Below are 44056 nucleotides of genomic sequence, written 5' to 3'. Positions count from 1 at the left end.
GCCGGCGCACTCGGCGTAGGCCGTCAGCTCGCCCAGCCGCAGCAGCACGTGCTGGTTGCGGGTCAGGTGGCCCACCCGGCACGCCTCGAACACCGCGGCCAGGCACTCTAGAGCCAGCGCGGCCGTCGGGCCGCCGACGTCGTCGCCGACGCCGGCCGGCCCGCGGGCCATGTCGCGGTAGTAGGCGCCCGACGTCTTGAGGTGCTGCTGCCAGCGGTCGCGGGCGATGGTCATCTCCAGGATCTCGGAGGTGCCCTCGTAGATCATGGTGATGCGCACGTCGCGCTTGATCTTCTCCACCATGTAGTCGCGGGTGTAGCCGTACCCGCCGTGCGCCTGGATCGCCGCCTCGGCCGCCGCGTTGCCGGCCTCGGTCGCCAGGTACTTGGCGATCGCGCCCTCGGTGTTGAGCGCGCCGCCGGCGCCCTCGCCGGCGTCGATCCGGGACGCGGTCTCCTCCAGGAACGCGCGCGCTGCCTCCAGCCGCACCGCGTGCGGCACGATCAGCTTGTGGGTGTAGCCCTGCTTGCTCGCCAGCGGCGCGCCGCCCTGAATTCGGTTGAGCGAGTAGTCGATCGCGCGGTCCAGCGCGCTCCAGCCGCCGCCCAGGCCGAAGGCGCCGACCATCACCCGGGTGTAGCCGAAGACCTGCTGGGCCTGGGTCAGGCCGCGGCCCTCCTCGCCGCCGATGAGGTGGTCGGCCGGCACCACCACGTCGTCGAGGAACAGCGCCGCGGTGTTGGACAGCCGGATGCCGTGCTTGTCCTCCGGCGGCGCCGCCGAGAAGCCCGCGGTGCCCTTCTCGACGACGAACCACGACGGGCCGGCGGGCGCGAGCGCCAGCACGGTGTAGGCGTCGGCGATCGAGCCGTTGCTGATCCACTGCTTGCGCCCGGTGATCGAGTAGGCCGTCACCCGCCCGTCGGTGGTGACCGGGGTGGCCGTCGTCTTCATGGCGCCCAAGTCGCTGCCGGCTTCGGGCTCGGTGGCGCCGTAGGCGAACAGGATGCCCTCCTCGGCGATCCGGCCCAGCCACTCCTTGCGCTGCTCGTCGGTCGCGCCGATCAGGATCGGATCGGAGCCCAGGAAGGTGGCGAAAACCGCTGTGGCGAGCCCGATGTCGATGCGCGCCAGGCGTTCACAGACCCGGTAGGAGTCGAAGGCCCCGCCGCCCAGCCCGCCGTACTCCTCGGGGACGAACACCAGCTGAACACCGAGGTCCTCGCCGCACATCGCGCGGACGGTCTCCTCGGGGCAGACGTCGTCGTGGTCGAGTTCGAGCAGCCGCTCGTCCGGCAGGGCCGCGGCGACGAACTCCTGCAGCGACTCCAGCATCATGTCGAGGGTGTCCCGGTCGAGCCCGACGGTGGCGCTCATGTGTTTTCCTCCGGTTGGTGGTGTTGGCGGGCTCATCCGGCGAATCTGACCGTGCCGCCGGGGGTCAGCCGCTTGACCTGACCCCGGCACTCGACGTCGATCTCGCCGGCCCCCCGTGGGTCGACGCTGATGATCACGCCCCGGCCGCTGACCCGCAGGTGTAGGTGCAGGCCGCGGTAGTGGATCGGAATGGCAAGCTCGCCAAGGTTTTCCGGCCAGTGCGGGTCCAGGATGATGCGGCCGCCGCGGGTCTCCAGGCCGGTGAAGCAGCGCTGCATCAGGTCGACGCTGCCGGCCATCGCCGCCAGGTGGATGCCCTCGGACGTGGTGCCGCCCTGGATGTCGGTCACGTCGGAGTTCAGCACCTCTTGGAAGAACTCCATCGCCCGGTCGCGGTTGGCCCTGGCGAGCACCCAGCTGTGCACCACGCCGGACAGCGTCGAGCCGTGCGACGTCCGCGCCAGGTAGTAGTCCACCATCTTCGGGACCTGCTCGGGGGTGAACCGGTAGCCGAGCCGGTCCAGCACCTCGCGCAGCTCGGTCGAGGACATCAGGTAGAGCAGCATCAGCGCGTCGGCCTGCTTGGACGCCTTGTAGCGGTTGACGTCGTCGCCCTCGGCCTCGAGGATGCGATCGAGGCGCTGGATGTTCCCGTAGGTCTCCCGGTAGCGGTCCCAATCCAGTTCTTGCAGTTCGCCGTACCCCTCGAACTGGCTGATCACGCCGTCGTGGAACGGGACGAACATCCGGCGGCTCACCTCGTTCCAGTGCGCCAGCTCGTCGTCGCGCAGCCGCAGCTTCTCCCGCAGGTCGAGCAGGTTGGGCAGCGGCAGCAGTTCCAGGGCGTCGAGGGCGCGCATGATCACCCACACCGCCATCACGTTCGTGTAGGCGTTGTTGTCGATGCCGTCATAGGGCGCGTCGGGGTAGCCGGAGTGGAACTCGTCGGGCCCGATGACGCCGCGGATGCTGTAGCGGCCGCGTTCGGCGTCGAAAGTGGCCCTGCTGACCCAGAATCGGGCGATCTCGCCCAGCAGTTCGGCGCCGTAGTCGATCAGGTACGCCAGGTCCCCGGTGGTCTGGTAGAACTTCCAGGCGTTGTAGGCGACGGCGATGCCGATGTGGTGCGCGCGGGCGCTGGCGTCCGGGTTCCACCGGCCGCTGCGCGGATTGAGGTGCAGCCGTTGGCTTTCCTCGCGGCCGTCGCTGCCCGACTGCCACGGGAACATGGCGCCGGCGTAGCCGGCCTCCCGGGCGGCCCGGCAGGCCTCGGGCAGGCGCCGGTGCCGGTAGAGCAGCAGGGACCGGGTGATCATCGGGAACCGCAGGTTGAGCACCGGGAAGATGAACAGCTCGTCCCAGAAGATGTGCCCGCGGTAGGCCTCGCCGTGCAGGCCGCGTGCCGGCACCCCGACGTCGAGGTCGGCGCAGTTGGGCGACACCGTCTGCAGCAGGTGCAGCATGTGCAGCCGCAGGACGCGCAATTCGTCGCTGAATTGGTCGAATTCGATGGACGAGCGCTCCCACAGGTGGCTCCAGGTGGTCTGGTGCCGGTCCAGGACGTCGTCGAACCTGCCGAGCCCGCCCAGCCAGCGCTCGGCGGCGTCGGCCGGCTGCGAGGTCGCCACGTCGCGGCCCGTGAACAGGGTCACCATCTTCTCGACGGTCAGCGTGTCGCCCGCCGACAGCGCGATGTCGATGTCGTGACCGACTTCGGCGTCGCGCTCGAAGGGCCGGTAGGTGGCCCCGACGTGATTGCCGTTGCGCCACAAAGTGGTTCGCGCCGCCAAGGCGATCGGGATCCGCGACTGGTTGGTCTGGACCTCCAGCAGCACGGAATCGTCGGCGATTTCGCGCGTGCCCAGCAGTTCCAGGTGCTCATCGGAGAGGTCGCGGTAGCGTTCGACCAGCGAGTTGCGCACGTTGCCGTCCAGCGTCGAACGGATCGTGACCGTGCCCGCCCAGTCCTCGGGGCGGATCGTGGTGGCCAGTCCGGCCACGTGCGGGGTGTGCATCGCGACGAACCGCCGTTGCGTCACCGAGGTCGTGCGCCCCGCGGCGTCGAGGAACCGCAGTTCCCGGCGCAGCACCGCGCCCCGGGTTTCCAGGGTCTGCCGGTAGGACAGCACGGTGACGTCGTCGATGTCGAACCAGTCGCCGCCCTCGATCCGGAAGGTCAGCGGCAGCCAGTTGGGCAGGTTGACCAGGCTCTCGTTGTCGATCGTGACGCCCGAGACGTTGTCGTACAGCCGGTTGTACACCCCGGCGGCGTAGGTGCCCGGGTAGTGCACCTGCCCGGCCTTCGATTCCGGCGCGGCGCCCCGGGTGGCGAAGTAGCCGTTGCCGACGGTGCACAGCGCCTCGCGCAGCTTCTCGCTGGCCGGGTCGTACCCTTCGAAGCTGAATTGCCAAGCCTCGGTGGAGGTCTGGTGGGTGTAGGCGAGCCATCGCGAGCCCAGCTCGAGCACCTCGCCGACCTCGTCGGGGCCGTTGAGGACGAACCGGGCGGCCGTCCGGCGGTCGCCGTCGCTGCCGTGCCGAACCGCGATTCCCACACCGCCGAGCGCAACGGCGTCGAACGCGTCCTCGTCGGCGAGGTCACCGCCGATGTAGATCGGGATCAGCGACCTCGGCTTGTCCACGTGCGACCGTATCCAGGCCAGCCGCGTTCCCTCGTCCCACGCGATGTCGGGCCGCAGCTCCACCAGGGTGTGTCCGGTCGAGACCCGCAGTTTCCTCAGCTTCCCGATCCGCTGCGTCGTCGCGACGATGTCGTCGATGTGCTCGGCCGCGGCGGCGGGGTAGTGCACCGCGACCGCAAAGCGCTTGTGCACCAACTGGAGTCCGGGAATGTCGGCCAGGATGTCGCGCAGCTCGTCGGCGGCGTCCGCCAGGACGGGAACCGCGGCCGCCGCTCCGTCGTGCTCGTGGTGGCTCCCGTCCGGCTCGAGCAGCTCGAAGCCATGGTTGCCCGCATACCAGACCTCGGGTATCCCCACCCGCTCCCTGATGTCGGCGACGTCCCGGCCGCTGATCACGACCACGGGGGACAGCGCGGCGAGGTTCCCCAGCGCCTGAGCGGCTTTCGCCATGTGCGCGATCGCGCCCGGGTCCGAAACCGTCTGGGGCAACACGACGTCGTAGTTGAGGAACAGCACCGATTCCCGGCCGATGGCGATGCCGGCCAGTTGCCCGTAGGACTCCAGCGCGTTGGGAATCTCGGAGATTCGCTTGTCCCCGGTGCGCACCGCGATGTCGGAGAGGTCGGCCACCATGACGTCCGCCTCAACCCCGGAGGCTGCCTGGGCGCTGCCGGCGCCGTCGACACCGACGACGAGCGCGAATCCCGCCTCCCGCCCCGCGGCGAGCCCCACCGGGTTGTCGCCCACGACGACCGCCCGATGCGGGCGCACGCCCACGGCGCTCGCCGCCTCCCGGACGTGCGTGGCGTCGGGGAGGACGACCAGTCCCGGGGTCGCGTCGAGCCCGCCGGCGGCGCGCTCGACGAAGACGTCGAGCAGGCCGTCACCGACCGTGCCCGCGCCCGAAAGGGGTTGGCCGTCAAGGCTCGGCGCCTGGGCCACCGCCGCGACCCCGGCCTCCCGCAGCTTGCGGGTCAGGGTGACCATCGCCGCCAGCAGCGGAACGTCGCGGTCCAGTAGCTCCGCGTACAGCCGGCGCTGCCGGTTGACCAGCCCGCAGATGGTGTTCTCGCCCGTGTCCGACGGCGCCCCGCGGGGCAGCGTGATGCCCCGCGACGCCAGGAAGTCGGCGACCCCGTCGGGGCCGGGCTTGCCGCGCAGCAGGCGGTCATAGTCGTCATCGGTGAACAGCGAGTGGTTCTCGCCCCGGTACGCCGGCCGGCGCGCCAGCTGGTCGTTGAAAAGCGAAGCCCACGACTGGCGTTGGATCGACGCGGCGTCCTTGAGCACGCCGTAGAGGTCGAAGATCACCGCGTCGTAGTAACGCGGGTCGATGACCACCGGGGGATTCACGCTATGACCGCCCATCTGCGCCTTCCGAGTCGGGTCTTGTCGGGATCACTGCAGTTGCACCGCTTTTTCGAGGTCCAGGATTTGCCGGGTCGTCTTGACCACCACGTCGGGGTTCAGGCTGATCGAGTCGATGCCGCAGCGGACCAGGAACTCGGCCATGTCGGGGTAGTCCGACGGCGCCTGACCGCACAACCCGGAGTGAATCCCGTTGCGGCGGCAGCCCTCCACGGCCAGGCGGATCATCTCCTTGACGCCCTCGTCGCGCTCGTCGTAGTCGAAGGCCACGATCTCGCTGTCCCGGTCGACGCCCAGGGTCAGCTGGGTCAGGTCGTTGGACCCGATGGAGAAGCCGTCGAAGCGCTTGGCGAACTCGTCGATGAGGATGACGTTGTTGGGGATCTCGCACATCGCGTACACCTTGAGCCCGTTCTCCCCGCGGCGCAGACCGTGTTTGGCCATCTCCGCCAGCACCAGGTCCGCCTCGGCCACCCGGCGCACGAACGGCAGCATGAGCACGACGTTGGTCAGCCCCATCTGTTCGCGCACCCGCTTCATCGCCCGGCACTCCAGCGCGAATCCCTCGGCGTAGGCCGGGTGCGCGTAGCGCGAGGCGCCGCGGAAGCCGATCATCGGGTTGCTCTCGGCCGCCTCGAAGCCGCTGCCGCCGACCAGGCTGGCGTACTCGTTGGTCTTGAAGTCCGACATCCGCACGACGACGGGCTTGGGCCAGAAGGCGGCGGCGATGGTGCCGATCCCCTCCGACAGGCGTTCGACGAAGAACTCGGCGCCGTCGGAATAGGCGTAGGTCAGCGAATCGATGGTCCGCCGGGCCTCGGGGTCCTCCACCCGGTCGGGGTGCAGCAGCGCGAGCGGGTGCACCCGGATGTACTCGTTGATGATGAACTCCATCCGGGCCAGCCCCACGCCGTCGTTGGGCAAAAACGACGTCTTGAACGCCAGATCGGGGTTGCCGAGGTTGAGCATGATCTCGGTGTGCGGCCGCTGCTCGTCGGACACCTCGGTGCGGTCGACGCGAAAGCCCAACTCGCCGCGGTAAACCCGTCCCGTGTCGCCCTCCACGCAGGACACCGTGACGACCTCGCCGTCGGGCACGCTCGTGGTGGCGTCGCCGGCGCCGACGACGGCGGGGATGCCGAGCTCGCGGGCGATGATCGCCGCGTGGCAGGTGCGCCCGCCGCGGTTGGTGACGATGGCCGCCGCGATCTTCATGATGGGTTCCCAGTCGGGCGTGGTGATGTCGGCGACCAGCACGTCGCCGGGCCGGAACTCCGACAGCTTGCCGAGGTTGTCCATCCGCCTGGCGATGCCCGTGGCGACCTTCTCCCCGACCGAGCGGCCCTCGGCGAGCACCTCCTTGCCGTCGGCGCCCTTGCCCTCGAGCACGTAGCTTTCGATGACGGTCAGGCTGCGCTGGGAGGCCGCGGTCTCGGGGCGCGCCTGCACGATGTAGAGCCGCCCGTCCAGACCGTCCTTGGCCCATTCGATGTCCATCGGCCGCCCGTAGTGGCCCTCGATGGCGCAGGCGTAGCCGGCCAGCTCGAGGACGTCCTCGTCGGTGACGCAGAACCGGGCCCGGTCGGCCTTGGGCGTGGGGATGTTGCGGACGGTGTTCTTCGTCTCCCCCTCGACGTAGATCATCTTGACCGCCTTGTCCCCGATCAGCCGGCGCAGCACCGCCCGGTGGCCGGCCTGATAGGTCGGCTTGTGCACGTAGAACTCGTCGGGGTCGACGGCGCCCTGGACCACGTTCTCCCCGAGCCCGTAGGCGCCGGTGATGAATACCACGTCGTGGAAGCCGGATTCGGTGTCCAGGGTGAACATCACCCCCGACGACGCGAGGTCGGAGCGCACCATCTTCATCACGCCGATCGACAGCGACACCTTGAAGTGGTCGAAGTCCTGGTCGACCCGGTAGTGGATGGCGCGGTCGGTGAACAGGCTGGCGAAACACCGGCGGCAGGCGTCCAGCAGGCTCTCGGTGCCCTTGATGTTGAGGAAGGTCTCCTGCTGGCCGGCGAAGCTGGCCGTCGGCAGGTCCTCGGCGGTCGCCGAGCTGCGCACGGCCAGGCTGACGTCCTCGCCGTATTCCTCCTGCAGCTGGCGGTAGGCGGCCGTGATCTCGGCGGCAAGCTCCGGGGGAAGCCCTGCGCCGTAGACGATTTCGCGGGCCCGCTTGCCTTTGCGGGCCAGTGCGGTGACGTCGTCGGGGTCGAGGTCGTCGAGCGCGGCGTGCAGCGCGTCCCAGGCGCCGGCGCGGTCCAGCATGTGCCGGTAGGCCTCGGCGGTGATGGCGAACCCGTGCGGGACGCGGACACCCTGCCCGGTGAGCTTCTGGAACATCTCGCCGAGCGAGGCGTTCTTCCCGCCGACCAGTGGGACGTCCTCGATCCCGATCTCCTCGAAGAAGCGGATGTAGGTGAAATCGCTCATGGTGTTCTTCCTTTGGTGGGTTGCATCAATACGCCTCGTAGATACCGCTGTTCGCTTTGCGCATGGTCCAGACGTAGTCCGCGCGTTCCCGGGCGGCCAAGGACCCGGGCTCCTCGCCGCCCGGCGCCGCCAGCAGCCCCCGCACCTCGTCGAGGCGCTGAAAACCCTTGCGGTCCATCCAGTCGGCCAGGCCTGCCAGCAGCACGGCGGCGTACTCGGGACCGTGGCGCAGCAGCGCCGACGCGGACTGGACGACGTCGGCCCCCGCGAGCAGGTACTTGGCCACGTCCCCGGCGGTCTCGACTCCGGTGCTGGCGGCCAGGAAGGCCTGTATTCTCCGGTGCAGCAGGGTGATCCACGTCAGCGGCAGGCGGGTGTCCGCCGGGGTGGACAGCGCGACGGCGCGCACGGTGCCGAGCGTCTCGGGGTCGATGTCGGGCTGCAGGAACCGGTTGAACAGGACCAGGCCGTCCGCGCCCGCGGCGTCGAGCCGGTGCGCCATGTCCGCGGTCGCGCTGAAATAGGGGCTGAGCTTGACGGCGACCGGGATGCCGGCCGCGCTCTTGACCTCGGCGAGCACGTCGAGGTGGCGCTGCTCGACCGCGCGGCCGTCCACGCCGGCGTCGCCGGGCAGGTAGTAGATGTTCAGCTCGATCGCCGCCGCGCCCGCGTCCTGCATGCGGCGGGCGTAGTGCGCCCAGTCGCCGGGCGTGGACGCGTTGAGGCTGCCGATCACCGGGACGTCGACCGCGGCGACCGCGCGCTCGAGCAGGCGCAGGTAGCGCCGCGCGCCGCCGTTACCCGACGGTTCGACGGTGGCGGGGAAGTAGCTGAGCGACTCGGCGTAGCTTTCGCTGCCCTGCAACGCCATTGCCTCGTTGTGCACCGCCTCGCGGCGCAGTTGCTCCTCGAACAGCGAGTACAGCACCACCGCGCCGACGCCCGCGTCGGCGAGCCGGCGCACGCCGTCGACCGTGCTGCTCAGCGGCGATGCCGACGCCAGCAGCGGGTTGCGCAGCCTCAGCCCCAGGTAGTCGGTGGTCAGGTCCATCAGCCCTCCCCCCGTGGGTCGGACGGGAAGTGGTGCGGGGCGCGGGAGGCCATGTCCTCGTAGACGTTCCAGCGCTGCTCGATCGACTCCTGTGCCAGCGCGGCGAGGCGTTCGGCCTCGTCCGGGTCGGTGTTGATCAGGCTGCGGTAGCGCAGCTCGCGGTTGCGGTAGTCGGCCAGCGGAAGGCGGGGCCGGTGCGAGTCCAGCAGGAACGGTGGGTTTCCGGTGGCGCGCAGCACCGGGTCGTAGCGGATCAGCGGCCAGTGCCCGCTGGCGACGGCGCGGTGCTGCTGGTCCAGGCCGTTGCGCATCTCGAAGCCGTGCGCGATGCAGTGGCTGTAGGCGATGATCAGGGACGGCCCGTCGTAGGCCTCCGCCTCGCGGAAGGCCAGCAACGTCTGTTGCGGGTCGGCGCCGAAGGCGACCCGCGCGACGTAGACGTTACCGTAGGAGATCGCCTGCAGGGCAAGGTCTTTGCGCGGCACCGTCTTGCCGCCGGCGGCGAACTTGGCCACCGCGCCCAGCGGGGTGCTCTTGGACATCTGCCCGCCGGTGTTGGAGTACACCTCGGTGTCGAGCACCAGCACGTTGACGTTGTGCCCGCTGGCCAGCACGTGGTCCAGGCCGCCGGCGCCGATGTCGTACGCCCAGCCGTCCCCGCCGACGATCCACACGCTGCGGCGCACCAGATGCTCGATGACGCTGCGCATTTCGTCGGCGACCGCCAGGTCCAGCCGGTCGAGCCGGCCGCTCAGCTCGGCGGTCCGCCGACGCTGCTCGTGCAGCTCGGATTCGCGGCGCTGCGGGGCGCCCAGGACGGCGTCGACGAGGTCGGGGCCCAGCGCGTCGCGCAGTTCGGTCAGCCGCCGGCGGGCCTGCCGGAGATGGGTGTCGGCGGCCAACCGCAGCCCGAGCCCGAATTCGGCGTTGTCTTCGAACAACGAGTTCGACCAGGCGGGCCCGCGCCCCTCGGCGTTGGCCGTCCACGGCGTGGTCGGCAGGTTGCCGCCGTAGATCGACGAGCAGCCGGTCGCGTTGGCGATCACCAACCGGTCGCCGAAGAGCTGCGAGAGCAGTTTGAGGTAGGGCGTTTCGCCGCAACCGGCGCACGCGCCGGGGAATTCGAACAGCGGCTGCAGGAACTGGGTGCCGCGGACGGTGCCGAAATCGACCCTCGAGCGGTCGGCCACCGGCAGCGTCTCGAAGAACGCGATGTTCTCGCGTTCGGTGGCGACCAGCGGTTCGCGCGGCGCCAGGTTGATCGCCTTGGTCACCGGTGTGCCGGGAATCACGGCCGGGCAGGCCTGGACGCACAGGTCGCATCCGGTGCAGTCCTCGACGTAGACCTGCAGGGTGTAGCGGGTGCCGGGCAGGCCGACCGCGTCCAGCGGTGCCGAGGGGAACGCGGCGGGGGCGTCGTCGAGGTGTTGCTGGTCGTAGAACTTGGTGCGAATCACGCTGTGCGGGCAGACGAACGAGCAGTTGCCGCACTGGATGCAGGTGTCGGGGTCCCAGACGGCGACGAGCTCGGAGATGTTGCGCTTCTCGTAGGCGGCGGTGCCGCTGGGGTAGGTGCCGTCGATCGGCAGCGCGCTGACGGGCAGCGCGTCGCCGCGGCCGGCGATCATCTCGCCGGTCACCGAGCGCACGAATTCGGGGGCGTCGGCTCCGACCGGCGGTTCGAGCGCGACGTCCGACGTCGCGGTGTCCGGGATGTCGACCCGGTGCAGCCGTTGCAGGGCCCGGTCGACGGCCTCGGCCTCGCGGGCCACCACGTCGGCGCCCTGCCCGGCGTAGGTCTTGGCCGCGCTGTCCTTGATCCGGGCGAGCGCCTGTTCGAGGGGCAGCACACCGGAGATGGCGAAGAAGCAGGTTTGCAGCACGATGTTGATCCGCCCGGCGAGCCCCACCTCGCGGGCGATCCCGCCGGCGTCGACGACGTAGAGCCCGATGCGCTTGTCGAGGATCTGGCGCTGCACGCTGCCCGGCAGGGTGTCCCACACCTTCTCGGGCGGGCGCCTGGTGTTGAGCAACAGCGCGGCGTCCTCGGCGGCGCGGCCCAGCACGTCGAGCTTGTGCAGGAACCCCTCGTGGTGGCAGCCGACGAACGAGGCCCGCTGCACCAGGTAGGGCGCGCGGATCGGCTCGGGCCCGAACCGCAGATGCGAAACGGTCTGCGAGCCGGACTTTTTCGAGTCATAGACGAAGTAGCCCTGGGCGTAGAGGTCCTCCTCGCCGCCGAGGATCTTGATCGTGTTCTTGTTGGCGCCGACGGTGCCGTCCGAGCCGATGCCGAAGAACACCGCCCGCACCGTGTCGGCCGGCTCGATGTCGAAGGCCGGGTCGTAGTCGATGCTCGTGCCGCTGACGTCGTCGTCGATGCCCACGGTGAAGCGGGCCCGGGGCCGGTCGCGGGCCAGTTCGGCGAACACGCCGGCGACCATGGCCGGGGTGAATTCCTTCGACGACAACCCGTAGCGCCCGCCGCACACCATCGGCAGCGCCGACCGCTCGCCGCTCGCGTACGCCTCGGCGAGGGCGGCGACGACGTCGAGGTACAGCGGCTCGCCGTGCGACCCGGGTTCCTTGGTGCGGTCGAGCACGCCGAGGGCGCGGACGGTCGGGGGCAGGGCGGCCAGCAGCGCCCGCGCCGGGAACGGCCGGTACAGCCGCAGCCGCAGCACCCCGACCCGCTCGCCGCGCGCGGCCAGCGCCGCCACCGTCGCGGCGGCGGTCTCGGCGCCCGATCCCATCAGCACGACCACCCGTTCGGCCTGCGGGTGACCGGTGTACTCGACGATGTGCATCGGCCGCCCGGTGCGGCGGCCCAGCTCGGCCATCAGGTCCTCCACCACCTCGGGCACCCGGGCGTAGAACGGGTTGACGGTCTCGCGGGCCTGGAAATAGGTGTCGGGATTCTGTGCGGTGCCGCGGACGAACGGCCGCTCCGGGGACAGGGCGCGCGCCCGGTGGGCCAGCACCAGCTCCTCGGGAACCAGGGCCCGCAGGTCGTCGTCGTCGAGCAGCTCGATGGTGTTCAGCTCGTGGGAGGTGCGGAAGCCGTCGAAGAAGTGCACGAACGGGATTCGCGTGCGCAGCGTGGCCGCCTGCGCGACCAGGGCCAGGTCGTGGGCCTCCTGCACCGAGGCCGACGACAGCAGCGCGAACCCGGTCTGGCGCACGGCCATCACGTCCTGGTGGTCACCGAAGATCGAAAGACCCTGCGCGGCAATCGACCTGGCCGCGACGTGGATCACCGCCGAGGTCAGCTCGCCGGCGATCTTGTACATGTTCGGGATCATCAGCAACAGGCCCTGCGACGAGGTGAACGTCGTGGCCAGCGCGCCGCCCTGCAGGGCGCCGTGCAGCGCCCCGGCGGCCCCGCCCTCGCTCTGCATCTCCACCACCGTGGGCACCGTGCCCCAGACGTTGGGCCGGTGCCGGCTCGACCAGTCGTCGGCCAGCTCCGCCATCGGCGAGGAGGGGGTGATCGGGTAGATGCAGCACACCTCGTTGAGGCGGTACGCCACCGACGCCGCCGCCTCGTTGCCGTCGATCGTCGCGCGCGTCATCGCGGCTCCGGGATCATCTCGGGGACCATTTCGATGGCGTGCACCGGGCACTGCTCGTAGCAGGTTGCGCAACCGGTGCAGCGGTCGTAGTCGAAGCGGTAGCGGTGACCCGGCCCCAGCTTGATCACCGCGTCCTCCGGGCAGGCGCCCAGGCAGCCATCGCACTCGAAGCAGTTGCCGCACGACAGGCACCGGCCGGCCTCAAACGTCGCGGCCGGCGCCGACAGGCCGCCGACCACCTCGTCGAACCCGCTGATGCGTTGCGCGGCAGGAAGTTCGGGCTCGGCCCGCCGCGAGGCGTCGCCGAAGTACCACAGGTTCAGCCGGTCGAACTCCGCGGTCGGATGCTTGGGCGCGCGCTCGCCGCCGGCGCCGCGCAGCCAGGCGTCGATGTTCTGCGCCGCCTTCTTGCCGTGCCCGACGGCTACCGTCACGGTGCGCTCGCAGGGCACCATGTCGCCGCCGGCGAACACCCCGGGGCAGCCGGTCATCAGCGACGACGACACCCGCACCGAACCGTCGTCGTCGAACTCCACGCCGGGCAGGCTGCGCATGAACGCCGACTCCGTTTCCTGCCCCAGGGCCATGATCACGGTGTCGGCGGCCAGCGTCTCGAATTGCCCGCTCGGCACCGGACGTCCGGATTCGTCGAGGTGCATGAGCTCCACCTGGAGCTCGGGTCCGTCGAAGGCGGTGATCGTGCGCAGCCAGTGGATCCGCACGCCCTCGCGCTCGGCCTCCTGCACCTCGTGGGAGTGCGCGGGCATCTGGGCCGCCGTGCGGCGGTAGATGATGACGGCATCCTCGGCGCCCAGCCGGCGCGCGACGCGCGCGGCGTCCACCGCGGTGTCGCCGCCGCCGTAGACCGCGACGCGGCGGCCGAGTTCGGGTGCTTCGCCGGCGGCGACGGCGCGCAGGAACGAGACCGCGTCCAGCATCGAGCCGGCGTCGGCGGCCGGGATGTCCACGCGCTTGGCGAGGTGGGCCCCGACGGCGACGAACGCCGCGTCGAAGCCCCCGGCCTCGCGTTCGGCGGCCAGATCCTCCACCCGGTGCCCGCACGTGAACTCCACGCCGAGCGCGGCGATGCGGTCGATCTCGGCGTCCAGCACGTCGCGGGGCAGCCGGTATTTCGGGATGCCGTAGCGCATCATTCCGCCCGGCTCCGCGCCGGTGTCGCGGACCTCCACCCGGTGGCCGAGCCGCGTGAGGTGATAGGCCGCCGACAGGCCGCTGGGGCCGGCGCCGACCACCAGCACCCGCTTGCCCGTCGGCTGCGGGGGCGGGTCGAACAGCCATCCCTGCGCCCGCGCGGTGTCGCCGAGGAAGCGCTCCACCGCGTGGATCGACACCGGGGAGTCCAAATGCGCTCGGTTGCAGACGGATTCGCAGGGGTGGTAGCAGACGCGGCCGTGGATCGCGGCGAAGGGGTTGTCGGCGGTCAGCTGCCGCCACGCCGCTTCGACGCGCCCGGCCCGGGCGTGGGCGAGCCACGCCTGGATGTTCTCCCCGGCGGGGCATCCGGCGTTGCACGGCGGCAGCAGGTCGACGTAGATCGGCCGGCGTTCGCGGATGGGGCCCGTGCGCGGCCGCCCATGCAGGAGGTCGGGCAGTGCGGTCAGGTCGCCACGGGGTGCGGCGGCGAAAGCATCTGCCTCGCTGCTCAATTGCTCGCCCGTCACCCCGCTCACGATATGGCCGCCCGCGCGGCTCCACAGCCGCCGTTTGGCCTCAGTAGTTGAGGACTTACGGCCCTGCCCGCCAGGCGTGGCGGCGCGGACAGTAGCACCATGGAGCAGTTGACCGCGCTCGATGCCGGCTTCCTGGAGGTGGAGGACTCCGACCCGCACGTGAGCCTCGCGGTGGGCGGCGTGTCGATCCTCGAGGGGCCCGCGCCAAGCTTCGACGAGTTCACTGCCGCGTTCGCCGACCGGGTGACCTCAATTCCCCGCTGCCGGCAGGTCTTACGGACCTATCCGCTCGACCTCCGCCCGCCGGAATGGGTGGACGACGCCCACTTCGACCTGTCGCGCCACCTGCACCACGTCGCCGTGCCCCGCCCCGGCGGGGATGCCGAGCTGTTCGAGATGATCGCGACGCTGATGGAGCGCCGGCTCGATCGCGAGCGCCCGCTGTGGGATTGCTGGCTGATCGAGGGCCTTTCGGGCGACCGGTGGGCCGTGCTGACGAAGATCCACCACTGCATCGCCGACGGGATCGCGACGGCGCAGATGCTGGCGAAGTTCAGCGACAACGACGACAACGATTCCTTCGCCACGCAGATCCACGGCAGCCGGCGGCCGGCCCGCACCGGCATCGACGTGCCGAAGCCGGGGCGCAACCCGCTGGAGTGGTTCGGCGCCGTGGCGCGCGGCGCGCTGGGCGCGGCGAACGCCGCCGAACACGCCGCACTGGGCATGGCCGAGCTGACCGCCAACCTGCTGCACCCGGCGCCGTGGTCTTCGCTGAACGGACCGGTCACGTCGATGCGGCGCTACTGCGCGGCCCGCGTCCGGCTCGCCGACCTGAAAAAGGTCAGCCGTGCCTTCGGTGTGACCGTCAATGATGTTGCGCTGGCGGCGATTACCTCCGGCTACCGCCAGGTGTTGCTCGATCGGGGCGAGCAGCCCGGCCGCAATTCCCTGCGCACGCTGGTCCCGGTGTCGCTCCGCGCGTCCAACCGTCTCGACGTGACCGACAACGAGGTGTCGGCGATGCTCCCGCTCCTGCCGGTCGATGAGGGGGACCCGGTCGAGCAGTTGCACCTGGTGCACCAGCGGCTCACCCGGGCCAAGGACAGCGGTCAGAGCGAAGGCGGCAACACGGTGCTGTCCGCCGCCAAGCTGGCCCCATTCGCGTTGTCCGCGTGGGCGATTCGCCTGCTGTCCCGACTGCCGCAACGCGCGGTGGTGGCGCTGGCGACCAACGTTCCCGGGCCGCGGGACCACCAGACCCTGATGGGCCGCCGGGTGCTCGAGATGCTGCCGATACCGCCGATCGCGCTGCAGCTGCGCACCGGGATCGCCATGGTCAGCTACGCCGACACGTTCGCCTTCGGCATCATGGCCGACTTCGACACCGCGCCGGACATCGAGAAGCTGGCCGCGGGCATCGAGAAGGGCGTGGCCCAGCTGGTCCAGGCCAGCCGCGCCAGGCCCCGCGGGCGGGGGTCGGCCCACTCCCGCTAGGCGGGGCGCTCGACGCGCCGGTGCGCGGTCAGTAACAGGTGATCGAATTGCGCCCGTGACTCGGCAGGCAGCCCGGCGCCGCGGAAATCCTCGGCGATCTGCTCGGCCAGCCGCCGCAGCTTGATGTTGGCCTCCTGGGACAGCCAGGTGAGCAGGTCGAACGCCATGCTGTCGCTGATGCCGTATACCAGCATCAACATGCCCTTGGCCTGCTCGATGCCGGCCCGGCTCTCGCTGATCTTGGCCAGCTTCGCGGTGACGATGTCCTCCTGGTCCTCCTGGTCCTCCTGGTCCTCCTGTGCCTGCTGGGCCTGCTGGGCCTGCCCCGCTGGGGGAGTCACGTCGATGTAGAACCCGTGTGTCCCGATCACCTCGCCGTGCTCGCCGAGTAGCCGATCGCCGACGACGACCACGTGACGCACGTTGCCTTCGGTGTCGACGATCCGATGGCGGGTGCTGAACGGCTCGCGGGTGTCGACGATGTGTTCGATCGTGGCCGCGACCTGCCCGCGGTCGTCGGGATGTTTGTGCGAGAGCACCAGCTCGGTCGTCGGTGTGACGCCGCCGGGCGGATACCCGTGCATCCGCAGTACCTGGTCGGACCACTCCCATCGCTGGTCGGCGAAGTAGAACCGGAACCAGCCCGCCGGCTGCACGGAACCGCCGGCCAGCGCGCTTTCGACGTCGGCCATCGGGCCGTCGAGGTTTCGATACATGGCTCGGTCTTGGCTTTGGGGCGTGCCCGGTGCCGGGCCGCCGCTGCGGTCGCCGCCCGGGCCCGCCGATCAGGCGTTGATGACCTCGGGCTGCGGGGCGCCGTCCTTGATGGCCTCGCGCCCGTTGCCGCGGGCGACGGAGATCTTGCGCGGCTTCGCCCTCTCGGCCACCGGTATGTGCAACCGAAGGACGCCCTCGGCGTAGGAGGCCTCGATCTTTTCGGTGTCGAGGTTTTCCCCGAGGACGAGCTGCCGGCTGAACACCCCGCGCGGGCGCTCGGTGGCCAGCATCTCGCGGTTGGGGTCCAGGGGAGCCCGTTCGGCGCGGACCGTCACCACGTTGCGCTCGATGTCGATGTCCAGCGAGTCGGCGTTGATGCCCGGCAGGTCGAACTCGACGACGAAGTTCTCACCCTCGCGCCAGGCGTCCATCGGCATCACGGCCGGCCGGGCGGCCGTGCCGAGCACTTGGTTGGCGAAGCGGTCAAGGTCACGGAAGGGGTCGGAACGCATCAGCATGGCAGTCACCTCTCACTCCAATCGGTAGTGGTGCATCCGCTATTTCCTATGTCTACGGACATAGATTTTGTATAGCACTGTCGAAATATTGATGCAAGTGTGATAGACAGATTTTCTAGCGGAGCAAAGGGAGGGTGCCATGACCGACGAGCGGGGCGACCTGGGTGCCCCGGCGCGCGATCATGGCGTCTACGGCATCTCGGTGGCCGCCGAACTCTCCGGGATCGCGGTGCAGTCGCTGCGCCTCTACGAACGCCACGGCCTGGTCACCCCGGCCCGCAGCGAGGGCGGCCCCCGCCGCTACAGCGCCGACGACCTGGCCCGGCTCAAGCGGATCAGCGAGCTGGTCGAGGCGGGGATCAACCTGGCCGGGATCGCCCGCATCCTCGAGCTCGAGGACCACAACGCCTCGCTGGCCGCGGCGAACACCGACCTGCGCTCCACCAACCGCAGCCTTCGCGATGCGGTCAAGTCGGCCGGGACGCCCGACGGCTCATCGCCCGCCCCGGCCGGCTGACCGTTGCGGGATTGCGGACGCCGGCACCGGGTACCCACCCGAGCGACCATGCCCGAAAAGCGCCGAGGGCGCCGGTGGAGGAGTAGCGATGGGAAATGTGACGGAGGCCGGTGCCGGAGTGGTTGACCGCGCCCAGCGCGAGGCCGAGGCCTACGCCGGGGGAAATGCCCGGCCGCTGGGCGGCTACATTGCGGTGCTGCTGGTCTACGGCGCCGTGGTGGCCGTCGCCACCGTGGCCGCCTTGGTGACGGGCCGGACGCTGCCCACGCGGTGGCGGGTGCAGGACCTGATCACGGTGACCCTCGGGACCCACAAGCTGTCGCGGACGCTGACCAAGGACGCGGTGACCAGCCCGCTGCGCGCGCCGTTCACCCGCTACGCGGGCACGGCCGGGCCGGCGGAGCTGCACGAAGAGGTCCGCAACGACAGCCAGTGGCGGCACAGCCTTGGCGAGCTGCTGACCTGCCCCTTCTGCCTGGACATGTGGGTGGCGACCGGCTTTGCCATCGGCCTGGTCTTCGCCCCCCGGTTCACCCGGCTGATCGCCGGGGTCTTCACCGTGCTGGCCGGCGCGGACTTCCTGCAGCTCGCCTACGCGACGGCGCAGCAAGCCGCCCAGCGCTGAGCGGGGTGACCGTGTTTCCGAGGGCGCGAAACGGGTATCTGCGACGCACATGAAAGCGGTTACCTGGCATGGCAAAAGGGACGTGCGCGTGGAGTCGGTGCCCGACCCGAAGATCGAGCAGCCGACCGACGCCATCATCGAGGTCACGTCGACCAACATCTGCGGGTCCGACCTGCACCTGTACGAAATCCTCGGGGCCTTCATGAAACCCGGCGACATCCTCGGCCACGAGCCCATGGGTGTCGTGCGGGAGGTGGGGGGCGACACGGGCGACCTGCGCGTCGGCGACCGCGTCGTGATTCCGTTCCAGATCTCCTGCGGCAGTTGCTATATGTGCGACAAGCGGCTCTACACCCAGTGCGAGACCACCCAGGTGCGCGAGCAGGGGATGGGTGCCGCGCTGTTCGGCTATTCGGAACTCTACGGCGAGGTCCCCGGCGGCCAGGCCGAGCTGCTGCGGGTGCCGCAGGCGCAGTTCACCCACATCAAAGTCCCTGACGGGCCGCCGGATTCGCGGTTCGTCTACCTGTCGGACGTGCTGCCGACGGCCTGGCAGGCGGTGGCCTACGCCGACATCCCCGACGGCGGCACCGTCGCCGTCCTCGGCCTGGGCCCCATCGGGGACATGGCCGCCCGCATCGCCGACCACCTCGGCTACCGTGTGATCGCCGTCGACCTGGTGGCCGAACGGCTGGCCCGCGCCGCGCAGCGCGGCATCCACACCATCGACCTGGGACGGCTCGACTCGCCGCTCGGCGACGCGATCCGCGACCTCACCGACGGGCGGGGCGCCGACTCGGTGATCGACGCGGTCGGCATGGAGGCGCACGGTTCGCCGGCCGCGCAGCTGCTGCAGCAGGCGACCGGCCTGCTGCCCGACTTCGTCGGCAAGCGCCTGATGCAAACCGCCGGTGTGGACCGGCTGAGCGCGCTGCACGCCGCGATCGACATCGTGCGGCGCGGCGGGACCATCTCGCTGATCGGCGTCTACGGCGGCATGGCCGACCCGCTGCCCATGCTCACCCTCTTCGACAAGCAGGTGACGCTGCGGATGGGCCAGGCCAACGTCAAGCGCTGGGTCGACGACATCGTGCCCCTGCTGACCGACGACGACCCGCTGGGCGTGGACCACTTCGCGACGCACGTGTTGCCCCTGAAGGAGGCTCCGCACGCGTACGAGATCTTCCAGAAGAAGCAGGACGGGGCCGTGAAGGTCATACTCAAGCCGTGACCGGCCGCCGTTAGCTCCAGAAAGCCTGCAGCACAAGACAATTCAACAGCGACGAGATCGGTGCCCCGCTGCCAGCGCAGCGGGGCCGCCGGTGGTGGCCGGGCGGTTTGGGGGTATCCGCCGCCGGGTATCAGATGCGCCATGACCCTCGCACCCCCCGCAGCCAGCCAAGTCCCCACGCCCACCGGAGAAGTGTGGCCGGGCAGGGCGTATCCCCTCGGCTCCACCTACGACGGCGCCGGCACCAACTTCGCGGTGTTCAGCGAGGTCGCCGACAGCGTCGAACTGTGCCTGTTCGACGCCGACGGCAACGAGAGCCGCATCCCGCTGCCCGAGGTCGACGGCTTCATCTGGCACGCCTACATACCCAACATCGAACCCGGACAGCGGTACGGCTACCGCGTGCACGGCCCGTACGATCCGGAGAACGGCTTGCGGTGCAATCCCAACAAGCTGCTGGTGGACCCGTATTCGAAGGCCATCGACGGCACCTTCGAGTGGAACCAGTCGCTGTTCAGCTACAACTTCGGTGATCCCGACAGCCGCAACGACGACGACTCGGCGCCCAGCATGCCGAAGTCGGTGGTCATCAACCCCTACTTCGACTGGGGCAACGACCGCCCGCCGGACCACCAGTACGCCGACACGGTGATCTACGAGGCGCACGTCAAGGGTCTGACCCAGCGGCACCCCGACATTCCCGAACAGCTGCGCGGCACCTACGCCGCGGTGGCGCACCCGGTGATCATCGAACACCTCAAGGGCATCGGGGTCACCGCGATCGAACTGATGCCGGTCCATCACTTCGCCAACGACTCCACGCTGGTCGACAAGGGCCTGTCGAACTACTGGGGATACAACACGATCGGTTTCTTCGCGCCCGACTTCAAGTACTCCAGCGCGGCGTCGCCCGGCGGACAGGTGCAGGAATTCAAGGCGATGGTGCGCACCCTGCACGAGGCGGGCATCGAGGTCATCCTCGACGTGGTCTACAACCACACCGCCGAGGGCAACCACATGGGCCCGACGCTGTCGATGCGCGGCATCGACAACGCCGCGTACTACCGGCTGGTCGACGACGACAAGCGGTACTACATGGACTACACCGGGACCGGCAACAGCCTCAACGTCGGGCACCCGCACGCGCTGCAGATGATCATGGACTCGCTGCGCTACTGGGTCACCGAGATGCACGTCGACGGGTTCCGCTTCGACCTGGCCTCGACGCTGGCCCGCGAGTTCTACGACGTGGACCGGCTGGCCACCTTTTTCGAACTCGTGCAACAGGATCCGACGGTCAGCCAGGTCAAGCTCATCGCCGAACCGTGGGACGTGGGGCCGGGCGGTTACCAGGTCGGCAACTTCCCGCCGCAGTGGACCGAGTGGAACGGAAAGTACCGCGACACCGTCCGCGACTTCTGGCGCGGCGAGCCCGCCACGCTCGACGAGTTCGCCTACCGCCTCTCCGGCTCGGCGGACCTCTACGAACACACCGCGCGCCGGCCGGTCGCGTCGATCAACTTCGTCACCGCCCACGACGGGTTCACGCTGCGAGACCTGGTGTCCTACAACGAAAAGCACAACGAGGCCAACGGCGAGGACAACAACGACGGGGAGAGCCACAACCGGTCGTGGAATTGCGGCGTCGAGGGCCCGAGCGACGACGCGCAGGTCGCCGGGCTGCGGGCGCGCCAGCAACGCAACTTCCTGACCACGCTGCTGCTGTCGCAGGGCGTGCCGATGATCTGCCACGGCGACGAGCTCGGCCGCACCCAGGGGGGCAACAACAACGGTTATTGCCAGGACAACGAGATCACCTGGGTCGACTGGGAAGGCGCCGACGCCGGCCTGCTCGAGTTCACCCGGGTGGTATCGGCATTGCGGGCCGACCACCCGGTGTTCCGGCGGCGCCGGTTCTTCTCCGGCAAGCCGCTGGGTCGCCGCGGTCAGGACGGGCTGCCCGACATCGCCTGGTTCACCCCCGAGGGCACGGAGATGACCGAGGAGGACTGGGGGGCGGGGTTCGCGAAATCCGTCGCGGTGTTCCTCAACGGCCACGGCATCCCCGACCGCGATTCCCGCGGTCAGCGGGTGCTGGACGACTCGTTTGTGCTGTGCTTCAATGCCCACTACGAGCCAATCGAATTCACTCTTCCGCCAAAGGAATTCGGTGCCTCCTGGCAGCTGGTGGTCTACACCGGGCCCGAGGAGGAGACACCCGCCGAGGAGGTCCCCGGCGGCGGCACCCTCACCGTGGACGCGCACACCACCGTGGTGCTGCACGCACCGGACGGGGGCTGAGCCACCCGGACGAACCGACGGGTGAATTTCGGCCCGGTCGGTGACGTTTCGTCCCAAAATTGGTTACCTTATGCCCTTCGGCAGCGGTTGCCGGTGCGCGCACGATGTCGGTTGCGCCCGCGGGGGAAGGAAAGGGGCGGCCGATGGACGGGCCCGGGTCGGACGTGCGCGTGGAGGCGGCCGTGGCCTGGTGCCGACGGTCCGCGGTGGCAGCCGTGTTCGCCCTCGCCGCGCTGACGCTGTCGGGCTGGGCGACGGGTATCGACATGTTGACCCGCGTCTATCCGACCTGGCCGCAGATGATGCCCTGGACCGCGCTGTGGCTGGCCGCGCTCGGTGCGGCCATCCTGGCGCAGTCGGGGCACCCGTCGCGTCGGCGCGTCTGGATGGGGCGTGGCCTGGCCGCCGCGGTCGGTGCCCTCGCCGGCGTGACGCTCTGGGAGTACGCGACAGGCGCGTCGCATGGACTGGACGAACTATGGTTCGGCGACGCCGTGCGCCTGACGCAATGGACCTGGCCCGGGCGCCCGAGCCCGCAGACCGCGGTGTCGGCCCTGGTCTTGGCGGCCGCAATCGCGCTGATACGGGTGGACCGCGGCACCCGCGTCGTGTGGCCCGCCTGCATGGCGATCGCCGCGGCCATCCCGTTCGTCACGGTCGGTGCCTATCTGTTCAACGCACTGGCCCTCGTCGGCTACTCGCCGTCGACCGGCCAGGCGCTGATGACCGCCTTGGCCCTGCTGCTGCTGGTCATGGCGACGTCGCTGTCGCGCCCCGACCGTTCTCCCCTTGCCTGGGTGCTCGCACGGCCCGACCGGAAGTCGCTGCTTCGCCTGGCCGCCACCCTCGCCGGCTTTCCGGTCGTCGTCGCGCTCGCACGGCCGTTGGTCCTGCGGCTCGGCCTGGGTGAGCACGCGGAGTGGACCTTCTCGATCCTGCTGGGGACCGTCATCGTCGGGGCCATCACGTTCTTCTTCATCCAGCGCGAACAGAAACTGCTGATCGAGAAGGAACAGGTCAGTCAGGAACGCGCCGACGCCGAGATGCGCTACCGCATCCTCGCCGAGAACGCGGTGGACATCGTCCTGCACGTCCGCAACGGCGAGATCGCGTGGATCTCGCCGTCCGTGGAGGCCATGCTCGGCCGGCCACCGCAAAGCTGGGCGGGCTCGGATTTCGATGCCCACATTCATCCCGCGGACCGCGCCACGGTCATCGCTGCGCTGCGCCGGGTCGCCGCCGGCGAACCGGTCCTGCAACGGTTCCGCGTCCGGTCGGCCGACGGCGAATACCACTGGGTCGAGGGGCACGGAAAACCGTGCGTCGACGCCGAGGGCAACGCAGACGGTCTGATCGCCGCCGTCCGCGTCATAGACGCGCAGGTCGAGGCCGAACAGCGGCTGGAACGGATGGCCAGGTTCGACGCGCTGACGGGCCTGGCGAACCGCGCCGAGGCGTTCAAGTGCCTGGAGTCCGCCCTCGCTCAACCGCCGGCACCGGGAACGCGGCTCGGCGTCCTGTTCTGCGACATCGACCACTTCAAGGACATCAACGACACCTGGGGACACGGCATCGGCGACGTCGTGCTCGCCGTTGTCGCGGCCCGCATACGCACTTCGGTCCGGGTCAGTGACACGGTCGGCCGTACGGGGGGCGACGAAGTAGTTGTTCTGCTGAAGAACCTGCACAGCATCGCCGAGGCCGTTCGGATCGCCGAGAAGATCCGCCGCTGCGCCGCCGAACCGATCGACGTGGCGGGCGCGACGATCCACGCGACGCTGAGCGTCGGAGTCACCCTCGCCCGTCCCGGCGAGTCGGTCGCGTCCGTCACGGCCCGCGCCGACGCCGCGATGTACCAGGCCAAGCGGGGGGAGCGCAACACCGTCGTCCAGGTGTGAGCGGCCGCCGGTCGGTGACTTCCGGACTCGATCCGGTAGGTTCTTGCCCCAGAGCGCGGCGTTACAGGAGAGGGCGAATATGTCAAGGACAGTGGTGGTCGGCGCCTCGAGCGGACTGGGGCGCTGCATAGGCGTCGGTCTCGCCCAGCGCGGCGACCGGGTGGCGCTGCTGGCGCGGCGCCGCGAGCGCATCGAGGCCGCGGCGAAGGAGGCCGGCGCGAGCACGACCGCCATCGAATGCGACGTCACCGACGAGGCCTCGTGCCGATCGGCGATCGCCGCCGCCGCCGACGCGCTCGGGGGAATCGACAGCCTGGTCTACACGCCTGCCGTGGGTCCGCTCGTCCGGCTGGTCGACACCGACGCCGAAACCTGGCGGCGGATCTTCGACACCAACGTGATCGGAGCGTCGCTGGTGACGGCCGCCGCGGTGTCGCACCTGACGGCGTCCGCGGGCAAGGCCGTCTACCTCTCGTCGGACGCGGGCACCTTCGGGCCGCCCTGGCCGGGGCTGGGCGCCTACGGCGTCAGCAAGGCGGCCCTGGAGCGGCTGGTGGACGCGTGGCGGGCCGAGCACCCCGACGTCGGTTTCACCACCCTGATCGTCGGCGAGTGCGCGGGCGGGGAGGGCGACGCGCAGACGGGAATGAACGTCGGCTGGGACATGGACCTGGCCATGAAGGCGGTCCCGATGTGGGCCTCCCGCGGCTGCATGCCCGGCAAGTTGATGCCGGTCGAGGACCTGATCGCGGTGGTGCACACGATCCTGCGCACCGACGCGGCCACCTCGATGCCCGTCGTGGTGGCCCGGGGCGCGCCGGCCGGCACGGCGGCGTTCGCGGATTCCGCGCAGTCCTAGCGGCCGAGTTTCTCGCGGACCATGTCCGTGAGGAAGCGCGCGTTCGAGACCGGCCGGAACGCCCGCGCTGCCGCGGTCAGCGCGTCGCGCGCCTCCGGCGGCAGCTCGATGTCGGCCGCGGCCACGTTGAACTCGAGCTGCTCGACGCTGGACGCGCCGGGGATGGCCACCACGCCCGGCAGGCTGATCAGCCACGCCAGGGCGACCTGGGCCGGCCTCGCGCCGACCTGCGCCGCGACGTCGCGCAGGGTCTGCAGTAGCGGCTCGGCGCGGCGCAGGTTCTCGGTGCCGAACAGCGGGTTGACGGCGCGGATCCCGCCGGGCCGGTTGTCCAGGCCGTACTTGCCGCCCAGCAGCCCCTGTTCCAGCGGGCTCCACGCGATGATGATGCGGTTCTCCCGCTCGGCGAAGGGCACCAGGTCCTCGAGCGCGCGGGCGTGGGCGAGCGAGAAGTGCACCTGGTTGCTGATGACCGGCCGACCGAGCGCCGCGTCGGCCTTGCGCCAGCGGTCCAGCGAGTAGTTGGACACGCCGGCGGCGCCGATCTCCCCGCTCTCCAGCAGGTCGCGCATGCCGGGCATGATCACCGAATCGGGGACGACCGGGTTGGGCTGGTGAATCTGGTAGAGCGGGATGCGGCTCAGCCCGAGCCGTCGCGCGCTGGCGCGCTCGCGCTGCTTCACGACCGCGGGGAAGGGGGCCACGGGCATGATCTTGCTGGCGACCGCGACCTCGGCGCGCCGGTCGCCGAGCGCCTCGCCGAGGATCCGTTCGCTTTTCCCGAACCCGTAGACCTCGGCCGTGTCGAACAGCGTCACGCCAGAGTCGAGGGCGCGGCGAACGATGTCGCCCGCGGCGCCCGAGGCGTAGCCGTCGCCGTATCCCCATTCGCGGGAACCGAACTGCCACGTGCCCAGTCCGATCCGGCTGACCCGTCCCACGCCCTCAACGTCGAGATATTTCATAGCGCCCACCCTACTGACGCCCGCCGACAGCCCGCGCCGTCAGCCGGGGATCTTGCCGAGCACGTAGTTGGCGATGCCGATCGCGGACTGCCGCGCGCGCTCGGCGTCCGTCGTGCCGCCGTCGGTGACGCACACGTCGACGATGACGTTGGCCTTGGCGGCGATCGCGTGCACGGTGCGCAGCCGCGGGCCCTTGGGCGTCAGGTCCAGGGTGCTGATGCCGTTGCCGGCGTCGGCCGGGCCGCTCAGCGAGTACGGGACCGGTCCGACACCGGTGACCGTGAACCACACGGTCGACGCGCTGCACCGACTCCAGCCGGCGAGCAGCGTCGCCAGCTGTGATTGGGCCGCGGACGCATCACGAAAGGCCACGACCGCCTGGACGATCTCGAGCGACTTGAAGAGCGTGCGGGTGTCGGAGATCTTCGCGGCGTGATAACCGGCGATGGAGTCCGACGGGTAGGCCTCCGGGCTGCCGGGCGCGATGCTGCCCCAACACTCGGCGGGGCTGACGGAATCGTCGCCCTCCGGCCGGGGCGGACTGTCCCGCGTCGGGCCCGCCTCCAGGCTGGCGTCGCCGGTGATGCTCCTGAGCGCGTCCACGCCGGGCAGCAGCGCGGCCACGGCCGCGGGCTCGACCGTGGGGCCCGCGGGAGCCGTGCGCGAAGGCGGGCGGGCGGGGCAGCGGGGCGCGGCCCAGCGGGTCATAGCTGAACGGGTTGCTCGCGAAGGGATCTCCGGGGTCGGTCACGCCGGAACCTCCTTAGCCGGATCCTGCCCCGAATCTAGCCGACCGCAGCGCGTACCAGGGCCGTTCGCGCGGTGCCCGGGTGGCGCGGGGCCGCCCGGCGATTACCGGCGGCCGAATTGTCTTGTCAGAAGGGCGATCACACGCGCGGCTTGGCGACGCTGACGACGTAGGGCGCTTCCGCGAAGGTGAGGTAGACCCGGTGCGGCCCGACGGCCATCCCGGACAGCCGCGCCGCCTGGGCGTCCGGCGGCAGCCCCGCCCGGTAGTCGATGGTCCGGATCACCGGAATCTGACGTTGGGGAAATCCCGTGAAGCTGTCCGTCTCCAGGACGGCCACCTCGCGGTCGGTGGCCGCGTAGATGCGGAAGTCGTCGGTGGCCAGCTCCCGGATCGCCGATCCCAGCCGGGCGGTCGCGAGCACCTCCATGCCGTCCCCGCCGCGGCGCGAATCCGCCGCGTAAAGGACGTCGCTGTCGCGGCCGGCCACGTAGCTGCGGCTCACCGCCGTGCCGTCGCCCGCCGACACCGCGACGTCCAGGCCCAGGGAACCCCGCTCGCGCGGGGGCGACGTGCGGCCCTGGTAATGGCGGATGCCCGACGAGGCGTAGAGGTGGTAGTCGATCTCGCGGCCGCGGTTCGCGCCGTCGATGCTCGTGGCGGGAAGGCCGGTGATCGGGGCGGCCGGCAGCTCCCGGGAGCCGTACTCGTCCACCGGCGTCACCGACGTGCCGTCGGCGGACAGGGCGAGCAACACCCGCAGCCCCGCGTCCTGTGACAGGTAGGCCGGTGCCGGTCCGGCGTCGAATTCGCCCACCTGGCGCAGGGTTTGGAGTTCCACGACGGCGACCTTGTCGCGTTCGGGCTGTGGCACGTACACGTCCCGGTCGTCCTTCTGGCTGATCTGGACATTGCGTCCCACCGGCATCGGCGCCGAGAGCCGGGTGGCCGCCTCGCCGGGGCTCGCGGCGGCGACCTCGGCCAGGCGGTGATCGTCGGTCAGGGCCACCAGCGCGTGCGAGTGGTAGGACCACACCGGCTCGTGCAGCAGCGCGCCGACCCGCCACAGCTGGACCTCCGGCGAGCTTTCCAGGCCGTTGGACGGCGTCTCCGGGGCCGAACAGGCCGCCGCCGCGATCGCGCACGCGGCGACCACTCGCCGCACCCGTCGGGCGCCGCCGGCTGTTCCCGGGTCCTCGGGCACCATGCTCCCCCTGGAAGTCCTTGAAGGCTGCGTTGGTGCGGCAGTACCCCCCATTCCCACCGCTACACCATGCTTGGTGATGTGGTCCCCGGGTATTACAAGGCCTTCGTCGAGGACCTGCGGGGCGCGCGTTCCGCCCTGTGAGCGGTCAGCTCTTCTTGTGCGGGAGGAACTCCTGCGCCTTGGTCTTCAGGCCGACCTTGACGAAGCCGACGCTGTCCTCGTCGCCGGACAGCACGGCGGTGGTGGCCGACTTGAACTGGTCCCAGGTGGCGTGCGGCGGGATGGGCGGCATGTCGGGGTCCGTGAAGACGTCGAGGACGGTGGGGCGGTCCGACGAGAGGGCGTTGCGCCAGGCGTCCCCGAGCTCGTCCGGGTCCTTGATCGCCATCGCGTTGAGGCCGAGGCTGGCCGCGAACGCGGCGAAGTCGACGTCCGGGAGGTTCTGTGACTCGGCGAATTTCGGCGAGCCGGCCATCGCGCGCATCTCCCAGGTGACCTGGTTCAGGTCGTTGTTGTGCAGGATCGCGACGATCAGGCGCGGATCGCCCCACTCCCGCCAGTACCGCTTGATGGTGATCAGCTCGGCCATGCCGTTCATCTGCATCGCGCCGTCGCCGACGAAGGCGATGACGGGGCGGCGCGGGTGCGCGAACTTGGCGCCGATCGCATACGGCACCCCGGGGCCCATGGTGGCCAGGTTGCCCGACAGCGAACCCCGCATGTTTCCGCGGAACCGCAGCTGGCGCGCGTACCAGTTCGCCGAGGAGCCGGAATCCGCGGTGACGATGGCATCGTCGGGCAGCATCGGAGACAGCTCGGAGAACAGCCGCATCGGGTTGATCGGGTCGGCGCTGACCTTGGCCTCCATGTCCATGGTCTTCCACCAGCGGGCCACGTTGGACTCGACGGTCTCGCGCCACTTGCGGTCCTCCTTGCGCCGCAGCAGCGGGATCAGCGCGCGCAGCGCGGCCTTCGCATCCGACACGAGGTTGACCTCGTAGGGGTAGCGCATGCCGATGAAGCGGCCGTCGATGTCGATCTGCACCGCGCGCGCCTGCTCGAACCCGGGCAGGAACTGCGTGTAGGGGAAGCTGGAACCCACCGTGAGCAGGGTGTCGCAATCCCGCATCAGCTCGTAGCTGGGCCGGGTCCCCAGCAGGCCGATAGAGCCTGTCACCCAGGGCAATTCGTCACTCAGCACGTCCTTGCCCAGCAGCGCCTTGGCCGCCCCGGCGCCGAGCAGGTCGGCGACCTCGATCAGCTCGTCGCGCGCGCCGGCCGCGCCGTGACCGACCAGCATGGCGACCTTCTTGCCGGCGTTGAGCACCTCGGCCGCGCGCTTCACCGCGGCGTCGTCGGGGTCCACGGCCGGCCACTCGATGCCCAGGCTCGACGGCACCATCTTGAAGGCGTGGGTGGGCGGCGAGTACTCCAGCTCCTGCACGTCGGACGGGATGATGATCGCCGTGGGCGCGCGCTGGGCCAGGGCGACCCGGATCGCGCGGTCGAGCACGTTCGGCAATTGCTCGGGGACGGTGACCATTTGGACGTAGTCGCTGGCGACGTCCTTGAACAGGGTCAGCAGGTCGACCTCTTGCTGGTAGGACCCGCCCATGGCGCTGCGGTTGGTCTGCCCGACGATGGCCACCACCGGGACGTGGTCGAGTTTGGCGTCGTAGAGGCCGTTGAGCAGGTGGATGGCGCCGGGGCCCGAGGTGGCCATGCACACCCCGACGCGGTTGGTGAACTTGGCGTACCCAACCGCCTCGAATGCGCTCATCTCCTCGTGCCGCGATTGGATGAACATGGGCTTGTTGTCCGCGCGGCCGAACGCGGCGAGGATGCCGTTGATGCCGTCGCCGGGGAACGCGAAGACGTGCTCGACGCCCCAGGCGCGCAGTCGCTCCAGCAGGTAGTCGGAAACCTCTTGTTTGGACATTGACTTTTCCTCCTTGGACGGTCCGCGTGCTGACCTCGCGCTGCCGGCGGTCACAAGGGCGCCGCAACGACGGGGGTTCTGGGGATGGTCGCTGCGCCGGTGTTTTTTCACCGCGGGCGATCGGGTGGACGCGCCTGCGCACTGACCACCCCGTTGCGGGTTCCCACAATCGCCGCGGTTATTCCCACACCGGGCGGGATTCTCAGCCTTTTGTCAGGGCCGCCGGAACCCCGACGGGTGGCGAACGCATCCGGGTTGCTGGGGCGTCGGTGCGCGGGCGGCGGGGTGCGCTCGGTCTCAGGCGGTCTCAGGCGGTCTTGGCCAGGGCCGGGGGCCCGGAGTCGCTGTGCCCCTTGGCCACTCGCCGGATCAGCATGCGGGTGGCCTTTTCCAGGATTCCCTGCGCCGCGTCCGGATCGGGGGTCCGTTCGGCGCGCCGGGCCGCCGCGGCGATGGTGAGGCCCTGTTCGTAACCGGCGACGACGCGCGGGTCCACATAGGAGCCGCGCGCGACGGCGGGGGTGTTGCCGAGCCCCTCGGCGACCTCTTTCATCACCGCGGACTCCACGCGCTTGGCCACCCGCCCCGACACGGCGGGGTCCGCGTCGGCGAACGCCGTCGCGGCCAGCACGGTGCCATGCCAGGTCCGCAGGTCCTTGACGCTGTACTCGTCGCCGACCAGCTCCTTGAACCGAGCATTGAGGTCGTCGGAGCGAACGTCGGCCCAGCCGGACGCGGTGCGGCACGCCAGCAATCGTCCGCCGCAGTCCGGACGCCGCCGCAGCGCCCGCACCGCCCGGACCACCTCGGGATCCTCGATCTTGACCTTGCGCCGCACCCCGCTCTTGGCGGGGAAGTCGAACTCGACCGCGTGACGATGGACGCTGACGTGCTCGCACAAGAGCGTGGCCAGCCCGTAGGACTCGTTTTCTTCGGCGTACTGCTCCCCGCCGGCGCGGAAGTAGCCGCGATCCAGCAGACGCAGCGCCAGCGCCAACACCCGCTCCCGGGTTAAACCGTTGCGCGACAAGTCCTTTGCGACGGCGGCGCGCCACGCGGGCAACCGGGTGGACAGCTGCAGGACGCGGTCGAACTTCTCCTCGGCGCGCTCCTGCTGCCAGGCGGTGTGGTAGAGGTACTGGCGACGGCCGGCGGCGTCGACCCCGACGGCCTGGATGTGACCGTTGGGGTGCGGCGAGATCCAGACGTCCTTCCATGCCGGTGGAATCACCAGGTCCTTGATGCGCTGGAGGGTCTGCGGATCGGCGACGGGCTCGCCCCCGGGACCGCAGTACGCAAACCCCGTGCCGCGGCGCCTGCGCTTGATCCCCGGCGCGCTGAGTACGCTGCGACGCAGCCGCATCCCCGTCTCCTTCACTCCGCACCGGGTCGAGTCCGAGGCAGAAATACCCGTGGGCGCAGCCGTTTACACGTTGCGCCAACGCAAGACGACCCGCCACGGCAGTGTGGCGGGTCGCCCCGGGTCGTTCCTCGACGGCCTCAGCCGGCCATGAATTCCTGGTAGGCCGACTCCAGGACGGGCGGCAACGCCTTGACGTTGCACTGCCGTTCGGTGTCACCGATCGGTGCCAGGATGCCGCGCAGGTCGTAGTACTGCTGGGGATGGCCCGTGAAGTAGCTGCGCAGGCTCGACTCGGCCTCCGGGCGGGGCTGGCCGTAGGCCGCGGTGACCACCTGGTTGGCGTCCGGGTGAGCGGCGAGGTACTGCTGCGCCGAGCCCTGCACGGAGGAGACGGTGGCGTTCACACCGGCCGGGCTGCAGTCGGGTGCCGCGGCGGCCGACGGCGCGCCGACGATGCCCATCGCGATCCCCCCGAGCAGGCAGCCGGCACCGATGCCGGCAACTCGCCGACGCGCGACAATGCTGCTGTTTTTCATGATCGATTTTGTCCTTCGAAAGTAATCGAATCGGTGCGTGAAAGAGGCGCCCGAACCTCGTAACCCAAAGTAGCGGAAGCGGCAAGGTCGCCGTGTGGGCTGACGACGAACGCACGGCCGTCGGCCACTCCGTCAACGTTCCGTGACCGGCCATTTGCCGGGCAAACGGCCGATACGACCTGTTAGCTTGTGGGAGCTCTAAAGAAAGTGCTGTCTTTCTTAACAATTCGTGATCGCGATCGTGACCCAAACGTGACCTGAGTCGGCGGCTCAGCTCTTCGACCGGTCCGGCCTGCCGGGGGCCGTTGCCCGTTGCCCGTCGCCGGCCACGGCCACCGGTGGCAGCGAGCGCAACCAGGTGTCGGCGTCGGGCCCGACGACCACCGCATGATCGGGCGGAAGCAGCACCCCCGCGGAGAGCGCGGGAATGGCCGGGCGCACGGCGCGGACGGGACGAGCGTCGCCCTGGCGGGCCAGCACTCTCGACGCCAGGTCCGGCAGCCGCATGGGGCGCGGGCCGGTCACGGTGCGCGGCGCGTGCGTCTGCCCCAGGGCCGCCTCGACGAGGACGTCGGCGACCGTGTCGGCCGCGATCGGCTGAATGAGCCAGTCTTCGACCACCACCTCGTCATCGCCGTCGAAGTCCACCGCGACCGGCTGGGTGGCGAATTCGTACCACTGCGTGGATTTCACGATCGTGGTGGGCACCTGGCTGTCGAGCGCGATCTTCTTGGCCGCCCGTTTGCCCTCGTAGTAGGGCACGCCGTCGAAGGCGGGGTCCTCGACGCCGGCGATCGTCGAGACCACCAGACGCCGGACCTTCCGGGCGGCGCAGGCACCCACGAGGTTGCGGGAGGCCGCGGCCAGTGCGTCCTCGACGCCCGACCGCCCATCGGCCGGCGCCGGGTCCGACACGTCGATGACGACCTCGGCCCCGTCCAGGGCGCTTGCCAGGCCGTCCCCGAGCAGGTCGACACCCCGCGTCCGGGAGATCTCGACCACCGCGACGCCGCGGGCCCGGAGCCGTGCGACGACGCGGGTACCGGCCGTCCCGGTCGCCCCGACGACTGCGACAGTGGTCGTGTCCCTCACCCCTTTTCCCGATTTCGCGGACATTCGAGGATCGCCGGCTATCACTACCCGGCAAAAGCGGGCTCAAACGCCGGATCCGTGATCCTTCGCGTCACGGCCCGTCCGTCAACTCTGTGGGGGCCGCGCGGCGGGCGTTTGAGGGCGCGCGCGGCGGGAACCCGAAACGGGTTGTGGCGATTCGGCAGACCACCGGTCGCGGGGCCGGTTCGGGGCCCACCAACAACCGATAGGGAGGCAAAACATGGGGGACGACAAGAGCGGGCCGCAGGAAGCCCTGCAGGGCGCCGTCGAAGGCATCAAGGGCAAGGTAAAAGAGGTCGGCGGAGCCGTGACCGGCCGCGACGACATGGTCCGCGAAGGTCAGGCGCAGCAGGACAAGGCCGATGCCCAGCGCGACGCGGGTCGCAAGGAAGCCGAAGCCGAGTCCGCACGGGCCGGCGCGGACGCTGCCGAACAGCGCCAGAAGGAGAATCAATAGCCTGTTCCGCGGGGCGGGGTCCGGTCCGATCTGGGCCGGACCCCGCTCGCGTCACCGGTCGCCGTGTTTCAATCCGTCATGCCGGGCTATTCCTCGGCTGTTGCGGCGCCGGCGCCGACACGGACGTGGTAGGGAGAGGGGTGAATGCGATGGGCCTGGGCAACTGCATCTCGGCCGTGGTCGCCTTCGTGCGGGCGGGCTACCCCGCCGCCGCTCCCGCTGCCGGCTACGCGCCGCTGCTGGCGCTCTTGCCGCGCCGGGTGTCCGATGACGAGGCCGCCGCGATCGCGGCGAGGCTGTCCGCGCCGGCCGGCAGGGTCGACGTCGGGGTGGCGATCACCCGGGTCACCGATGCGATGCCGCTGCCCGACGACATCGAACGGGTGCGGCGCCGGGTGGCGGCCGCCGGGCGGGGCTAGCCTTCACCCGCGTTCGAGGTTGACGGCCAGCGGCCGATGATCCGAGATGGGCATGAGCGGGGCCTCGACGGCATCTCCGCGCAGGCCGCCGTCGTCGGTCAGGATGTGGTCGAGCTGGCGGGTGGGAGCTTGGGCGGGAAAGGTTTTCGCGACGGCCAGCGGGTGCATGCCCGACCAGCCGCGCACCGCCGACGGGGTCATGTTGAGGTCGCCGGTCAGCAGCCGCGGCCCCGGGAACCCGCGCAGGTCGCGAACGAGGCGGCGCAGCTGGCGCCGGTTCCAGCCGGGCACGAAGGACAAATGCGTGTTGGCCACCGTCAGCCCGCCCCCCGGGGTGCGCAATTGCGCGATGACCGCGGCCCGCGGCTCCTCGTCCACGACCATCACCCGGTTGGGGCCCGGCAAGTACATCGGGAGACGCATCGGGATGCGCGGCAACCGAACCACCTGCCAGCTGATGGCCGGATACCGGGACAGCAGGGCGATCCCGTAGGCGGCGGTGCCCGGTTGTTCCCGCCCGGTGGCGGCCATCCACGTGGCCCCCGGGGTGCCGGAGATCGCGGCCACGAAACGGTGTTCGACGGCGCCCATGGCCTCGGCCGCCACCGCCGTGAGGTCGGCGAGAGCGGAGCGGCGCTGTTCGCGGTCCACCTTCCTGCAGGGAGAGCACATCGGGGTCCAGTCGGCGCACCGCGTCGCGCAGCCGGTCAGGGTGCACCCCGTCACCGACGGTGCGGCCATGCAGGATGTTGAAAGTGGCCACGCGCATGGGGTTTCGATACCCGCTTTCGAGCCCGGGCAGTCACCCGGCCGCGCTGTCAGGTGAAACGGTGGGCGCCGGGCTTGGCCGCAAACCTGGCGTCGTTACCCGCGGGGCGGGCGTCCGTGCCATCCTCACTGCTGTCCGGCGAGGCGTCCCAGCTCGGCGAGGTCCCGTTCGGCATGGCTCTGGCGGATGTAGATGGTCAGGTCGGCGACCCGCTGGGCGTGCCGGCCGTCCTGGCACAGCGGACCCGGGCCCAGGGCGCGGCCGGTGCGGGTGATGGCCTCGTCGACCGCGTGTTCCACCACCGCGCGGACCCGGCGCGCCAGCAGTTGAGCGGTTCCGGCGCGGTCGAACGGGTCGGCATCGACTTGCGCCGCGGCCGCCGTCAGCATGCCGTCGCTGGCGGCCAGCGCGGCGTCGACCGCGCCGAGGTGGGCCAGGGAGTACGCGTCCGCGGATCTGCTTCGGGCGCAACGGTACAGCGGTTCGGCGACCCGGCGCGCGCCACCGAGCCAGCAGGCGGCGACGCCGATCGCGGCGTGCCAGAAGCCGGGCCGCTCCTCGTACTCGCCGGGGTCGCCCAGGGACACGGCCGGGGCGTTGGTGAATTGCACGGACCGGGTGTCGCTGCCGGCCATTCCGGGGTTCCACCACGTGCTCGGCAGCGCCTTCACGGCCGGCTCGGTGACGGTGACCGCGAACAGGCCCCGGCGCCCGTCGTCTTGGCGCGCGGTGACCAGCGCGTGGGTGCAGAACCCGGCCCCCGAACACCAGACCTTCGTTCCGCTCAACGTGTGGGCGCCGTTGACGTGGCTGGCGCGCACCGTCGCGTCCGGGGACTCGGCCGACCACACGGCCCACAGCTGGCCCGGCTCGGGCGGTTTGCCGCCCAGCTCGCCGAGGATGGCGACGGCGTCGACGTGGGACTCGGCGATCCGGGCCGCGACGATGTCGTCCTCGGCCAGCCGCGCCAGGCGTTGCCACCGCTCAGCGGTTCGTCCCGACGCGGGCAGTGGCATCTCGAGTCGTCCCGACTCCAGCCAATGCTTGACCACCCCCGCCGTCACACGCAATCACCCGCCACCGATCTCCCCGGTTGCCCGGAGTGACGAGCGAGTCCATGTGGGTCCCGGGCCCGGGCTCGCGTTGTCGCAAAGACCATCAAGTTCGTATCGGCGTCGGCCCCGGCCTGGTGGGCCAGCGGGTTCGCGATCGCCCGGCAGGCGGGAATCACGACCGCGACCCGGTCGTGCGCGCGGGGGACTCGGCCTGACATAACTTGAAGTGTTTCCCTTCGGACCCTGAATTAAACGGCGCGCGAACGATTCCCCAACACCGGCAAGGTTGCCGAGCCGAGGAGCAGGGGTATGACCCACCCACGAGGACATCGACGAAAGCATCGACGGAGGCAGCCGCGAACGCCCCGGCGCAGGGCGGCCCCCTGCGGGAGGCGCTGAGGGAGGCGGCGTCGGCGCTGAAGGAGAACGGGCCCCGTTTCGCGCTGGCCGGCGGTTACGCGTTGTGGGCTTATGGCGCACCCGAACCCAGTCACGACGTGGATGTGGCCGAGGCCGATGTCGCCGCCGCGGCGGCGACGCTGGGCGACGCGGGGTTCGCCGTGGAGCACCCGCCGGACCGGCGACCCTGGATTGAGCGCGGAAGACCGTGACGTGCTGGCGATCACGATGCCGGTGCTGCCGCCCACCATGGTGCTCATCCAGAAGCTGCGTTCCCTGGGCAAACACCACTGTGACTTCGCCCGCCTGCTGCCCGCCGTGCGGGCGATTCGCGAACGGCTGGACTGGGAGCGCATCAGGAGCGAAACAGCGGACAACGACTACGCGTTCGCGTTCCTGGTGCTGGCCGAGCGGCTCGGCCTGACCGACTGAGCCGCCGACTCAGTGGTTGCGCAGCTTGGCGACCAGCTTGTCCTTGGTCAGGCCCGAATACCCGGAAATGCCAAGCTCTTTGGCGCGCTTCTTGAGCTGTGGGACCGTCCAGTCGGCGTAGGAACCCGAGAGTCCCCCCTTGCGGGAGACCGAGGACTTGCCCCGCGCGGCGGCCGCGTTCGAAATTCGCGCCGCCTTCTCCTTGGAGTCGCCCTGCTTGCGCAGATCGCGGTACATCTTCTCGTTCTTGATCGACGAGTTCGGCACGACCCATCCTCCCTTCCGATAGACACCGATCCGAGAGTGCCCGCGCCGCGAGCGGCGGAAACCGGTGGGGACTGCGCGTTTCCGGGGTCGCTCACGTGTACGCACCGCCGTCGGCTGACCGGATCGGGTTTGACCTCTTGGACTGAGCGCGCGGACCAGGCGGGCGACGGCGCGACCTGGGCTTTTGCTCGTCATGGTGGTCGGCGAAAATTTATGTTTCGTCGCCGAGCGCATCGGGTACCCCCACCGGGCTAATCGTCTCCGGACGGTAAGTGCGCGGGCTCCGGCGGAGGGAGTGATGTTGAGGGTTGCGCTTGTGGGCGGCGACGACATCGCGTGTGACGACGCTGGTTGGGAGAGCCTCGGCCAGCTGTGCGCCGCCCTGTCCGCCCGCGGGCACGACACCGCCGCCTACGTGCGGCACCGCCTACACTGGCGCCGTGGGCAGCATTCCCGCCGGCGACGACGTTCTGGATCCCGACGAACCCATGTACGACCTGCCCCGGGTCGCCCCGGCCGCGGTCCGCCACGAACGAATCCGCTCCCTCGACCCGCAGGCGGCGCGCCAATTCTTCGCCGACGCCTATACCCCGGGGTGGCGGGTCGGCGGGATCTCCGGCCCGTGCGCGGTGACCCACCGCCGGCGCCGGACGCAATCGGTGACGGTCGACGAGGTGCTCGTGCACGGCCGGGCGACCCTGGAAATTCCCGCGGGGGAGACGCTGGTGGTCATCCAGCCCCGCGGGGGAACTCTCACGGTCGCCGACGGCCCGCTTCCCGCGGCGGACTGCCCGGTGCTCGTCGCGGACGGCATGTCGTGCGCCCTGCAGGTCAGCGGCGCTCGGTTCGATGTGGTGAGCGTTGCCCCCGACGCCCTGCAGAAGGTCGCCGCGGCGCACTCGGCGTCGCCGCAGGTCCAGTTCCTCAACCGGCGCCCGCGGTCGCGCGCCGGCATCCGGGCCTGGCATCGAGCGCTCGACTATGCGATCGTGACCCTGGCCTCGCCCGAAAGCGCCCAGCAGCCACTGGTCGTCGCGGGCGTGGCTCCGTTGCTCGCGAGCGCGATGCTCGAATGCTTCCCCTCGACCGTGACCGACCCGGATCTGGCGGGCGACCCCGCGATACCCGAAACGCTCAGGGACGCGGTGTCGTTCATCCACCGCAACGCCGCGGGCGACGTCGGGATCAACGACATCGCGGCCGCGGTGCACCTGACGCCCAGGGCCGTGCAATACCTGTTCCGGCGCCAGCTCGACACCACGCCGACGGAATACCTGCGCCGGGTGCGGCTGAGCCGCGCGCATCAAGAACTGCTGGCCGGCACCCCGCCCACCACCACCGTCACCGAGATCGCCCAGCGCTGGGGTTTCGCCCACACCGGCCGGTTCGCTGTCCAGTACCGGCAGGCCTACGGTCAGAGCCCACACACCACGCTGCGGCAGTGAGCCGGATCGCACCCGAAATCCTTGGCGTTGGGCGCGGTCGACGTGCCGCCGGCGGCTTCCTCGGGTAGGCTGGTCTCAGGTTGAGTCCACAGCTGCCGGTATCAAGGGCGCATCAGGACACCTGAGCAACTCCGTTGTCGCTCGCCAAGTTCGAATTCGCCGCGAAGGGCGTATCTCACCATGACTGCCTCCCCCGATACATGCAGTGCAAGCCTGCCCGGACAGCCGCGTAATCGTTATGAGATCGATTGCGCCGGTGCGCAATTGCACGTTCACGCGCGCAGCGTGGCCACCGTCCTGCGCGTCGACGGCGAAGTCGACGCGTCCAATGCCGACCTTGTCGCCACGACCATTCGGCGCTTCGCGCTGCTGAGGGCCCCGCTGATCCTCGACCTCACCCACCTGGATTTCCTCAGCAGCGCGGGCCTTCGAATGCTGTTGGTGCTCAACGAGGAGCATCGATCGGCGGGACTGCACTGCACCGTGGTGGACGGCGCGCCGCTGCGCCGGCTGACCCGGATTGTCCGCGATCACGGTCTGCCGGTGGTGGATTCGCTTGCCGACGCCCTGCTGCGGGTGGCCGACGTGCCCAGGGCGCGCGGCGCATTCGGGCCGGCGCGGCAGGAAGAGCCGCAGCGCGCGGGCTGACCGCCCCGTCCGCGCGGGCGATCAATCGCTCAGCCGGAACATCAGCTGGCCGGCGGCGTAGCGCCCGCTGATGACGGCGCCCGTCACCGATGACGGGTTGTCGACGCCGACGGCCTCGCCCGCCAGGTAGAGCCGGTCACCGATCGGCTCCTGCAGTCGGCGCCGGTCCTCGGGTCCCGACCCGGGCGCGTGAAACGAGTAGGAGCCGCGCGCATAGGGGTCGGTGGCCCAGGCCGACGTGCGGACCTCCACCGGTGCGACGTCGTTGCCGAAGAGCCGGCGAACGATGGGCAGCGCGCTGGCCATCAGCTCCGGCGGGGCCGTCGACTCCACCGACCGGCCGCGGTCACCGGCGTTGAACGCCAACACAATCGGGCCGGCGTCGCCGGACAGCGTGAACCACTGGGACCACAGCCCGGGTTGCGCGCCGAGGTAGAGGTAGAAAGCGTTCTCCGCGTTCCACGTTCGCCGGTCGAGGCGAAAGTAGCTCTTGGACAGCACCCCGAATCCCAGCGCGTCGATCGCTCGGGCGTGCCCGGCGGGCAGCGGCGGATCGAACGCGATGGCACGGGATTTCAGCACACCCAGGGGCACCGTGACGATGGCGGCGGGTCCCTCGAAGGAGCGGTCGCCGGCCCGCACGGTGACGGAGTCGCCGCGGCGCGCGATCGCGGTCACCGGCGTGTTCAGCGTGATCCGAAGTCCGGCCGCGAGCAAATTGGGTAGCGCGTCGTAGCCGCTGGTGATCACGTCCTGGTCGCCGCGGGCGTACCTGCCCTCGTCAAAGGTCAAGGCGGACAGCCGATCCGCGCTCGCCGCGTATTCGTCCTCGATCTCGCAGGTCACGTAGAAGGCCAACTGGGCGCGGTCGGAGTCGGAGAGGCCCTCGTCGTCCGCGGCGGCGGCGACGGCGGCGCCGAGGCTGCCGTCGTCGACCTGATCGCGGGCCAAGCGCACGAACTGGCGCCAGGTCTGTTTGTCGTAGTCCAGCGGCGGCAGCGCGGGGTCGACCGCCAGCTTCGCCCACCCGTAGTAGTCGGTGGGGACCACACGCGCCCGCGCCCGGCGGGCCAGCTCGGTCAACGGGTTGTCCGTCATGCCGTGAATCCACGACGCGCCCATCTCCAGCGGCACGCCCCAGTCGCGGCTGGTGTACACCCGGCCGCCGATCCGGTCGCGGGCCTCGATCACCCGAACCGGCCAGCCCGCCTCGGTCAGGGCGCGGGCCGCCGACAGGCCCGCCATCCCGGCACCGACCACGAGCACGGCCTTCGTGCCGGAGGAGGTGTCGTAGGGGGTGTCGGAGGGGGGTGGGCGATCGAACGCGCAGGCGCCCGCCAGGCCGGCGCCGACCACGCTCGTCGTCGCCACGAGGAAATCCCGACGGGAAATCGGGGACACGGCCGCCAGCGTCTCACATCGGCGGCGCGACACGCGGCTTTTGGCCGGCCACCATTGCGTGAGTTTGCCTGATCCGGGGTCACTTTCACGCTAAAATCTGCTTCCAACCAGACCGCGGCGACGGGGCCGCGGTCGAGAGGGGCGGCGATGCGCGTTCGACGAACCGACCGATCGGCCGAGGTGTTGCCGCCGGGCCGCACCCTGACCGTCCGAGCCGCCGACGGCACCCCGCTGCACGCCGAGGTGTTCGGGCCGGCCGACGGTTACCCGATCGTGCTGACGCACGGCATCACCTGCGCCATTCGGGCGTGGGCATACCAGATCGCCGACCTGGCCAACGATTACCGCGTGATTGCCTTCGACCACCGCGGGCACGGTCGCAGCGGAGTTCCGCGGCGCGATGGCTACAGCCTCAAACACCTTGCGGGCGACCTGGATTCGGTCCTGGAGGCGACGCTGGCACCGCACGAGCGCGCCGTGCTGGCCGGGCATTCGATGGGCGGCATCACCATCGCCGCGTGGTCGGCGCGCTACCACCACAAGGTGCACCGGCGTGCCGACGCCGTCGCGCTCATCAACACCACCACCGGGGACCTCCTGCGCGAGGTGAAGCTGCTGTCGGTGCCCTACGAGCTGGCGGCGGCCCGGGTGATGGCCGGCCGCGCCCTGATCGGCGCGTTCGGCGGGTTGCCCGTTCCGCGTGCCGCCCATATCCCGAGCCGCTACCTGGTCGCGATGCTCGCCGTGGGCAGGGAGGCCGACCCGGGCGTGGCGAGTCTCATCCACGACCTGTTCCTGCAGACCCCGCCGGCCGGTCGCGCCGGCTGCGCGCGGATGCTCGTGGCCGCGATGGGTTCGCGGCACCTCAACCTGGACGGTTTGACGGTGCCCACGCTGGTCATCGGCAGCAGGCACGACCGGCTGACGCCGATGACCTCAGCCCGCCGGATCGCCAGCACCGCCCCGAACCTCGTCGACCTCGTCGAACTGCCCGGCGGGCATTGCTCGATGCTGGAACGGCCCCACGAGGTCAACCGCCACCTGCGGGCGCTCGCCGAATCGGTGAACGCGCGGGTCCGGCGGATCAGCTCATAACAGGGCGGCGACGTCGGCGGCCGCGCGCTGGCCGGACCGGATCGCGCCGTCGAGGAAACCCGTCCACTCGTCGGCGGTCTCGGTGCCGGCCCAGTGGATCGGCCCCACCGGTTCGCGCAACCACGGCCCGAATCGTGTCCACGATCCCGGCGGCACCGCCGCCGTCGGGCCTCCCGGCGCGAATTCCTCGACGCCCCAACGATAGTCGACGTAGTCCAGCGGCTTGAGCGCGTCCTCGCCGAACAGGGCCGCGAAGCAGTCCAGCGCGGCGCTGCGGCGCCGCTCGGGCGGCAACGAATCGAACGCGCGCGCGTCGACGAAGCCCATCAGGATCCCGGGGCCGTCGGCGTGCGGGCTGACGTCGAAGGTGATGAACACCGGGCCGCGGTCCGACAGGGCCTGCCCGGAGAACCCGGCGGCCCGCCAGAAGGGGGTGGAGTAGGCCGCGTAGGCCTTGCTGAGCCGGCCCTGCGGCCAGTGCCTTGCGAGCCGATCGTATTCGCGGGGCAGCGGGGGAGCGAACTCGATCGAGGCGCGGTGAGCCGGCGGGACGGCGACGATGACGAAACCGGCGTCGGCCTCGCCGGCGTCTGTCGCCACGGTGACTCCCGCGCCGTGCCGGTCGATGCGGCGGACCGGTGCGTTGAGCACGACCCGGGAGCCGAGCTCGGCCGCCATGGCGTCCGCGATCTGCTGGGTGCCGCCCGGGAAGCGGTCCTGCTGGGCGCCGTCCTCGACGTCGAGCAGCCGGTCCAGGCCGCCGGCCGCCCGCAGGTACCGCGCGGCGTGCAGCATCGACACGTCGTCGGGCTCGCACCCCCAGGTGACCCGGGCCATGATGGCCATCAGGTCGCGGGACGACGCGGTGGCGCGGACCGAGCGCAGCCACTCGCCCAGCGACAACTCGTCCAGCGCCCGGGCGCGGCGCGCGTCCCAGGGCGCCACCAGCGGGATCGTGCGGGCGATCCGGTCGAATTGCCAACGCAGCCGGGCGATGTCGAGCAGGCCGGTGACCGAGAGCTTCGGGATGGTGCCGCGGTAGCTGCGCGCCCAGCCGCGCCAGTGGATGACGTTCTTGCCCTCGTGGTGCGTCGGGGCGGTCGGGATGTCCAATTCCGAGGCCAGCGCCAGGACGGCGTCCTGGGTGGGACCCACGAACGTGCCGCCCAGGTCGGCGGGCAGGCCGGCGACGCTGCCGGTGAACGAGCGGCCGCCCACCCGGTCGCGGCCCTCGAACACCAGGACGTCGTGCCCCTGACGTGTGAGCTCACGGGCGGCGGCCAGCCCGGCAAAGCCGGCACCGACCACGACAACGTCGACGATCCGGGGCCGGTTTGTCACGCCCCATAGTCAACCGCATGCCCGGAGCGCCCGCCGCCCGGGGCGTCAGGGGGCGACGGTCAGCCAGTCGGTGAACCCCGACGGGTCGTGGCGGCCCAGCGCTCCGTGCTCGTAGAGGCCCCAGCCCTCTTTGGGCTCGCCGTTGCCGTCGCGGCAGACCGCGCGGCCCACGTGGTCGATCACGCCGAACCCGGACCGCGCGATGACGGCCGGGTCGGTCATGTCGTAGGTGAGCCGCTCGACGAACTTCTCGCCCTTCCACACGCCGTGCAGCCAATCCGAGTCGCCGCCGTAGCCGCCGCCGACGTGGATCGGCACGGGCAGCTTGGACTCCACGTCGAAGCGCACCGGCGTTCCGTCGGGGGCGGTGGCGTCGATCGTCGCGCCGGTCGGGATCCGGGTGCCGGATCGGTAGTGGATCTTCACCCGCGGCCAGCCCAGCTGCTCGACGCGGCCGTCGCGCCACACCCGGGTGCAGTCGTTGAGGGAGCGGAACCCGTTGGGCTCCTCCTGGATGATCAGCACGATCGCGAAGTCGTCGAACGCCATCGGCACGTACAGCCACCACATGCCCTCGAAGGGCGGGTCGGCGGGGCGGCCCGCCGGCTCGGGCTCGCCGATCGGCCGGATGCCCCACGACCGGTCGCGGCTGCCGATCCAGGTCGACGGGTCGACCGCGATCTCCTGGCCGTCGATGGCGATTCGGCCGCTCCAGCTGCCGAGCTGGGCGAACCGCTGCGCGTCCAGCGTCACCCGGTTGCCGGACCGCATCAGGTGCGGCTGTTCCTGCACGACGTCGAACAGGCCCTCCCAGGTGAGGTCGGCGGCGATGCCCTCGGTCTCCTCGAGCACCAGGCGCAGCTTGCGCAGCGGCTCGATGACCTCGATCCGGTAGCCGTTGACCTTCTGGTTCAGCCGGTCGGAGTCGATGGCGTCCGAGAGGTGCACCGCGGTCTGGGTGTCCCCGCGCCGGACGAGCAGGAACGCGTCCTTCACCCCGAGGTTGGGGTAGTAGCCGATGCCGCTGATGACGAAGATGTCGCCGGTGCGGTCGTGGGCGTTGAAGTAGGAGCGGTCGTAGAAGTTGCGGTCCGAGGAGCCGGGCCAGGCGATCGGCTGCGGAACCTGGTGTACCGGGTACTCGTCGAGCGGTCCGAGTGCGTGCGGCATTACTGTCCCTCTCCGATCAGGCCCTCGCCGATCAAACGCCGCATGAGGCCGGCGTGGTAGAACAGCGACTCCACGTCGTCGGGCTTCTCCACCTCACCGAAGTGCACCCGGCGCGCGCCGGTGCGCATGAACACACACGCCCACATGACGCCCGAGTAGACGTAAAACCAGCGCAGGTCGCCGATTTCGACGCCGGTGAGCCGATGGTAGGTGGCGCGCACGTCCTCCTCGCGCATCACCTCCGGCAGGCCCGGCAGGGTCGCCAGTCCGGCGAGTTCCTGAAACACCATGTGCGCGTAGATCATCCACGCCACGTCCAGCTCTCGCGGGCCCAGCGTCACCATCTCCCAGTCCAGCACCGCGACCGGGCGGAAGTCCCGGTACAGCACGTTGCCGACCCGGGCGTCGCCCCACAGCAGCACCGGCTCGGCGGCGTCCGCCTGCTGCGGCCAGTTCGCCTGCAGCCACTCGAAGGTCCGTTCCAGCAAGGGCGATCGGCCGATGTCGGGCACCGCGAAGTCGTACCAGGACCGCACCCAGTTGAAGTGCCGGCGCAGCGCGGTGTCGCCGTCGCCGCCCTGGGTCAGGAAGGCGAAGGTCTGCGTCGCGTTGGGGATGGCGTGCAGCGCGGCCAGGACGCCGACGGTGGCGTCCTGCAGTTCGCGCTGACGTTCTGCGGGTGCGTCGGCGAACCAGTTGCCGCCGAACGTGTACGGCATGACGTCGGGGGGCACGACGCCGTCGACGTAGTCCATCACGAAGAAGGGGGTGCCCAGTACGTCACCCGTGGGTTCCAGCCAGCGCACGTTGGGGACGGGGACGTCGGTGATCTCGCCGACCTTTCCGATGACGTCGAACTGATGGTCGAGCCGGTAGGTGGGGAAGACCTGCACGTCCTCGGCGGTGGGGGCGACCCGCGCGACGAGCTTCTGCTCCATCGGCCGCCCGTCCTGTTCCCAGCGGGCGGTCATGATGATGGTTTCCGAC

Annotated in this window: 33 protein-coding genes and 3 pseudogenes (1 of these 36 only partly in view); 14 read left to right on the top strand and 22 right to left on the bottom strand. The window is 70.5% G+C overall.

Annotated features, from left to right (window positions below; translation table 11 throughout):
- From BN971_RS23095 to BN971_RS23070, 6 genes are all read right to left on the bottom strand, one after another.
- Positions 1–1377: acyl-CoA dehydrogenase family protein (locus BN971_RS23095; RefSeq protein WP_090350611.1), on the bottom strand; the 1377-nt coding region annotated here is incomplete at its 3' end.
- A gap of 32 nt (positions 1378–1409) precedes the next feature.
- Positions 1410–5387, bottom strand: a complete 3978-nt coding sequence (gene otsB / locus BN971_RS23090; RefSeq protein WP_085180919.1) for a trehalose-phosphatase — start codon at positions 5385–5387, stop codon at positions 1410–1412.
- A 30-nt stretch (positions 5388–5417) separates the two neighbouring features.
- Positions 5418–7823, bottom strand: a complete 2406-nt coding sequence (ppsA, locus tag BN971_RS23085) for a phosphoenolpyruvate synthase (protein ID WP_085180920.1) — start codon at positions 7821–7823, stop codon at positions 5418–5420.
- Positions 7824–7848: 25 nt separating this feature from the next.
- The gene (locus BN971_RS23080) at positions 7849–8874 is read right to left on the bottom strand and encodes a dihydroorotate dehydrogenase-like protein (RefSeq protein ID WP_085180921.1); all 1026 of its coding nucleotides are present in this window, start codon (positions 8872–8874) and stop codon (positions 7849–7851) included.
- Positions 8874–12446 (bottom strand): pyruvate:ferredoxin (flavodoxin) oxidoreductase, encoded by a 3573-nt coding sequence (gene nifJ / locus BN971_RS23075; protein WP_085180922.1) that lies wholly within the window; start codon positions 12444–12446, stop codon positions 8874–8876. Before nifJ ends, BN971_RS23080 begins: the two co-directional genes overlap by 1 nt.
- Positions 12443–14128, bottom strand: coding sequence for an NAD(P)-binding protein (locus BN971_RS23070; RefSeq protein WP_085180923.1), 1686 nt, complete (start codon positions 14126–14128; stop codon positions 12443–12445). Before BN971_RS23070 ends, nifJ begins: the two co-directional genes overlap by 4 nt.
- A 108-nt stretch (positions 14129–14236) precedes the next feature.
- Here BN971_RS23070 and BN971_RS23065 point away from each other — a divergent pair, with 108 nt between their 5' ends.
- Entirely contained in the window at positions 14237–15634 is a 1398-nt protein-coding gene (locus tag BN971_RS23065) for a WS/DGAT/MGAT family O-acyltransferase (RefSeq protein ID WP_085180924.1), read from the top strand.
- Here BN971_RS23065 and BN971_RS23060 read toward each other — a convergent pair.
- A complete protein-coding gene (locus tag BN971_RS23060; protein ID WP_085180925.1) occupies positions 15631–16350 on the bottom strand; it encodes a PAS and ANTAR domain-containing protein in 720 nt (239 codons plus the stop codon). The genes BN971_RS23065 and BN971_RS23060 overlap by 4 nt on opposite strands.
- Positions 16351–16419: 69 nt before the next feature.
- Positions 16420–16869: an Hsp20/alpha crystallin family protein gene (locus BN971_RS23055; protein WP_085180926.1), complete on the bottom strand. Its 450-nt coding sequence runs from the start codon at positions 16867–16869 to the stop codon at positions 16420–16422.
- 139 nt (positions 16870–17008) lie between these two features.
- Here BN971_RS23055 and BN971_RS23050 point away from each other — a divergent pair, with 139 nt between their 5' ends.
- The 6 genes from BN971_RS23050 to BN971_RS23025 all read left to right on the top strand — a co-directional run bounded on the left by BN971_RS23050 (position 17009) and on the right by BN971_RS23025 (position 24300).
- Entirely contained in the window at positions 17009–17386 is a 378-nt protein-coding gene (locus BN971_RS23050) for a MerR family transcriptional regulator (protein WP_090350608.1), read from the top strand.
- A gap of 88 nt (positions 17387–17474) precedes the next feature.
- On the top strand, positions 17475–18011 hold the full coding sequence (locus tag BN971_RS23045; RefSeq protein ID WP_085180928.1) for a DUF1360 domain-containing protein: 537 nt from the start codon (positions 17475–17477) through the stop codon (positions 18009–18011).
- Positions 18012–18060: 49 nt separating this feature from the next.
- Complete coding sequence (locus BN971_RS23040) at positions 18061–19242, top strand: zinc-dependent alcohol dehydrogenase (protein ID WP_085180929.1); 1182 nt, start codon at positions 18061–18063, stop codon at positions 19240–19242.
- Between the two features lie 141 nt (positions 19243–19383).
- Entirely contained in the window at positions 19384–21543 is a 2160-nt protein-coding gene (gene glgX, locus BN971_RS23035) for a glycogen debranching protein GlgX (RefSeq protein ID WP_085180930.1), read from the top strand.
- Between the two features lie 143 nt (positions 21544–21686).
- Complete coding sequence (locus tag BN971_RS23030; protein ID WP_090350606.1) at positions 21687–23441, top strand: diguanylate cyclase domain-containing protein; 1755 nt, start codon at positions 21687–21689, stop codon at positions 23439–23441.
- Positions 23442–23532: 91 nt separating this feature from the next.
- The gene (locus BN971_RS23025; RefSeq protein ID WP_085180932.1) at positions 23533–24300 is read left to right on the top strand and encodes an SDR family oxidoreductase; all 768 of its coding nucleotides are present in this window, start codon (positions 23533–23535) and stop codon (positions 24298–24300) included.
- On the opposite strand, the gene BN971_RS23020 is transcribed toward BN971_RS23025, so the two are convergent.
- The 7 genes from BN971_RS23020 to BN971_RS22990 all read right to left on the bottom strand — a co-directional run bounded on the left by BN971_RS23020 (position 24297) and on the right by BN971_RS22990 (position 32150).
- Positions 24297–25265 (bottom strand): aldo/keto reductase, encoded by a 969-nt coding sequence (locus BN971_RS23020; protein WP_085180933.1) that lies wholly within the window; start codon positions 25263–25265, stop codon positions 24297–24299. The genes BN971_RS23025 and BN971_RS23020 overlap by 4 nt on opposite strands.
- A 39-nt stretch (positions 25266–25304) precedes the next feature.
- Positions 25305–25973, bottom strand: coding sequence for a sensor domain-containing protein (locus BN971_RS23015; RefSeq protein WP_090350604.1), 669 nt, complete (start codon positions 25971–25973; stop codon positions 25305–25307).
- Between the two features lie 179 nt (positions 25974–26152).
- A complete protein-coding gene (locus BN971_RS23010) occupies positions 26153–27220 on the bottom strand; it encodes a hypothetical protein (protein WP_085181978.1) in 1068 nt (355 codons plus the stop codon).
- A 145-nt stretch (positions 27221–27365) separates the two neighbouring features.
- Positions 27366–29159, bottom strand: a complete 1794-nt coding sequence (locus BN971_RS23005) for a thiamine pyrophosphate-requiring protein (RefSeq protein WP_085181977.1) — start codon at positions 29157–29159, stop codon at positions 27366–27368.
- 307 nt (positions 29160–29466) lie between these two features.
- Positions 29467–30522, bottom strand: a complete 1056-nt coding sequence (locus BN971_RS23000) for a DNA topoisomerase IB (protein WP_085181976.1) — start codon at positions 30520–30522, stop codon at positions 29467–29469.
- 137 nt (positions 30523–30659) lie between these two features.
- Positions 30660–31058 carry a heme-binding protein gene (locus tag BN971_RS22995; RefSeq protein ID WP_085181975.1) on the bottom strand — a complete coding sequence of 133 codons (399 nt, stop codon included), beginning with the start codon at positions 31056–31058 and terminating at the stop codon, positions 30660–30662.
- 270 nt (positions 31059–31328) lie between these two features.
- Entirely contained in the window at positions 31329–32150 is an 822-nt protein-coding gene (locus tag BN971_RS22990; RefSeq protein WP_085181974.1) for an SDR family oxidoreductase, read from the bottom strand.
- 241 nt (positions 32151–32391) lie between these two features.
- Here BN971_RS22990 and mbp1 point away from each other — a divergent pair, with 241 nt between their 5' ends.
- Both mbp1 and BN971_RS22980 read left to right on the top strand, forming a co-directional pair.
- Complete coding sequence (gene mbp1 / locus BN971_RS22985; RefSeq protein ID WP_085181973.1) at positions 32392–32628, top strand: microaggregate-binding protein 1; 237 nt, start codon at positions 32392–32394, stop codon at positions 32626–32628.
- Between the two features lie 149 nt (positions 32629–32777).
- On the top strand, positions 32778–33047 hold the full coding sequence (locus tag BN971_RS22980; protein ID WP_085181972.1) for a DUF3349 domain-containing protein: 270 nt from the start codon (positions 32778–32780) through the stop codon (positions 33045–33047).
- 3 nt (positions 33048–33050) lie between these two features.
- Here the strand turns inward: BN971_RS22980 and BN971_RS22975 are convergent.
- Positions 33051–33816: pseudogene (locus BN971_RS22975) on the bottom strand (endonuclease/exonuclease/phosphatase family protein).
- 125 nt (positions 33817–33941) lie between these two features.
- Positions 33942–34880: an acyl-CoA dehydrogenase family protein gene (locus BN971_RS22970; RefSeq protein WP_085181971.1), complete on the bottom strand. Its 939-nt coding sequence runs from the start codon at positions 34878–34880 to the stop codon at positions 33942–33944.
- A 374-nt stretch (positions 34881–35254) separates the two neighbouring features.
- On the opposite strand from BN971_RS22970, the pseudogene BN971_RS22965 reads away from it, so the two are divergent.
- A pseudogene (locus BN971_RS22965) lies at positions 35255–35702 on the top strand (hypothetical protein).
- Between the two features lie 9 nt (positions 35703–35711).
- Here the strand turns inward: BN971_RS22965 and BN971_RS22960 are convergent.
- Positions 35712–35969 carry a DUF7218 family protein gene (locus tag BN971_RS22960; protein ID WP_085181970.1) on the bottom strand — a complete coding sequence of 86 codons (258 nt, stop codon included), beginning with the start codon at positions 35967–35969 and terminating at the stop codon, positions 35712–35714.
- 440 nt (positions 35970–36409) lie between these two features.
- Between BN971_RS22960 and BN971_RS25415 the strand changes: the two are divergent.
- From BN971_RS25415 to BN971_RS22950, 3 genes and pseudogenes are all read left to right on the top strand, one after another.
- Positions 36410–36481: pseudogene (locus tag BN971_RS25415) on the top strand (Rv2175c family DNA-binding protein); the annotation flags it as partial.
- A complete protein-coding gene (locus BN971_RS22955) occupies positions 36458–37414 on the top strand; it encodes a helix-turn-helix domain-containing protein (RefSeq protein ID WP_090350637.1) in 957 nt (318 codons plus the stop codon). The pseudogene BN971_RS25415 and the gene BN971_RS22955, both read left to right, overlap by 24 nt.
- A gap of 180 nt (positions 37415–37594) precedes the next feature.
- On the top strand, positions 37595–38062 hold the full coding sequence (locus BN971_RS22950; protein ID WP_085181969.1) for an STAS domain-containing protein: 468 nt from the start codon (positions 37595–37597) through the stop codon (positions 38060–38062).
- A gap of 21 nt (positions 38063–38083) precedes the next feature.
- Here BN971_RS22950 and BN971_RS22945 read toward each other — a convergent pair whose 3' ends face one another.
- Positions 38084–39463, bottom strand: a complete 1380-nt coding sequence (locus BN971_RS22945; RefSeq protein WP_085181968.1) for a flavin monoamine oxidase family protein — start codon at positions 39461–39463, stop codon at positions 38084–38086.
- Positions 39464–39610: 147 nt separating this feature from the next.
- On the opposite strand from BN971_RS22945, the gene BN971_RS22940 reads away from it, so the two are divergent.
- Positions 39611–40558: an alpha/beta fold hydrolase gene (locus BN971_RS22940; RefSeq protein ID WP_085181967.1), complete on the top strand. Its 948-nt coding sequence runs from the start codon at positions 39611–39613 to the stop codon at positions 40556–40558.
- Here the strand turns inward: BN971_RS22940 and BN971_RS22935 are convergent.
- The 3 genes in view from BN971_RS22935 to BN971_RS22925 are tightly spaced (at most 45 nt apart) and all read right to left on the bottom strand, a layout consistent with a single transcriptional unit that may run on beyond the window.
- The gene (locus BN971_RS22935; RefSeq protein WP_085181966.1) at positions 40553–41899 is read right to left on the bottom strand and encodes a flavin monoamine oxidase family protein; all 1347 of its coding nucleotides are present in this window, start codon (positions 41897–41899) and stop codon (positions 40553–40555) included. The genes BN971_RS22940 and BN971_RS22935 overlap by 6 nt on opposite strands.
- Before the next feature lie 45 nt (positions 41900–41944).
- Positions 41945–43069, bottom strand: coding sequence for an Rv3169 family protein (locus tag BN971_RS22930; protein WP_085181965.1), 1125 nt, complete (start codon positions 43067–43069; stop codon positions 41945–41947).
- Positions 43069–44056, bottom strand: partial view of a phosphotransferase family protein gene (locus BN971_RS22925; RefSeq protein WP_245836918.1) — the 3' portion only. It continues 176 nt past the right edge of the window; 988 of the gene's 1164 nt are visible here — the last part of the coding sequence; the start codon falls outside the window, past its right edge — the gene reads right to left on this strand; it ends in the stop codon at positions 43069–43071. The genes BN971_RS22930 and BN971_RS22925 overlap by 1 nt, the downstream gene beginning before the upstream one ends.

It is taken from the genome of Mycobacterium bohemicum DSM 44277 (assembly GCF_001053185.1).
Lineage (GTDB): Bacteria > Actinomycetota > Actinomycetes > Mycobacteriales > Mycobacteriaceae > Mycobacterium > Mycobacterium bohemicum.
The sequence above is the reverse complement of the archived record's forward strand: the minus strand, read 5'-3'. Positions and strand labels throughout refer to the sequence as shown.

Excerpts from the sequence above, each read along its gene's own strand:
- BN971_RS22955 (WP_090350637.1), top strand. The coding sequence starts at position 36,458 with ATGTACGACCTGCCCCGGGTCGCCCCGGCCGCGGTCCGCCACGAACGA.
- BN971_RS23065 (WP_085180924.1), top strand. The coding sequence starts at position 14,237 with ATGGAGCAGTTGACCGCGCTCGATGCCGGCTTCCTGGAGGTGGAGGAC.
- BN971_RS23050 (WP_090350608.1), top strand. The coding sequence starts at position 17,009 with ATGACCGACGAGCGGGGCGACCTGGGTGCCCCGGCGCGCGATCATGGC.
- BN971_RS22930 (WP_085181965.1), bottom strand. The coding sequence starts at position 43,069 with ATGCCGCACGCACTCGGACCGCTCGACGAGTACCCGGTACACCAGGTT.
- BN971_RS23055 (WP_085180926.1), bottom strand. The coding sequence starts at position 16,869 with ATGCTGATGCGTTCCGACCCCTTCCGTGACCTTGACCGCTTCGCCAAC.
- BN971_RS23080 (WP_085180921.1), bottom strand. The coding sequence starts at position 8,874 with ATGGACCTGACCACCGACTACCTGGGGCTGAGGCTGCGCAACCCGCTG.
- otsB (WP_085180919.1), bottom strand. The coding sequence starts at position 5,387 with ATGGGCGGTCATAGCGTGAATCCCCCGGTGGTCATCGACCCGCGTTAC.
- BN971_RS23010 (WP_085181978.1), bottom strand. The coding sequence starts at position 27,220 with ATGGTGCCCGAGGACCCGGGAACAGCCGGCGGCGCCCGACGGGTGCGG.
- BN971_RS22980 (WP_085181972.1), top strand. The coding sequence starts at position 32,778 with ATGGGCCTGGGCAACTGCATCTCGGCCGTGGTCGCCTTCGTGCGGGCG.
- BN971_RS23045 (WP_085180928.1), top strand. The coding sequence starts at position 17,475 with ATGGGAAATGTGACGGAGGCCGGTGCCGGAGTGGTTGACCGCGCCCAG.
- BN971_RS23060 (WP_085180925.1), bottom strand. The coding sequence starts at position 16,350 with ATGTATCGAAACCTCGACGGCCCGATGGCCGACGTCGAAAGCGCGCTG.
- BN971_RS23005 (WP_085181977.1), bottom strand. The coding sequence starts at position 29,159 with ATGTCCAAACAAGAGGTTTCCGACTACCTGCTGGAGCGACTGCGCGCC.
- mbp1 (WP_085181973.1), top strand. The coding sequence starts at position 32,392 with ATGGGGGACGACAAGAGCGGGCCGCAGGAAGCCCTGCAGGGCGCCGTC.
- nifJ (WP_085180922.1), bottom strand. The coding sequence starts at position 12,446 with ATGACGCGCGCGACGATCGACGGCAACGAGGCGGCGGCGTCGGTGGCG.
- BN971_RS23000 (WP_085181976.1), bottom strand. The coding sequence starts at position 30,522 with ATGCGGCTGCGTCGCAGCGTACTCAGCGCGCCGGGGATCAAGCGCAGG.
- BN971_RS23015 (WP_090350604.1), bottom strand. The coding sequence starts at position 25,973 with ATGACCCGCTGGGCCGCGCCCCGCTGCCCCGCCCGCCCGCCTTCGCGC.
- BN971_RS22950 (WP_085181969.1), top strand. The coding sequence starts at position 37,595 with ATGACTGCCTCCCCCGATACATGCAGTGCAAGCCTGCCCGGACAGCCG.
- BN971_RS22940 (WP_085181967.1), top strand. The coding sequence starts at position 39,611 with ATGCGCGTTCGACGAACCGACCGATCGGCCGAGGTGTTGCCGCCGGGC.
- BN971_RS22995 (WP_085181975.1), bottom strand. The coding sequence starts at position 31,058 with ATGAAAAACAGCAGCATTGTCGCGCGTCGGCGAGTTGCCGGCATCGGT.
- BN971_RS23040 (WP_085180929.1), top strand. The coding sequence starts at position 18,061 with ATGAAAGCGGTTACCTGGCATGGCAAAAGGGACGTGCGCGTGGAGTCG.
- ppsA (WP_085180920.1), bottom strand. The coding sequence starts at position 7,823 with ATGAGCGATTTCACCTACATCCGCTTCTTCGAGGAGATCGGGATCGAG.
- glgX (WP_085180930.1), top strand. The coding sequence starts at position 19,384 with ATGACCCTCGCACCCCCCGCAGCCAGCCAAGTCCCCACGCCCACCGGA.
- BN971_RS23020 (WP_085180933.1), bottom strand. The coding sequence starts at position 25,265 with ATGAAATATCTCGACGTTGAGGGCGTGGGACGGGTCAGCCGGATCGGA.
- BN971_RS23030 (WP_090350606.1), top strand. The coding sequence starts at position 21,687 with ATGGACGGGCCCGGGTCGGACGTGCGCGTGGAGGCGGCCGTGGCCTGG.